This window comes from Bradyrhizobium sp. MOS003 (assembly GCF_003020125.1).
Lineage (GTDB): Bacteria > Pseudomonadota > Alphaproteobacteria > Rhizobiales > Xanthobacteraceae > Bradyrhizobium.
This window is the reverse complement of the sequence record NZ_PYFW01000004.1, coordinates 225919-282977: the sequence shown is the minus strand read 5'-3', so window position 1 is coordinate 282977 and position 57059 is coordinate 225919. Positions and strand designations below refer to the sequence as shown.

The following is a 57059-nucleotide window of genomic DNA, read 5'->3' as shown; positions in this document are numbered from 1 at the left end:
GCCCAAGCCGGCATTTCGCTGGCCGCGAGGCCAGCCACCTTGAGGCGGATTCTGGTCGGCAGCCGGGCGAGACGACGCAGTTCGTCGATCGATCCGTCCGCGACCTTGATGCCGCGATTCATGATGATGACCCGGCCGGCGCGCTCCTCGAGCTCGGTCAGCGCATGCGACGACAGCAGCACGGTCGCGCCGCCTGCGGCAAGCCGCGCGATGATGTCGTAGAAGGTCTGCCTCAGCTCTGGATCGAGACCCGTGGTCGGCTCATCCAGCAGCAGCACGCGCGGCTCGCCAAGCAACGCCTGCGCGAGCCCGAGACGCTGGCGCATGCCCTTCGAATAGGTGTTGACCCGGCGGCGACTGGCGGCACCGAGCCCAACGGCGTCGAGCAGCTCGATTGCCTTGGCGATCGGCTCCCGCTTCAGCCTGGCGTAGAAGGCCTGCGTCTCGCGGCCGGTGAGGGCGGGGTCGAAGGAGACGTTTTCCGGCAAATAGCCGAGCTGCCGGCGGCCTGCGAATTCGCCGGCGGCGGGATTGTCTCCGAGAACCTCGATGGAGCCGCTGGTCGGCCTGATCAACCCCAGCATGAGGTTCATGAGCGTAGTCTTGCCGGCGCCGTTGTGGCCGATCAAGGCGACCAGCTCGCCTTGATCGAGCGTGAACGACGCATCGCGTACGGCTTCGATCCGGCCATAAGCCTTGGTGACGTTGCTTACGCGCACCGTGCTGGTCATCGCGTTTCCTTCGCCTGGATCTGCGGTGGCGACACCAGCGGATGGCTGTCGACCACGCCGCCCGGCAGCAGCGCAGGAAACTGCGCCTGGGCCCAGCGGATCACCTGGACGGCAGGGCTGTTGATCAGGACCTTCGCCGCGGGTGCCGTCCACAGCACGCGATCGATGAGGTCGTTCGGGCGATATGCGGTGTCGGCGATTCCATCGCCGTTCAGATCGAATGCCGGATTGTCGCTCCAGTAGTTGCCGCGCCCCCCGGCCGACCAGTCGAGGTGCCGGGTGCCGACATATTTCACTTGGTTGGCGTTGCCGACGAAGGCGTTGCCCGTGATCTCGTTGCCCTCGGAGCCGGCCGTGAAGTGCACGCCGATGGCGCAGCGTTCAAACCAGTTGTTGCGGAATTTGTTGTGATTGGTGTTGTAGATGAACACGCATTTCTCCGGGCCGCTCTTGAGCGTGTTCTCCCGGTTTGCTTGCGGAAGCATGCCGCGCTCGTCGGCGGGACCGTCCTCCGTCCTCCGGGTCATCGGGCCCAGCGGGCCGCCTGTGACCCGGTTGTCCTCGATCTGGGCATAGTTGGCGTAGTTGAAGAGAAATCCGTAGTCGCGATCGTGATCCGAGCTGTTGCCGCGGATCGCCAGGCGGCTCGAATACATGATGGCGTAACCGACATGGTTGCCGATCGAAACATTGCCGCTGATCTCGCTGTCGTTGGTGTACATGTAATGGATGGCGAAACGAACCTGCTCGAAGCGGTTGTCGACGAACCGGTCCTTGCTGCTGGAGATCGAGAAGATGCCGTCGCGGCCGTAGCGGAAAATGTTGCTCGCGATGGTAACGTCAGGCGCATTCCACAGTGAAACGCCGTTGCCGGCCTCGCTCAGACGCCCGCCGCTCAGTCCCTCGATCTCGTTGCGGACGACTCTGGAACCCCTTGCGCCGTGCACATAGACGCCGAACAGGTTTTCCACCAGCCGGTTGTCCTCGATCTTCGCGCGCTCGGCCGTCTTCTGCAGGAATATCCCGGAGTTCATCGCCTGCAGGTCACGGCCGGATGCCCGGATGGTCACGCCGCGGATGGTGACGTCGGGCGCGCTGACGGTGATGACGTTGCCGGAGCCGTCACCGTCGAGCACAGCGCCTCGGCTCCCGACCAACTCCAAGGGACGGTCGATGCGGATGGAGCCGTGATATTCGCCGGGAGCAAGCTCGATGACGTCGCCGGCGCGCGCGCCATCCAGCACCGCTTGCAGCGGCTCGCCGGGCGCAGCCGTCAACGTCTCCGCGTCGGCGAAGCCGGTCAATCCGGCGGCGATAAGCGCCGCCGGAAACATGCGTAATAAGGGACCCACGAGGTCGCTCCGATCAGACCGACTTCAGACCGATTTGGGCTCGACAAACATCCGGCCCTTCATCTCCATGTGCATGGCGTGGCAGAACCAGGAGCAGTAGTACCAGTAGACGCCCGGCTTGTCGGCCGTGAACGAGACGGATGCGGTTGCCATCGGCGCCACTTCCATCTGTATGCCGTAGTTCACGATGCAGAAGCCGTGCGTGAGATCCTCGACTGCGTCGATATTCGTGACGAAGACGGTCACCTCATCGCCTTGCTTGACCTGGAACTGTTCGAGGCCGAACGCCGGCGCGGTCGACGTCATGTAGACCCGCACCTTGTTGCCGTCGCGAATGACCTTCGAATCCCCTTCGAGATTGATGCCGTCCGCCTTGGCCTGCTTGACCGCATCGGCAAACATCGGATCCGCGCGATCCCAGATCGAGATCGGATTGATCTTGGAGCGGTGGACGATGGTCGCGTCGTGCGGCTCGGCGAAGCTCGGGCCGTCATGCACCAGCTTCATCTGGTCGCCTGAGATGTCAATCAGCTGGTCGTTCTCGGGCTTGAGCGGTCCGACATTCAGGAAGCGATCCTTGGAGAACTTGTTCAGCGAGATGAGCCACTTTCCGTCCGCTTCCTTGGTCTGGCCCATGGAGGTATGGTTGTGACCCGGCTGGTAGTGCACGTCGAGCTTCTGGAGGATGGGATTGACCTTCTCACCCTTGAACGCCCGCTTGGCGAGGTCGATGTTCCACTTGCAGACCTGGCTGTCGAGGAACAGCGTGGTGTAGGCGTTTCCCTTGCCGTCATAGGCGGTGTGCAGCGGGCCAAGGCCAAGTTCGGGCTCCGCGACGACGACGTCGCGCGGCTTGATCTTGTCGTCGAACAATTGGTCGAACAGCCGCACGTCCATCACGGTCACGGTGGGCGACAGCTTTCCGGCCGCCACGATGTGGATTCCGTCCGGCGCCGTGTTCATACCGTGAGGATTGTTCGAAACCGGAACGTAGCGCGTGTAGGCCGATCCCTTGCGGCCGTCGATAACCGGCACGCCGTTCATTTCCTTGAAGTCGCCCTTCTTTACGGCCTCCTCGATCCGCTTGAGGTTGAAGATGACGACCCAGTCCTGTTCGCTGGCGGTCATCTCCGCCAGGGTGACGCCTTCCTCGCCGTTGTAGCAGGTCGAGAAAGCATATTTGCCCTGGTAGTCCGCGTCGACATTGTCGAGGTTGCCGCTGACGATCACCTGCCAAGCCACCTTCATGGTGTCGCCGTCGATCGCGCTGAGCATCGAACGATACTGCTTGGGATCGTCGAGGACCTTGCCGTCATTGGGCAGGGGCACGCCATCCTCGCCGTTGGCGAAGACATACCCGGTGCGCGGATATTTCTGCACCCGCAGACCATGGACCGTATGCTGGTTCGGCAGTTCGACGATCTTGTCGCATTTCATGACGTCGAGCCGCACGCGCGCGACGCGGCTGTTGGCCTTGTCGTTCATGAAGGCGTAACGCCCGTCATAGGTGCCGTCCGTGAACGAAATATGGGGGTGGTGGAGATCACCGTTAAGATAAGTGCCGCCGCGGCTCTTCAGGAATTCGCGGGTCGCGGGCTGCAGACCCTCGGTCAGGACCTTGAGGCTTTCATTGGTCTGGCCCCAGCCAGTCGCGCTGCAGCGGTTGAACACCGGAACGCGCATCAATTCACGCATCGAGGGGAGGCCGACGATCCGCATCTCGCCGGACTGGCCGCTCGAGAAGAACACGTAATATTCGTCGAGCTCTCCCGGCGCGACCTCGGTCTTCTGCACGGCCGGCCGCGCCGCCGGCGCTTTCGGAGCTGCGTTCTTGGTCTGCGCGTCGGCAGACGAGACGAATCCGCCGTCCTTCAGCGCCACTCCGCCCGCAAGCCCCACGCCCGCCGCCGCCGCCGTCGTTCCGAGCACTGCTCGGCGGCTGACGCCCTTGGCCTGTTCGTTCTCGCTCATGATTGCCTCCTCGGCTTCGGTTCAGTTTGGTGGTGGGGATTTGACGGGTGACGCGGCGACAGGCTTGCCGCCGGCGGTGATGACGGTCGCGGGACCCTTGCCGCTCGCACGCATCGAGGGCGAGGACATCGCCGCGAACTTCTCGCGCTTCAGCCGCACCTGGATCATGTGCGGGCAGCGGTGATCGTCGTAATAGAGTTCCTGACAATGCATGCAGTAGATGCACTCGTTGACGTTGATGTGTCCCTCGGGGTGGATCGACTGCACCGGACATTCCTTTGCGCAGCGTTGGCAAGGTGACCCGCATTCTTCCCAGCGCCGGAGCCATTCGAACGTCCTGATGCGACCGGGGATCGCGAGCGCGGCGCCGAGCGGGCAGAGGTAGCGGCAGAAGAAGCGTTCGATGAAGAGGCCGATGACGAGCAGGGCGACTGCGTAGGTGACGAACGGCCAGCTCCGGGAAAACTTCAGGATGATTGCCGTCTTGAACGGCTCGACCTCGGCGAACCGCTCGGCCATATCGACCGAATAGAGCGACAGGCCGAACAGACCGAGGAAGATGATGTACTTGATCGGCCATAGCCGTTCGTGCAGCCCCCATGGCACCGTGATCTGCGGCACCTTCAGCCATTTTGCGGCCGTGTTGGTGAGCTCCTGAAGCGCGCCGAAGGGACATAGCCAGCCGCAGAACGGGCCGCGGCCCCAGAACAGAAGCCCGCCGGCCGTCGCCGCCCACAGGATGAAGATCAGCGGAGCTGCGAGGAAGAATTCCCACCTGAAGCCCGTTAGCAGCGCATTGATGAAGGTGACGACGTTGACGACGGAGAGCTGTGCGTTGGCGTACCAGCCGAGCCAGACCAGAACGAGGGCGAGGTATCCTCGCCGCACCCAGGTGTAGAACACCGGGCGGCGCACGAGCAGGTTCTGGAAGAAGAAGATGCCGGTGAGGGTGGCCAGCATGAACGCGGTGAAGCCGATCGAGACCGTGCTAGACCGCCAGATCCGCACCCAAAGCGGCTCGTCCGCTTCCGCTTCCGCGGGCGGCTTGGCTGCAGCTTGGGCCTGCGAAGCCGGAGGCGCCGCGCTCTCGGGCACCGTGACCGTACGCTGCTCGCGGCGTATGTAGCCGTCGGGCAGTGTATAGCTGATGTCGAAGGTCAGAAACGCCTTGTCGCGGCCGCCGAGACTCCGCTGCACCAGCAGCTGAACCTGCCATGGCTGCGTCGGATCGAGGGCAAATTCGGGCGGGGTGACGAACAGGCCGATCTCCCTGAACTCGGGCGCACCGACCGCCTCCAGTGCGCCAAGGCGGGTATGATTGCGGTCGCGGAATCGCGTGCTGTTGCCGTCCTGCAGGATCTCGATGCGATCGAAGATGCCGCCGCGCACATAGGCCGATCCCTTGAAGGAGTAGGGGCCGTTGCCGGCGACGACGACCGCTTGCTGGCCGGGCTTCAGGGCGTCCTTCAGCCGTCGATAGCCGTCCTCGCCGAGCAGGCTGCGGCCGATCGTGGGCGCGCTCACGAGCGCCACGTAGAGGTCGATGAAGGTGTCGCTGGCCTCACCCGGTTCGGGATACTGCGCCGCCGCCGCGCTGCCGGACTTCGCAAAGGCGTCGTTGACATCGCCGATACCGAGATGAAGCCGGCGTATCGAGCCGTCGCCGACGAGGCTTTCCCAGTCGCGGACTTCGCTGTGTTCGAGATCGAGTGTCTTGATGATTGGGGGCAGTGCTGCCGAAGCCGCCGCGCCGTCGCCGCCACCGACGCGACCGCTTCGAATTAGCTTGGACGCCGCGCGGACGATACTGTCGCCCATCACCAGCACGGTGACGGTTGCGCCGCTCACGATGTCGACCTGCGGCTGCTTCTCGGCACCGCTCGCGACCGGCTTCATGTCCTTGCCGATCAACGAGTTCACGGCCGCGACGATGCGCGCTTCCGGAATGCCGACCAGCACGATCGGCTCCTTATGATCGACGAGCTTGATGCCCGTGATGACGCCTTTCGGGTCGATGCCGGCCACCAGGTGAATTGGTTTACCCGAGTAGCCGACGGAATTGGCGAAATCGGAGTTGAGGAAGACAAAGCCCTGAAGCTGGTCGCCGCGGTATACCGGCACGATGGGCGGATCGCCTTGTGGCGGGCCGAACCGATCGGCTTCCGGAAAAAAGTCGGTGGGCGCGATCTTCGGCAGGTATGTCGGTAAATCACCGGCCGCGCATGCGGGCGAAATATATGTCACACACATCAGCAGCAAGCCTGCGAGCGCTAGCGCTGCACGCCTTGCGAAGGCGGTCGTGTCATTAGGGCGCTTCAACATATCGATTCAAATGCGATCTGCGCGACCGACCGGGTCGCGCGTGCTTTGAGACTCTTCGTCGATGATTTGTCGCCGCTGACGTGCAACACTCATCGCGTGCCACTGAATCTGTCAACCCCGCTGGTGAGATTTATAGCCGCACGTAACTGAAACAGAATTCTGCATCTGGAGCCCTTGGCATGCCATTCCTACGCACTTCATTACTCAGTGCTGAGCCCGCGGGTGTATTGAAGTCTCTCGACGAGCTCTTTGCGCTAGCGCATGCAATGGAGCAGGAGGCGGCCAAAAGGTATGATGCTCTTGCCGAGGAGATGCGCGGGCAGGGCAAGGATGATCTTGCAGACGTGTTCGCGAAGCTCGCGGCCGCCGAGCGCGAGCATGTCGACAGCGTCACGCGATGGTCGCAATCGCGGCGCGGCAAGAACCCGGATTCGGCCTTGGTGCGCTGGGAGGCGCCGGAGACGCTTGATCCCGAAGCTGCCGCCCAGGTGAGAACGTCGCGTCTGATGACGCCTTACCGCGCACTTGCAATGGCGGTCCGTAATGAGGAGCGCGCCTTTGCGTTCTGGTCCTATCTCGCCGCCTATTCCGATGACGCCGATGTCAAGAAGGCGTCCGAGGCAATGGCCAAGGAAGAACTCGGCCACGTCGCCACGCTGCGGAAGGAGAGGCGCCGTGCCTATCATCACGAGCACGACCGAAGCAGCGCCGACACCTCGACGCCCCGGCCGCCGCAGATCGATGCCAAACGGCTCGAGCTTCGCCTGGTTGCGCAACTTGGCGACATCGAACAACGCCTGACCGGGCCGGCCGCTGTCCGGACACGGGACATGCGCCAGCAGACAATCGAGATGGCCGCCGCCGCCGCCGGGCTCGGCAGCTTTCCAGCGTCGATGGAACAAAAGGATCCACTGGAGATCGCCGAAGCCCTGGTCGACGGCTACCTCGACGGCGCCGACCGGTCGAGCGACGCGGCCCATCTCGAAAGCCTGCAGCACCTGGCCGAGCGCGCAATCTCGAGACTGGCCTGGCTGAGATCGCTTGCGCCGAACTGACGCGCTTACGGCAACAATCAGAGCTGCCCGCATTCCAGAGCCGCATGACACGCAGCCGGGCACAGTGGCCAACAATGGCGATAGGGCCTAGTTCAAGTGAGATCTGACTGACGGGCCGCGTGCGGCTATAGCTCAATCCGTAATTCGCATAAGGTATATTATGGAATATATTTATATACAATAAGATCAGCTATTTAGGCGGAATACCTCTCACTGCACCTTTGCCCAAGCGTGATTTCAGTCCGGGCCTCGACTCCGCCCCGATGCTTGACGGCTACTGTGCATGGGGTTGTTTTTCAAATTTTGCAGCCGGTCCATCTCGCCGAAAGCCGATATTGCCGTGACCTTGTCCGGCTGCAATAAGCGAGACCTCGCGAGATCGCAGATGACCTTCAGGGCTTCCGTCCGTATAGGTTTGCGACTCAGAACAACAACAAACTTCCGAGGAAGCAGACCAATGGTCTTTTCAACGCGCTTTTCCCGACGCTCGCTTCTCAAGGCCTCCGCCGCAACCGCGGTCCTGGGCGGCATCGGTGCGCCCCATGTGGCCCGTGCCCAGAGCGCCGAGTTCACTTACAAATACGCCAATAACCTGCCTGATACCCATCCCATGAACGTCCGTGCCAAGGAGATGGCGGCGGCGATCAAGAGCGAGACCAACGGCAAGTTCGACCTCCAGATCTTCCCGAACAACCAGCTCGGGTCCGACACCGACATGCTGAGCCAGATCCGCTCGGGCGGCGTCGAGTTCTTCACTCTGTCCGGCCTGATCCTGTCGACCTTGGTGCCGGCGGCGTCCATCAACGGCATCGGCTTCGCGTTCCCGGACTATGACACGGTCTGGAAGGCCATGGACGGCGACCTCGGTGCCCATGTCCGCGGCGAGATCAAGAAGGCCGGCCTAGAGGTCATGGACAAGATCTGGGACAACGGCTTCCGCCAGACCACTTCGTCGAGCAAGCCGATCACCGGTCCGGACGACCTCAAGGGCTTCAAGATCCGCGTGCCGGTCTCACCGCTGTGGACCTCGATGTTCAAGGCGTTCGACGCGGCGCCCGCCTCGATCAATTTCAGCGAGGTCTATTCGGCGCTGCAGACCAAGATCGTCGAGGGCCAGGAGAATCCGCTGGCGATCATCTCGACTGCCAAGCTCTACGAGGTGCAAAAGTACTGCTCGCTGACCAACCACATGTGGGACGGCTTCTGGTTCCTGGCCAGCCGCCGCGCTTGGGAAAAGCTGCCGCAGGACGTGCGCACGATCGTCGCGAAGAACATCAATGCCGCCGCCGTCAAGGAGCGTGAGGATACCGCCAAGCTCAATGCCAGTCTGCAGCAGGAGCTCGCGACCAAGGGCCTGACCTTCAATCAGCCCACGGTGGCGCCGTTCCGCGACAAGCTGCGGACCGCCGGCTTCTATGCCGAGTGGAAGGGCAAGTATGGCGACCAGGCCTGGGACCTGCTGGAAAAGGCGGTCGGCAAGCTGTCGTAACCCGTTGGGGCCATCATGGCTCATGTCGAGGTCGAGGTGACCGCAGTGGTGGGCGAGGTGGCGTTTCAGTCCCCTCGCCGACCTTCCGTGCTGGCTTCGCTCGAGCGCGCGCTCGGTCTCGCCGTCGAAATCCCGGCGGCGATTCTGGTCATCGCCGAGATCGTGATCCTGTTTGCCGGCGTGGTCGCGCGCTACGGCCTGCACCGGCCGCTGATCTGGTCGGACGAGCTCGCCTCGATCCTGTTCCTGTGGCTCGCGATGCTGGGCGCCGCGGTTGCGTTCCGCCGCTCCGAGCACATGCGTATGACCGCGATCGTCGCCAGCGCGAGGCCGTCCATGCGGGCCTATCTCGATCTGGTCGCGACCACTGCGGCGCTGGCATTCCTGGTCCTGATCGTCTGGCCGGCCTGCGACTACGCCTATGAAGAAAGCTACATCACCACGCCGGCGCTGCAGATCTCGAACATGTGGCGCGCCGCCGCGCTGCCGGTTGGCATTGGCCTGATGGCCGCCTTTGCCTTGCTGCGGCTGCTGCGCGCGGCGGATTGGCGGACGGTGTCGGCGGCCGTCGTCACGGTTGCCGTCATCATCGGCCTGTTCTGGCTGGCGGAGCCGTTGCTACGGCCGCTCGGCAATCTCAACCTCGTCATCTTCTTCGTCGGCGTCGCCGGCTTCTGCGTCTTCGCCGGGGTTCCCATTGCGTTCGGCTTTGGCCTTGCGATCTTCGGCTATCTCGCGCTGACGACGCGGACGCCCGTGATGGTGCTGGTCGGTCGGATGGACGAGGGCATGAGCCACCTCATCCTGCTCTCGGTGCCGCTGTTCGTGTTCCTGGGCCTCTTGATCGAGATGACCGGCATGGCGCGGGCCATGGTGGCGTTTCTCGCGAGCCTGCTCGGCCATGTCCGCGGCGGCCTGCATTACGTGCTGGTCGGCGCCATGTACCTGGTCTCGGGCATATCAGGCGCCAAGGCCGCCGACATGGCAGCCGTCGCGCCCGTGCTGTTTCCGGAGATGAAACAGCGCGGCGCCAAGCCCGGCGATCTCGTCGCGCTTCTGGCAGCGACCGGAGCCCAGACCGAAACCATTCCGCCGAGCCTCGTGCTGATCACGATCGGCTCGGTCACCGGCGTCTCGATCGCCGCCCTGTTCACCGGCGGCCTCCTGCCCGGCGTCGTGCTCGCGATCACGCTCTGCATGCTGGTGTGGTGGCGCTACCGCCACGAGGACATGAGCCACGTCCGCCGCGCCACGGGCGGCCAGATCGGCAAGACCTTCGTCATCGCCCTACCCGCGCTCGCGCTGCCCTTCGTGATCCGCTACGCCGTGGTCGAGGGCATCGCGACGGCGACCGAGGTCTCCACCATCGGCATCGTCTATGGCGCCCTGGTCGGCCTCCTCGTCTACCGTCGCTTCGACTGGTCGCGGCTGTTTCCGATGCTGGTCGAGACCGCGGCGCTGTCCGGCGCCATCCTGCTGATCATCGGCACGGCGACCGGTATGGCCTGGGGCCTGACCCAATCCGGCTTCTCGCGCTCGCTGGCCGCGGCCATGACCGGATTGCCGGGGGGAGCGGCGACCTTCATCGCGGTGTCGATCCTGGCCTTCACCGTCCTCGGCAGCGTGCTGGAGGGCATCCCGGCGATCGTGCTGTTCGGGCCGCTGCTGTTTCCGATCGCCCGGGCCGTCGGCGTGCACGAGGTGCACTACGCCATGGTGATCATTCTCGCCATGGGTATTGGGCTATTCGCCCCGCCGTTCGGCGTCGGCTATTATGCGGCCTGCGCCATCGGACGCGTCGATCCGGCCGAGGGCATCCGCCCGATCTGGGGCTATCTTCTGGCGCTGCTGGTGGGATTGATCATCGTCGCAATCTTCCCCTGGATCTCGATCGGATTTCTTTGAGGCGTTTGACGGAGGGTGTCGATGAGTGAGCGGCAAAACCAGTACCATATCGGTCTCGACAAGACGCCCGCCAATTACGTTCCGCTCAGTCCCTTGAGCTTCCTCGCGCGCAGCGCCGCCGTCTATCCCGATCATGTCAGCACGGTCTATGAGGGCCGCAGCTTCACCTGGGCGCAGACCCATGAGCGCTGCAAGCGCTTTGCGTCCTGGCTCGCGCGCAAGGGCATCGGCGTCGGCGATACCGTGGCTGCGATGCTGCCGAACATCCCGGCGATGAACGAGGCGCATTTCGCCGTGCCCATGACCGGCGCCGTGCTCAACGCGCTCAACATCCGCCTCGATGCGCCCTCGATCGCATTCCAGCTCGATCACGGCGGCGCGAAGATCATCCTGGTCGATCCCGAGTTTTCGGGCGTGATCACCGATGCGCTGGCGCAGATGACGGGCACGAAGCCTTTGGTGGTCGATGTCGACGATGCATCGTTCAAGGGTGGCAGCCGCATCGGCGAGATCGAATATGAGGCGGCGGTTGCGCAAGGCGACTCCGATTTCGCGGCGATCACGCCGAGCGACGAATGGGACGCGATCGCGCTGAGCTACACCTCGGGCACGACCGGAAATCCCAAGGGCGTCGTCACCCATCACCGCGGCGCCTATCTCAACGCGGTCAGCAACATTCTTGCAGGCCAACTCGGCCAGCATCCGGTCTATCTCTGGACGCTGCCGATGTTCCATTGCAACGGCTGGTGCTTCCCCTGGACCATCGCGGCCGCGGCCGGCATCAATGTCTGCCTGCGCAAGGTCGAGCCGACCAGGATCTTCGAACTGATCAAGCAACACGGCGTCACCCACATGTGCGGTGCGCCGATCGTGTATAATGTGCTGATCAACGCCCCCGATGCGCCCAAGGGCAACGCCGCGCGCCGCGTCGTCGGCCTGATCGCGGGCGCCGCGCCGCCGGTCGCCGTGCTCGAAGGCGCCGAGAGCATCGGCATCAAGCTGACACACGTGTACGGCCTGACCGAGGTCTACGGCCCCGCCTCCGTCTGCGCCGAGCAGCCCGGCTGGGACGAGCTCCCGCCGGCCGAACGCGCGCGCATGAAGCGCCGGCAGGGCGTGCCCTACCCGCTCGAGGAAGGCGTCACCGTCATCGATCCGCAGACCATGCGGCAGGTGCCGCGCGACGGCGAGACCATCGGCGAGGTCATGTTCCGCGGCAACATCGTGATGAAGGGTTATCTCAAGAACGAGAAAGCGACCAAGGAAGCTTTCGAAGGCGGCTGGTTTCACACCGGCGATCTCGGCGTGCTCGACGAGCACGGCTACGTCATCATCAAAGACCGCTCCAAGGACATCATCATCTCCGGCGGCGAGAACATCTCCTCCGTCGAGGTCGAGGACATCCTCTACAAGCACCCGGCCGTGCTCTTCGCCGCCGTGGTGGCAAAGCCCGATCCGAAATGGGGTGAAGTGCCCTGCGCCTTCGTCGAACTGAAGGACGGCGCGACCGCCAGCGAAGCCGACATCATCGCGTTCTGCCGCAGCCACATGTCGGGCTTCAAGACGCCGAAGGCCGTCGTGTTCGGGCCCATCCCGAAAACGTCCACGGGCAAGATCCAGAAATTCCTGCTGCGCAACGAGGTCGGATCAGCCAAAGCGATCACGGCCTGAACATCGTCTGAAAGTCTTCCGCCCGCACGAGCATGGCGGGCGGAAGACGATGGTTTCACATCTTCTTGTAGGCGTCGACCACGGCCTCGCCATCGGCCCCCGCCTTCTTGAGCCAGTCGGTCGTGAGTTGTTCGCCGATCTTCTGGAAGCCGGCCTTCAACGCCGGGCTCGGCGGCTCGACCGTCATGCCTTTAGCCTTGAGCTGATCGATGTACCAGGTGCTCTTGTCCTGCCAGGCCTTCCAGCCACGGGTCTCCGCCGTTGCCGCCGCCTTGAGAATGGCCTCCTGGGTCGGCTTGTCGAGCGCGTCGAACGCGGCCTTGTTGACGAAGGTGTAGTCCTTGGGAATCCAGGCCTGCACGTCATAGAAGTACTTCAGCGACTCCCACGCCTTCGCGTCGTAGCCCGTGCCGCCCGACGACATGAAGGAATTCACCACGCCGGTCGCGAGCGCCTGCGGCAGTTCCGCAGCCTGGATCGTGACCGACTGCGCGCCGACCAGTTCGCCGATGCGTGCGGTACCGACGTTATAGGCCCGCCATTTCAGGCCCTTCATGTCTTCGATCGTGGCGAGCGGCTTGTTGACGTAGACCCCCTGCGGCGCCCACGGCACCACGAACAGCAGCTTGAGGCCCTGCGCATCGAGCTTCTTGGCGATCGCGGGCTTGGAGGCCTGATACAGCTTCATCGCGTCCGGGAAGCTGGTCGCAAGGAACGGGACGACGTCGATGCCGTACAGCGGATCCTCGTTCTCGTGGATCGAGAGCAGCACCTCGCCCATCTGCGCCTGCCCGGTCATCACCGCGCGCTTGATGTCCGGTGCCTTGAACAGAGAGGCGCCGGGATGAACCGTGATCTGGAGCTTGCCGGAGGTCGCGGCATCGACGTCCTTGGCGAAGGCGACGAGATTTTCGGAGTGCGGATTGTCCGCCGGATAAGCCGCCGGCAGATTCCATTTGGTCTGGGCCAAGGCGGGGGTCGCAATCGCCATAATGCCCGCGGCCAAGGACGCGCGGAATAAACGAGATATCATCGGACTTCTCCTCACATTCGATTGAATACGCTCAGTCTGGGAAAGCGAGCTTGGGCAAGAACATCACGATCTGCGGATACTCCGTGATGATGAACACCGCGGCGAGCAGCAGGACGAAGAACGGAAACGCCGCGCGCGCAACCGTGAACGTGTCGCGTCCGCTCATGTTCTGCAGCACGAACAGATTGAATCCGACCGGCGGCGTGATCTGCGCCATCTCGACGTGGATGATGAGGTAGACGCCGAACCAGACCAGGTCGAGACCGGCCTGCCTGACCATCGGCAGCACGATGACGGCGGTCAGGACGATCATCGAGATGCCGTCGATCAGGCAGCCCAGGATGATGTACATGATGCTCAGATACAGCGCGAGCATGCCCGGCGTAAGCTGCTGCCCCTGGACCCAGGTGGCGAGTGCCGCCGGAATGCCGGTATAGGCCATCGCAGCCGTGGTGTACGCCGCGCCTGCCAGGATCAGCATGATCATGCAGGTCAGGCGCGTTGCGCTCATGATGCTCTCGAGGAAGTTCTTGCGCGTGAGCGTGCCGCTCCACCACGCCAGCAGCAACGCGCCCGTAACACCCCACGCTGCGCATTCCGTGGCGGTCGCAAAGCCGAGCACGAGCGAAAGGAACACCGCCAGGATCAGCAGCAGGCAGGGCGCAAGCCGCGCCGACTCGCGCAGCTTCTGTCGGAACGGCATCGGCGGATCGCGCGGCGGAACCTTGTTGGGATTGAGCAGCGACCAGATGATGATGTAGCCCGAATAGAGCACCATCACGAGCACGCCCGGCAGGAAGCCGCCGAGGAACACCTGGAGCACCGAGACATTCGCCGTGACGGCGTAGACCACCATCGGGATCGACGGCGGGATCAGGAGGCCGAGCGTGCCTGAGCCCGCAAGCGATCCCAGGCTCAGGCCCTTGTCGTAGCCGCGCTTGTCGAGCTCGGGCAGCGCGATCTTGCCGATGGTCGCACAGGTCGCCGCTGAAGAGCCCGAGACCGCCGCGAAGATGCCGCAACCGATCACGTTCACATGGGTCAGACGCCCGGGCAGCCACTGAACCCAGGGCGACAGGCCCCGGAACATTTCCTCCGACAATTTGGTGCGGAAGAGGATCTCGCCCATCCAGATGAACAGCGGCAGCGCCGCCAGCGTCCAGGACGAACTGGCGCTCCAGGTCGTCGTCGCGAGCACGGCGCCGAGCGGCAGACTGGTCGTCAGCGCCATCGCCACGAAGCCGACGAGGCCCAGCGAGACCGCGATCCAGACGCCGCTTCCCAGCAGCAGGATCATGACGCCGAGCAGGACGAACGACAGCTCGATCATGCCGAGATTGGCCATGGTCAACCTCCGCCGCCCTGCGAGATGCGCTCGACGAACTCTTCCGGGGTCTCGTCCGGTGAGCCCTTTTCGTAGGTCGGCCGCTTGCCGCCGACGACCCCGACCATTTCATCGATGAGGGCGATCGACAGGATCGCAAGACCGCCGGCGAAGCCGAGCTGCGGGATCCAGAGCGGAAGCGGGACGACGCCCTGCGCCACATCGTTGAAGCGCCAGGAATCGTAGGTCATCTGCACCGCGTAGCGGGTGAAATAGAGGATGAAGGCGGTGGCAATACCGAGCGCCACGATCTCCGCGATCTGCTTGGTGCGTCCGTGCAGACGCTCCAGCAGCAGGCCGACGCGGATCATCTCTCCGCGCTTGAAGGTGTGTGCAAGACCGAGGAAAGCCATCGCGGCCATGCACCAGGATGCGAAATCATCACCGGCGGGAATGTTGATCGCAAATTGGCGTCCGACCGACATCGCCATCATGATTGCAAAGATCGCAACCATGAAGATGCCGGCAGCGTAGCCTGCCCCGAGATAAAGCAGATCCAGCGCGCGGCGCAGCGGTCCTCCCGTCGTTACGTCGTCCCCTGCCACGCAATCCCCATCCTCATAAGAGGCGGTCAGCCGACCCGGCGATCAATATCGCTCGTCACCGATCCTGCCTACCGCCCTTGCCCAACGCCTGTCTTTCAGACGTTAGATCAACATGATGCAGCCGATGCAAGCAAGGACTATGCCTGCCGGCGGCGGAATTTCTACCGCAGGTTCAGTGCGTCTCCAGCCGCAGCCCGTCAAAAGCGGGCACGACGCCTGCGGGGAGCGATTGCCGGATGACCTCGTAATCGACGTCGGCCGTCATGTTGGTGATGACCGCACGCTTCGGCTTGAACCGCTCGATCCAGGACAGCGCGTCGTTGATGCTGAAATGGCTGACATGGTTGGTGTAGCGCAGGCCGTCGACGATCCAGAGATCGAGGTTTTCCAGCGCACCCCAGCTCTCGCGCGGGATGTCGTTGAGATCGGGTGTGTAGGCTGCGTCCCCGATGCGGTAGCCGAGCGCGGGGATGTTGCCGTGCTGCACCAGAAAGGCCGTCATCGTGACGGCGCCGCCTTTCCCCAGAACGGTCTGGCTTTCGCCCGCCTCGATCGAATGCCGGGTCAGGATCGGCGGATAGTCGCTGCCCTCCGGCGAGATGAAGCAATAGGAGAACCGCGACAGGATGTCCTTGGCCGTCGACTGGTTGAAATAGGTCGGGATACGACGGCGCATGTGCATCACGACCGAACGCAGATCATCCATGCCGTGGGTCTGGTCGGCGTGCTCATGGGTCAGAAATACCGCGTCGATGTGATCGACATTGGTCGCGAGCAATTGCTCGCGCAGGTCCGGCGAGGTGTCGATCACGATGCGCGTGGTGCCGTGCTCGGACGTCCGTTCGACCAGCAGCGAGCAGCGGCGACGGCGGTTCTTTGGATTGCTGGGATCGCAGGCACCCCAGCCCAGTGCCGGGCGAGGCACGCCAGCGGAAGAGCCGCAGCCCAGGATCGTCAGCGTCAGCGTCATGTGGCTCCCAGTCCTATGCCTTCACCTTGGAAAACAGGCGGAAGAAGTTTTCGCTGGTCTGGCGCGAGATCTCGTCAAACGATACGCCGCGCGTCTCGGCCAGCACTTTCGCCACCTCGACCACATAAGCGGGCTCGTTGCGTTTACCCCGGAATTTGCCGGGCGCAAGATAAGGCGAGTCCGTTTCGACCAGGATGCGATCGGACGGCAATTCGGCCGCCAGCGCCCGCAAGGTCTCCGATTTCTTGAAGGTCAGGATGCCCGTGAAGCCAATATAGAGGCCGAGCGACACCGCCTTCAGCGCCAGCTCGCGCCTGCCGGTGTAACAATGCAGCACGGCGCGAAACGATCCCTTGGCCGCCTCCTCTTCCAGGATGCGCGCGCAGTCTGCGTCGGCTTCGCGGGTGTGGATCACCAACGGCAGGCCGGTGGTGCGCGCGGCGGCAATGTGGGCGCGAAAGCCCCTCGCCTGCGCCTCCGGCGAGCCATTGTCGTAGAAATAATCGAGCCCGGCTTCGCCGAGCGCGACGACCTTGGGATGCTCCGTGAACGCAACAAGCTCGTCCGGCGAAATGCCGTCCTCCTCATCCGCGTTGTGCGGATGAGTGCCGACCGAGCAATAGACGTCGTCGTAGCGCTCAGCGATGGCCAGAAGCTGATTGAGCTTTCGCACCCGAGTGGAGATCGTGACCATGCGACCGATGCCGGCCGCGCGCGCTCGCGACACGATCCCGTCGAGATCTTCCGCAAAGTCAGGAAAATCCAGATGGCAGTGGCTGTCGACAAGCATCGCGCAAAGGTCCTAGGCCGCCGGCTCGACATAGCGCGGGAATGCCGGCGTCGGCGCCGGCAGCGTCGAGCCGGGCGCGATCCGCTTGTCCCCACCGAGCATCGCGAAAGTGCGCTCGGTCTCGGGAATGCCGAGGCTGTCGAGCAGCAATCCCGAGGCGGTCGGCATCGCGGGCTGCGCCAGGATCGCGATCTGGCGTACGACTTCGGCGGTGACGTAGAGCACCGTCTTCTGCCTGACAGGATCGGTCTTGGCGAGCGCCCACGGCGCCTCGCCTGCGAAATAGCGGTTGGCCTCCGCGACCACGGCCCACACGGCGTTGAGCCAGTGATGGATCTGCTGCGTCGCCATGGCTGCGCGGGACGCGGCGACCATGCCGTCGGCCATCGCCAAAATCGCCTTGTCGTTGTCGCTGAACGCGCCGGGCTCGGGCAGCACGCCGCTGAACTGTTTTGCGATCATCGACAGCGAACGCTGCGCGAGGTTGCCGAGATCGTTGGCGAGGTCGGCGTTGATGCGCGCCACGATGGCCTCGTGGTTGTAATTGCCGTCCTGTCCGAACGGCACCTCGCGCAGGAAGAAATAGCGCACCTGGTCGACGCCGTACTGGTCGGCGAGGTTGAAGGGATCGACGACGTTGCCGACCGACTTCGACATCTTCTCGCCCCGGCTGAACAGGAAGCCGTGGGCGTACACCCGCTTCGGCAGCGGAATCCCCGCCGACAGCAGGAATGCCGGCCAGTACACTGCGTGGAAACGGATGATGTCCTTGCCGATGATGTGCACATCGGCCGGCCAATAGCGCCAGTTCTTGTCGCTCTCGTCGGGGAAACCGACGCCGGTGATGTAGTTGGTCAGCGCGTCGACCCAGACATACATCACGTGCTCTTCATCGCCGGGGACCTTGACGCCCCAATCGAACGTAGTGCGCGAGATCGAGAGATCACGCAGGCCGCCTTTGACGAAGCTCACCACCTCGTTCTTGCGGGAATCCGGCCCGATGAAGTCGGGCTGATCCGCGTAAAGCTGCAACAGCTTGTCCTGGTAGGCCGACAGGCGGAAGAAATAGCTCTTCTCCTCGACCCATTCGACCGGCGTGCCCTGCGGGCCGAGCCGGACGCCCTCATCGTTTAAGCGCGTCTCGTCCTCGGCGTAATAAGCCTCGTCCCGCACGGAATACCAGCCGGCATAGACGTCGGCATAGATATCGCCGTTGGCCTCCATCCGCCGCCAGATCTCCTGGCTGGAGCGATGATGCTGCTCCTCGGTGGTGCGGATGAAACGGTCGAACGACACATTCAGACGCTCGTCCATCTCCTTGAAGCGACCGGCATTGCGGGTCGCGAGCGCCGAGACGGACATGTTCTCGCCGGCGGCCGTCTGCACCATCTTCTGGCCGTGCTCGTCAGTGCCGGTCAGGAAGAACACGTCCTTGCCGTCGAGCCGCGCAAAGCGCGCCAGCACGTCGGTCGCGATGGCCTCATAGGCATGGCCGATATGCGGGACACCGTTGGGATAGGCGATGGCGGTCGTGATGTAGAAGACGTTGTCGCGCGCGGGTGCGGCAACGGGTGCGCGGACTTGCGGAGCTGCGACAGGCTTCGGCGCAGGCTGTACCTCAGCCTTCGACACTTTGGGCTTCGACACTTTGGGCTTAACAGCCCCCTGCGGGGCAGCGACAGGGGCCGGCGTGGCGATCACTGCAGCCGCAGTCACCTTGGCCTTCCTGGCCACTTTCTTCGCGGGAGCTTTCGCCGGCTTTTTGACCGCTTTCTTCGCCGCCTTCTTGGCGACGGCCGACTTCTTGGCGGCCTGCTTGCTGGCCTTCTTTACGGTCTTCGCGGCGCTCTTCTTCACGCCCTTCTTGACGGCAGCCTTCTTCGCCTTAGCGGCCTTCTTGCCCGTCTTGGCAGCTTTGCGCGCAAGCCCTTTCACAGCCTTCTTCGCGGCTTTCTTGACGGCTTTCTTCGCAGCCTTCTTCTTGCCCTTGCCGGTTTTCTTAGCTCGCGTTGCCACGACGAATTCCTTTTGTCGGATTCTCAAAAATCTGGAAACGAACCTGCGTCAGGTCGTTGCTTTGCGCATGATCGTTTCGGAAAACCGCTCTGCACTTTACCGGATCATGCTTCAGCGCGTCGCGTCCGCCAACCAGCCGAACACCGAGAAAACCAGGGGCTTGCGCTCCAGATTGTAGGTTTCGGTGTCGCGCGCGGCGCGGACGATCTTTTCCCATACCTCGGCTAGGCGCGCAAGGCGCGGCAGGTTCTGGTTGGCATTGGCGTCGTCCGCATGCAGGCGCTCCGCGATCCAGCGGTCGATGCCGTCGATGAAGGCGCCGAGCGCGACGCGGTCGTTGGTGGGAAGCGAATCGCCGAGCGTGTGCAGCTCGCGCGGATCGACCTGCGGCAGTCGCGCCAGCATCGCCGCCGTGCGCTGCTGCAGCTTCAGCGCATCGCCGCCGAGCAGCGTCAGCGCCCGTGCAACGCTGCCCTCGGAGGCCTCTGCGGCCTCGCGCAGCGCAGGATCGTTCGGATCGAGCTCGGCCGCCGAAGCCGCCGCCCCGATCACGTCATTCGTGGCCAGCGATCGCAGGCGGAGCTTGCGACAGCGCGACTGGATCGTGGCGAGCACGCGTGCGGGCGCGTGGCTTACCAACAGGAACAGCGATTGCTGCGGCGGTTCCTCGAGGATTTTCAGCAGCGCGTTGGCCGCGTTCGGATTGAGCTCGTCGACGGTGTCGACGACGCAGACGCGCCAGCCTTCGGCCGCGGCAGTCGAGCCGAAGAAGCCGATGGTCTCGCGCGTCTCGTCCACGGTGATCACGGTGCGCATCACGCCGCGGTCGTTGGCGGTACGCTCCAGCGTCAACAGGCCGCCATGCGAGCCGGCCGCCACCTGCCGCGCCACGGCGTCATCAGGATCGATCGCGAGGTCTTCGGCGCGCTGCACGGCGGGCGCCAGCGGTTGGCCATGGGCGAGCACGAAGCGCGCAATGCGATAGGCCAGCGTCGCCTTGCCGATGCCTTGCGGCCCGCCGATCAGCCAGGCGTGAGGAATCCGCCCGCTGCGATAGGCCGCCAGCAGCGCGCTCTCGGCCTCGCGATGGCCGAACAGCTTCGATGTCTCACGCGGATGCGGAATGGCGCTTTCACGCTCGGTCTGACGCGGACTCATGCGGAGACCACCGAGGCTGGTGTGGGAAGCAGACGGTCGCGCAGCACCGTCCAGACTCGGCCTGCGACCGTGTCAGGGTCGGAATTGGCGTCGATCAGCACGCAGCGCGCCGGATCGTCCGCGGCAATCTTGCGATACGCCTCGCGCAAGCCTTGGTGAAAACCGAGCTTCTCGCCCTCGAACCGGTCGGGCGTGGCGCTGCCGCGGCGGGTGGCGGCGCGCTGCAGGCCGATCTCGACCGGCAGATCGAGGATGATAGTGAGGTCCGGCTTGAGATCGCCGATCGTGACCCGCTGCATCGCGTTGATCAGGCCCTCAGGCACTTGGCCGAGGCTGCCCTGATAGGCCCGCGTCGAGTCGGCGAAGCGGTCGCACAGCACCCAAGTGCCCTGGTTGAGCGCGGGCAGGATAACGGTGCGGACATGGTCATCGCGCGCGGCGGCAAACAGCAGCGTCTCCGCCTCGGGACCGAGCAGCCTGCCCATGCCCGACAACACCAGATGACGCATGATCTCCGCACCCGGCGAGCCGCCCGGCTCCCGCGTGACGCGGATGCGCAACTTTGCCGCCTTGAGACGGTCGGCAAGCTTCTTGATCTGGGTCGACTTGCCCGTACCCTCGCCGCCTTCAAAGGTGATGAAGCGTCCGCGTCCGGACGGCCGCTGTCCCGCGCTCTCAGTCATGATCAGAGCTTCTCGGCGCCTGCGCGGAACATGCCGATCACGAGCTCGCTGGCGCCGTCGACCGCGCGTCGCACGGTCGAGCCGGTGCCGATGGCTTCGGCCGCATAGACCGGCGTTTCCACCGCGATGTTGCCGCTGCGCCAGACCCGGACCACGCCGACCTGCTGGCCGGCCTCGACCGGCGCCCGCACCGGGCCGCTATAGACCACGCGCGCAATCAGCTTGTCGCTGCCGTTCTTGTGCACCATCACCTTCACCGGAGTCTTGGCGACGAGCCTGACCGAGCGGCTCTCGCCGCCGAACACCTTGGCGTAGCCGACGGGCTGCTCGGCCGCGATCAGGGTGCGGGTCTCGAAGTTGCGGAAACCCCATTCCAGCATCTTTTTGGCTTCCGTGGCGCGATCTTCGGGGTCTTCCAGCCCGTTGACCACGACGATCAGCCGCGTGCCATTCTGCACCGCCGAGCCGACCATGCCGTAGCCGCCTTCCTTGGTGTAGCCGGTCTTCAGCCCGTCGGCGCCCTCCATCGAATTGAGCAGCGGATTGCGGTTGGGCTGACGGATCTTGTTCCAGGTGTATTCCTTCTCGCCGAACAGTTTGTAGAACTCCGGAAAGTCCAGGATGATGTGCCGGGCGAGCACGCCGAGCTCGCGCACCGTCATCTTGTTGCCGGGGTCGGGCAAGCCGTTGGAGTTGCCGAAGGTCGACTTGGTCATGCCGAGCTCGCGGGCACGCTTGGTCATGAAGTCGGATGCGAAGATTTTCTCGTTGCCGGCCATGGCTTCGGCGAGCGCGATGCACGCATCGTTGCCGCTCTGGATGATCGCGCCGTGCAGGAGGTCGTCGACTGAGACCTTGCTGTTGATGGCGGCGAACATGGTCGAGCCGCCCGAGGGGGCCCCGCCCCTGCGCCAAGCGTTCTCGCTGATCCGGTATTCGTCGGTCAGCTTGATGTCGCCCTTCTTGATGGCATTGAAGACGACCTCGGCCGTCATCAGCTTCATCATGCTGGAGGGCGCGCGCAGCTCGTCGGCGTTCTTCTCGAACAGCACGCTACCGCTCGAGGCCTCGATCAGGATTGCAGTCGGAGCATCGCCGTCGAAGCCGGCATCCTCCGTCTTCTTGGCTCCTTGGACGCTCTGGTTGGCCGCATAAAGAACCCCGCCCCAGCCGATCCCCGCCACCACAGCAGCGGCGACAAGCCCGCGCGCCATCGCTGCGGCGGTGAACCGGGTGCGATGGAACGAAAAAAGACGAAATGCCATGGCCAAGCCCTGAGAGCGGCGTTCTAACAGTTGGAACCGGTGCGAACAACACGGCGATGACGCCTGCCGTGAGATTGCACGATTCTCGCCGCGCCCCTATCGTGGTGTCTTATGTTTCTCGACCAAACCCCTGAAACAAGGCGGAAAAGCGATGTCTTCCACCCGCATGATCAAGGCCAACGGCATCGATCACTTCATCCGCGAAGCCGGCCAGGGTCCGCTGGTGGTGCTGTGCCATGGCTGGCCGGAGCTGTCCTATTCGTGGCGCCATCAGATCGGGGCGCTCGCCGAGGCCGGGTTTCATGTCGTCGCCCCCGACATGCGCGGCTATGGCCAGAGTTCGGCGCCGCCGGACGCCGCGGCCTACTCGATCTTCGATACGGTCGGCGACGTCGTCGGCCTCGTGCAGGCGCTCGGTGAGACCAAGGCGATGGTGGTCGGACATGATTGGGGCGCGCCGGTCGCCTGGCACGCGGCGCTGTTCCGGCCCGACATCTTCACGGCGGTGGCGGGCCTGAGCGTGCCGCCGCCGTTCCGCGGACGCGGCAAGCCGCTCGACCTCTTGCGCCAAGGCGGCGTCACCAATTTCTACTGGCAGTACTTCCAGGCGCCCGGCGTCGCCGAGGCCGAACTGGAACGCGACGTCAACCGCACGATGCGCATCGTGCTTGGGGGGCGCGGCCTCGCCGATCCCAGCGCCGCCATGTTCGTGCAGGAGGGCAAGGGCTTCCTCGGCCACGCGACTACCGATGAGCCGCTGCCGGGCTGGCTGAGCGAGACTGACCTCGCCTATTTCACCGAAAGCTTCCGCAAGTCCGGCTTTCGCGGTGGACTGAACTGGTACCGCAACCTCGACCGCAATTGGGAGCTGACGGCGCCCTGGCAGGATGCGCAGATCCGTCAGCCCTCACTGTTCATCGCCGGCTCCAAGGACGCCGTCATCACCGGCCTGATCGGCGCCAAGCGCGTCAACGAGCTCGAGCGCGTGCTCCCCAACCTGAAGCGAAAGCTGATCATCGAGGGCGCCGGCCATTGGGTCCAGCAGGAACGGCCCGACGAGGTGAATGCGGCGCTGATAAACTTCCTGAAGGAAAGCGCGGTCTAATAGAGCCCGCGGCCGCTCAGGATGCTGCGGGCCTCGGCAGCACCGTCGGCCGACGCGGAAGCGCTCTCCGCGGCATAGCGGCCGTCTTCCTCATACGACACGGCGCGGGCGTTATGGACCGCCCGGCCCCGGCCGCGGCTCGAGGCCGACATTTCCGAGGTCGCATTGAGCGAAGCCATGTCGGCTGAGGTCGTGCCGAGATTATACGGCCGTCCCTCCGGCATCGGCACGTCGCCGCGAATGGCACCGCGGCTCGATCCCGGCAATTCCGGCACGAACGGCTTGGCCGAGGCGACCCGGACCATCGAAGGCGACGGTGCCGGAACGCCGGTCCGCAGGGTTGCCAGAAGCTGGCGGTCGTCGGAGCCTTCGAGCGGCGCCCGGCCGACATATTCGACGCGGACCCTGGCGACGCCATTGCCTTTGAATTCAAGCAGTTCGGCGGCCTTGTTCGAGACATCGATGAGGCGGTTGCCGTGATAGGGCCCGCGGTCGTTGACGCGCACGATCAGCGACTTGCCGTTCGAGACGTTGGTCACCCGCGCATAGGACGGCATCGGCAGGGTCGGATGCGCCGCGGTCAGCGAGGTCATGTCGAACACTTCGCCATTGGCGGTCAGGCGGCCGTGGAAGTCGTCGCCGTACCAGGACGCCATGCCCTCGGCGCGGTAGTTGACGTCCTCCTCCGGCACGTAGGTCTTACCCGCCACGACATAGGGCTTGCCGACGCGGTAGGTGCCGCCGCCCTTCGGGACCGGCTCCCCGAAAGCCACGACCCGGGGGCTCGAGGACACGCCGTATTTCGGATCGACGCGGCTGGCGAACTTGTTGGACGAGGCGCAATTGGCCAGCGCAAGGCAGGTTGCGACCGCCGCAACACCACGTGCGGTCCGTAAAACCGAATCTGACCGTCGGATCCCCATGCGCCCCAAATACCACTTTGCCGGAGGCGTACCCAATCCGCTTTGGCGACGGGGAGCGCTGACCGATCCTTTGATCCGAGACGGCCCACCACCGCGTCGGAAGCGGTAACGATAACGCAACCCGAACACGGCGGAAATGGGGAGCGCACAGCGATCCCGCCGGGATGGTAAACAGGACGTTCGCATTTTTCCGTTGTTCTACGGAGCGATAGCGCCTGCTCTGTGCCACGGCTGGACATTCTGTTGCGCCAAATCCTCACTCCACCCCCATTGTCGCCGGCTTCACTGGAATTCTTTTGACTGTGCAAGGCCGTCCGCGTTCTCTCGGATGCAAGGGCGGGATTTGGAATTTAACGATGATCGAGACGGTTTCGGCACTGATGGGTTTGGTAAGCGCGGGAATCTTTCTGGCCCATGCGTTTGAAGGCTACCGCACGAGGGCCTGAGGGCACTCGCGCGAGAGGCAAGCATCACCTCTTTCAAGACGGCGCGTCGGACAATTTTGATCGGTCCGACCGAGCATCGAAGACGAGAGCGGCAGGTGTCCCATGCGCAACCATGACCTGGTATCTGACGGCTTCCTGGCATTGACAGCCAGCGGTTTGGTCCTGCTCTGCTCGAGCCTCGTGGCGCTGGCGTTCGCCTGAGCGCCGCTTCTTTCCTCTCCGGCACGGCTGCACCGGGGCGCTGCATTCGTCGATGTCACGCTCCCATTCTGTCGATTGAATTTCCGCGTTCGGTGCCTCGACTCATGTCCAGAGGCCATCACCAATTGGGGTGACGCACATGCTTGCCGAGAAATTCTTCCTGGTCCTGGAATCCCTGATCCGCGGCGACCGCACCTATCCGGACGGAAGCCCCCGGATCATCAGCACCTCCCCCCACGTACCGGTCAGGCTGCCGGCGCAGAAATAGCCGGCGTCACGCGCTACTCAGCGCAGGCCCAGCAGGGAGCGGCGATAGAGGCCCTCGCGGGCTTCGTTCAGGCAGACGAAGCTGCCCTCGAACCCCTGGCCATATCGCTTCTGCCCCTTGCGGTAGTAGATGCCTTTGCGGAAATCGAGCCAGACCACCTTGTCGTGCGGACAATGACGCTGCGCCTGTGCCTCGTAGCGAAACGGTGTAAGCGGTGTCGCCGAGACTTCCGCAGAGCCGGCGCCGGCCATGATCGCGCCCGCGAGCGCGATCCCGCCGGACCATCTGCCAAAGCCGCTCCTCGTCATTCCCCGCCTCTCGATCCCGGCCGGCGCGCGATGGCCGTCCGGTACGCTAGCACGAACGGCGTGCGCCGACGAAAGCGAGACGCGCGCGGGCTAGAGGAAAGCGGGATCGTTTCGATTGCGAAGATGGGGCGTGAGGCACCAACGTCGGCCCTATTGCTTGTCCCCTTCGAGCTGCGCCAGCGCCTGGTGCAGGCACTCCTGAAGCTTCAGCGCGACCTGCTCACGCGCGATGCCCTTGGCGGCGAGATCGCCTGACACCTTGTCCACGACATCGGCGATCGTCCGGCTCTCCAGATGGTCCGTCACCAGCGCGGTTGCGTAGCTTGCCGCGGCATCGCCGCCGAGCCCGAGCTGGCCTGCGGCCCATAGCCCGAGCAGCTTGTTGGACCGGGCGGCAGCCTTGAACATGAATTCCTCGTCGTGGGCGAATTTGGCCTCGAAGCCCTGCTCGCGCTTGTCGAACGTGGTCATGGTCAGCTCCATTCTGGTTTCGCTGATGAGGATCGGACCTGCTGGGGTGACGTCTCCGTGCTTCGCGTCAGTCGGGATCGTTGAAGCTTCCGGCGGAAGCCAGACGCCGTCAAGCCTGCCGATGCGCGTCGCGCGTGCAGCGCCAGCTCGGCGCCAGCCAATTCGGCCAGAAGGGGATTGTTTACCTTTTGTTAAGCAGACTCAGCGCCGCATGGCTTGTGACATACCGGGAGCCGACGCATGAACAAAGAGCTGCGGGAGTTTCGACGGCTTGAACGGGTCTGTTTGGAGCAGGCCGCTCTCTCCACCATGGACCTCACGCGGGGCGGACTGCTCAAGGTCGCCGATGATTGCCGCATCGCAGCCGAAGCCATCGAGGCGAAATCGCCCCGGCGCGCGTTCACGGGGGCCGTCCAGGCTTTGATGCAGGTATGGAGCGTCACAAGGATGCCGAACCGACATTAGCCGGCGGCATTGCCTGACGAGATCGATCGGGAGGATTGCCGGCAGGACTTGGGCTAATCAGGCCTTTTCGCCCGATTCACGGGCCAGCCGTTCGGCCCTCAGCCGCTCCTTGTTGGCGTAAAACGCCTTCTGCGCCTCTTCATGTTCGCGCATGGCTTTTTCCGCCTCGATCCGGCGTGTCGCATCACGCGCCTGGCGCTGCTCGGGAGTCAGGGGTTTGCGTCGGAAAGAAAGGTCTTCAGTCATGCGAAGGCAACGCAGACCCGGGAAAAAAGTTCCACAAGGCGGACCCGGCCGCCCTGGCGGAAGTCCGCGCCCGCAAAATATCGCAAAACAACCCCATGCACAGTAGCTAAGTCTCGATGGCGTCACGCTTTTTCGAGTACGCGAAAGAGCGCCGTTTGACCCGTCGGGCAAAACAGCTCCGCCAACGCCGGAACCGCCATCGGACGCGACAGGCCGGAGTTCGCGCGGCTCCATAGAGCAAGGTCATTGCGACAGGTCAACACGAGCAAGCTCAGCTTCTGGGATCCTGACGCAGCAAGCAGATGGAGACGGCCATGTCACAGCAGAGCAGCATGCATTTTTACCTCAACTGGGCCAAGGAACGGATCGACGAAATGGATGCCGCGTTGGCCTCGTTCGAGGTCAAGGCCGGCCAGGCCAAGGCCGAGTCCAAGGTCAAGACCGATCAGCTCCTGTCCGAGCTGACGACGCGACGTGATGCGTTTAAGGCGATGCTCAAGACCCAGGCGGAAGCGGGTGAAGCCGCCTGGACCGATGCCAAGGCGGATCTGGAAAAGCAGTGGGCCGGATTCGAGGCCCAGGTGAAAACCTACTTCGAAGGCGCTGGCAAACAGTTCGAGCAGCAGCAGGCCACCTTCAAGGACGTTGCAGCAGCCCAGGCCAAGGCCTGGCGCGAAGCGGCGGACAAATTCCGCGACGCCGCGGGCAAAGTGGCCTCAGCCCGCACCGTCGATGTCGATGCCGCGCTCATGCAGATGAAATCCGACGCGGCCGAAGCAGAGGTGCGTCTGCAGAAGCTGAAGCAAGCCGGCAGCGAATCCTGGTCGGTTCTGAGCGCCGCGCTGGCGGAATCCCGGAAGGCGTTCGATCAGGCGAACCAGGCCGCGTGGGACGCGCTGAAGGGCGCAAGCCCCAAGAGCTGAGGTTTTCGCTTCGCCGAAAGCCCCAAAGAGGCGGGGCGCAAGAACGCGCGTGGCTCCGCCAAAGCCAAGCGCGGGTGATGCGCCCTCTCCTCCACGATCAGCTGGCGGCCGCGCACGACGACGGCAGAATTACGGTGACACTGCATCTTATCCGCTCGCCGGCAGCATGGACGACTGACATCGCCATGTTCCTCGACTCCAGCTGAAGCCGAGGCCCTTCAGCTTCCCTTGCGGGTGGTCCCTGACCGCGAGCCGCCAAGGCCCGGATTGATGGCCAGCGACGCGCCGGCAGCGCCCCCGGCTTCATAGGCCGTCATCGACACCATACGTCCGCCACTGCGCTGGTTCCTGAGATTGAGGGCGAGCTTGTCGAATTCGGCATCGACCACCGAGGTCTTGAGGACCACCAGCCCGCGGCCGGTGCCTTCGTTGGCCTGATCGCGACCGGCCTTGATCGCCACCAGCCTGTCCGCGATCGACGCCACCATCCCGAGCGCGAAGGAGGCGTTGGCCAGATGTCGCTCCTGGTGCCGGAACCTGCTGTAGTCGACCGAGGTCTTGAAGCGGCCAAGCTCGGCGCGGACGGCGCCGTCGATCAGTTCGGCCAGATAATGCGCGACTTCGACATCGGCGCCGAGACCGAAGAACACATAGCTGTTGTCGCCGCCAGCGTTCTTCTCGCGCCAGACCCGGCAATCGCAGAAATGAGCGATCGCGCCGATGCAGTCGTCGAGCGGAATCCGCTTCTTGCGAAAGGTCTCATAGACCCTCCGCTCGCACAGCGAGGCGCGCAGCTCGACGTCGGAGAGCGACAGATCGTGGCGATCCAGCAGCTCGGCAACCTTGGCGGCGGCCGACAGCGCCTCGTCCTCGGTGCAGCCATTGGCGATGGTCTTGGCGCGCAACGCCTGAATGCGCAGCTTGAGCTTGTCGAGCGCGGCCGGATTGGACGTCTGGTTCACTGATCACCTGCCCGGGAGCGCCCACACCCGTGGGAGAGGTCATGTGGTCCACGTCGCACGATGCAGAAAGCCAGGACTCGCGGGACGACGGTGCCCGCCGGGTTGGTCGCTCGCAGCTGCGCGAATGCGAAAAGTGCTACACGAGCCGTGATGGTGAATCAAACGGATATCAGCGGCCTCGAAAGTACAATTCCACTTCGGCGGCTGCCGTTTCAGGACTGTCGAAAGTGAAGGCAGCGAAACTCTTCATTGGGCTCCAATGAGGGCCTGCGGGCCAGATCTGGCAGCGTCCGATGTCATCTTGGACGATGCGGCCGATGATTTCGTTGCGCTCGACCCACGTCATCCACCAGATGCGTGACTTTACGTTATCTCCAGTGAGCTGGATGGTTGCCATCAATTGTCCGGGGTGCGCTCCACAGATGTGCGCATAAAGCTAAGCTCCTCTACGGCCCATCGTTCCTAGTTTAGGAACAATCGATTTATTGGGCGGTTTTAGCGACCGAGCGTCGGCCTTCGGCGCGTCCACGACGGGAGCGACGCCATTCTAGCCCTCACAGAAAACCAGGTCCTGCTGCAGGGCGTAGAGCAATTCGCATCGATGGCCTTCGATGCCGCCGCGGAAACGGATCAGGCCGGCATGATCGGAGAGCGCACGTGGACGGAGTTTTGGAACTTTGGCCCTTGCGATGTCCCCCTTCCCGAAGGAATTCGGCGGAGCCGGCCTGTGCGACCCTGCCCTGCATAATGAACTCTGCACGATCCTGAGGCTGCTCGGCTCGGCCGATTTGTCGGTTGCGCGGATCTACGAAGGTCACGTCAACGCTGTGTCTCTGCTGGCGCGATACGGTCATCGCGACCAAATGCAGGCGCTGTCGGGGCATGTTGCAAACGGCGGGCTTTCGGCGGTTTGGGGCGCCGACGATGCCGAGGGACTGCACGTCATCGACGGAAATCCACGCGTCCTGCGCGGACGAAAAATCCTCGCGTCCGGCGCCGGCTTCGTCACCGATCCTATCGTTACCGCGGTCGCCGAAGGTTCTCAGATCATGTGCCTTCTGCATCTGACGGATCAGAAGGTGGACCTGTCGGGCTGGACAGCGCAGGGAATGCGATCGACTGCAACCGGTGCAATCGACCTGTCCGGCACCGTCATCTCGTCCAACAACGTGGTTGGCGTGGCCGGAGACTTCATGCGCCAACCCCATTTCTCCGGAGGCGCTTGGCGATTTTGTGCGGCCCATACCGGAGCGATCGAGCGTCTCGTCGATCTTTTCAGGGACCACCTCGTGGCTCGCGGCCGGGGTGGCGATCCCTATCAGCAGGAACGCCTGGCGCAGTGCATCGCTTCTGCCAAGACGGCACGGCAATGGGTGGAAGAAGCCGCCCGCCGGCTTTCGACAGATGAACCAGGTTCGATCAACGTGGTTGCATTCGCCAACCTGACCCGGATGGTCACCGAACGATGCGCGCTGGACGTGATGGAAGCAGTCCAGCGCGGCGTCGGACTCACCTCCTTCGTCCGTCCGCATCCAATCGAGCGGATATCGCGCGACCTGGCAACGTATCTGCGCCAACCTGTCCCGGATCTGGCCATGAGCGACGGAGCAAAGGCGTTCCTGGACTCTCGGCTTTCCGTCGGAGATTTCTAGAATGAAGGCGGGAGCATATCTCGACGCCCTCCGCGCGAGCCCTGTTGCCAACGTTCGCGATCTGACCGGAGGACGTCCTATCGTCATCCTGTCCCCCCACCCCGATGACGAGACCCTCGGCGCGGGAGGATTGATTGCGGAAGCCTGCGCCGCCGGGCAAGCGGTCGAGGTGGTGGTGGTGACTGACGGGTCCGGATCTCATCCCCGATCAACGCAATATCCCAAACAAAAGCTGGTCGATCTGCGCTATTCGGAGGTGCACGAGGCAGGCTTGGCGCTCGGGTTGCCTCCCGATCGCATTACGTTCCTCGGTCTCACGGACACGCTGGTGCCGAAATCGGGACCACAGTTCGACGCCGCCGTGAAGCAAATTGCCGACATCGTTCGCCGGTCCGGCGCGGGCTCCCTTCTCGTCACCTGGGAAGGCGATCCACATTGCGATCACGAGGCCTCGGCGGAACTGGCGAAAGCCGTCGCGGGCATGATCCCAGGTTTGAAGCTTTGGGAGTATCCGATCTGGGGATGGCATGCCGAGGTCGATGCCGAATTGGATCTGCCCGCCCCGCACGCTTGGCGGATCGACATTTCGATCCATAGAGCCCGCAAGCTCGCGGCGATCGAGGCCCATGCATCCCAGATGACGGACCTCATCAGCGACGATCCCGACGGCTTTCGCTTCAATCCGGAGTCGCTTGCGCCCTTTCTAGGCTCTTACGAGTATTTCATCGAGGTGCGAACTTGACCCGGAGACAGGCAACGCTGCCGCCCGAATATTTCGAAGAGAAATACAAATCCGACATCGATCCCTGGCGGTTTCGGACAAGCGAGTACGAGCGCGACAAGTATCGAGCAACCCTGCGAAGTCTTACCCGGGAAAGCTACGCGGCGGGGTTGGAGGTCGGTTGCTCGATCGGAGTCCTGACGAAGCTTCTCAGCGCCCGCTGCGTCAATCTGCTCGCGATCGATACGTCGGAGACGGCCATCGAAGCCGCCAGATCGGTGAACGACGGCAACGTGTCGTTTCGCAGGGCTACTCTCCCCGAAGACTACCCCGCGGGGACATTCGATCTCATCGTTCTATCAGAGGTGCTGTATTATTTCGAAAAAGCCGACCTGGAGCGTGTTGCCCGATCATGCATCCAGTCGATCGCGCGGGACGGCGAGGTCGTCCTGTGCCACTGGCTTGGTGAAACCGACTATCCGCTGACCGGACGCGAGGCCAGCGAACTGTTCGCCGAAGTCACGAGATCCGTATTGCCGGTTCGTTCCGTTCTGCATGACGAGGTTTATCGTCTCGAGAGATTCTCGGCGTCCTGATGGGGCTTGCGAGCTGCCTCACGATCATCTTTGCGACGGCGATTTGGCGCGGCAGATCCGCGGGCCGCAGGCGCGCCCCCCTTTGAAGGGCTGGACTGCGACGGCAAACCTCGTCCCACACATCTTCGAACGAGCCGCTTCGATTGCCATCGAGCAGATCGGCCATGTCGCTCACTGCCGCCAGGGCTGCCGGCCACGGGCGCCCGCTCGGGCCATTGGTCCACCGCTCCCGCAGAAATCCCTTGCACAGAAATCTCCGGGTCGCCTGCAGTGCGGTCTCGATCTCCTCGTCGCAGGGCGCGTCGGGCACCGCATGACGATGCCGCATCGTGTCGGCGGCTCCACCGGTCGCACGCCCATCGAAACGGCATGATGTCGTCACGCACACATCCATCGAGTGGCGCACCTTGAAGCCGGCGCGGGCCAGAGTCTCGGTGAGCGCGGCGTCCTCTCCGACCGGACGAGCCGGAAGACCGCCGATTGCGGAATAGGCGGCAAGGGAGACCGCGAGACTGGCTCCGGATGAAACGCGATGGTTGGGCCAGGGGTCATGTGGCCTGGGATCGCAGCGCGCGTTGATCTCGGCGAGATAGCGCAAATAGCTATCTTCCAGGCGCCCCCTGGACACGAATTCGCAACCCAGCGCGATGTAGTCCTCCGCAAGCGCATCGATGTAGCCCGCAACGCAATCGACGCCTTTTTCGAACTCGCGCACCGTGGCGGCAAACCATGTTGGTGCCACGCGGCTGTCCGCATCGGTCGTCAACACGCGGCCACGGACGGGGGCAACCTCGGCGACCCGGGCCGCCGCCAGATCCATCGCGCGCTTGCGAGCCCATCCTGCGTTGAGCTGCCCCAATGGCATGTCCTCTTCGATGACGGTGACGGGATGCGGGATGGATTGGGCCGCTTGCCGGGCGACCGCAGCGGTCCTGTCGGTGCAATTGTTGGCGAATATCAGGATCTCGAAGCAGCCGGGCGCGGTCGGAGCCCCCATCTCGTCGCGCTGCAACGCCAGAGCCGCAAGACAACCTCCAATGTAGCGCTCTTCGTTGTGGGCCGGAACCGCGACCACGGAAAGCTTCGAATGCGGAAGACTTCCAAGCTGCATTGACACTCACTGCTACACGTTCGTCGTCCCACTTCTAAGCGATTAAAGACAGCCGGGTTCCTAGCAATTGCGTCTTGAATCGACCGCGAACAGCACCTCGGATGACGACAAGGAATGCGGTGCCCTCACTGATTGCCGGTCTTTGTTGCAGAGCCGCGTCGAGCCCGACAGTTTTGAGGAGCAGCCCAAGGCGTGGCGGAAGGGGTATCTGTCAAACGATGCTGATATCGCTCGCTTTTCCGGGCGATGCCACGCGACATCTACGGTCCTAGCCACGGCACCTTGCGGGCGTGGAATGTGCTGCAACACCGGGAATCGCCGCAACCAGAAGCGCCTGCCTATCTCAGCGAGATCGTGATCCGGCTGATATTGGCCGCGAGCTCAAGCCCCGCTTTCGGGCCCTGCAGTACGATGGTGACGCCCTTCTCATTGCGGAGATGGACGCCGTTGAGGCCGCCGACGAGCGCAAAGCCGCCGCCGACGGAACTGTAGGTGCCGGCGAAGTCACTGACGTCGCGGATATCGGAGGCCCAGCCGTCGAGACGACCGACCGTGGCGCCGGCCGTGATGCCGAAGCTCAGGCCGGTGATCCCGAAGGGATAGGTCTTGCCGCGATAGGTCAGCACACCGCGGCCGGCGCCGCCGCCGAGCAGGAGGCCGGCCTTGACGATCTTGACCCGGACCTGGCCCGCGGCTTGGGCGAAGGATGGTGGCGGCGGCGCGACGAGCCCGAGGGCCAGCAGGAGGGCCGCGATCAATCGGAGCACGTGAGCACGCCGTTCAGGGCTTTGCCGCATCGACCTTCTTCCAGGTCTCGTCCGGGTCGAACAGCGTCGTGCGCTCGGCGATGAACTCGGTGCGCTTGCCGAGATCCTTCTGGTAGACGGTGCCGGCATGATTGACCAGGAAGGTCATCACGCCGGAATTGCCGTATTCGGCAGGCCAGGCGATCAGTGCGAAGCCGCCAATCATCTTGCCCTTGACGACATAGTTGAGTGCACCGCCCGGCGCATCCCGGCCCTGCCCCTTGAGGATGTGGAAGTAATAGCCATGATAAGGCGCGGGCCCGACATCACCTGATTTGTAGCCCTCCTTCGAGGCTTCGGCCGCGAGCGTCCCGAGCGGACTCGGATCGCTGTCGTCGCGCCAGAACAGCCCGTCTTTCTTACCCGGCGACGAGACGATACGCTGGGCGTAGACGCCGGCGCCTTCACCGCGGTCCTTGTCGGCGTATTCGTTCTGCGCGTCGACATAGGCGAGCGCGGTCTGGATCGCGTCGAGCTCGTTGCGGCCGATGCGCCGACGAAGCACCTCGATGCGTCCCTCGGCGGTGTCGAACTCCCAGCCGGTCTTGCTGTTGACCAGCGGAATCGGGAACGGGAAATCATCCGGCCCCAGCATCAGGGTCGCGGTCTTGTTGCCCTCCGCCTTGATGCCATGCCCGGCGTCGTACATCGAGGTGAAGCGCGCCCGGATATCGTTGTCGGCGACCTCGTCTCCGGACGAGACGATGTCCTCAGCGGCCCTGCCGAGCACTTTCAGGACGTCGGCGGGGCCGCTCTTGACCGCTGCGGCGAGCGCGGCTGCCGCTTCTTCCGGCGACTTGTACGACTGCTGCGCCAGGGATGGATTTGACGGTGCCAGCGTCAGCAGGCCGAGCACAGCCGCACGCCGAAGCCATTTCAGACCGCTCATGGGATCACCTCCGCAGGGATCTTCGCGCCGCCGGCGAGCCAGTCGCGGTAGGTCCGGAATGTCAGCCCGAGCTTGTCGTAATGGACGCGCAGATAACCGTCGCCGCCGCGAGTCACGGCACCAGGCATCACCTGCTCGACCTCCTGCGCCATCACGCCGACATAGGCTTTCTCGCTCCCGATGTAGCTGAAACGGTAGTAGCCGAGACCACCGGCGAGATGGCCGAGCAGGACAATGTCGTGCTTCAGCGCGATATCGGAGCGCCGGCCACCGCCCCCGCCACCACCACGGAAGCCGCCACCACCACCGCCACGCGCAGCCATTCCGCCACCGCCGCCGCGCCCGGCGAAACTCGGCCCACCACCACCCCCCCGCGGCATGCTTGCCATGCTCGATCGTCCGCGGGCGGATGCCGCGGCCGCCGCCCGGCCGGAGGACACGTTCATCGCGCCGCCGCGACTGCCGCCACCACCGCGGTTGCCTGCGCCTCCGCCGGCCCGGTTCGCCGCCTTGGCCCGGTCGCCACCGCCCTTGGCCCGATCACCGCTGCCCTTGGCGCGATCGCTGGCACCAGCACGATCGCCACCGCCCGGTCGATCGCGCGTTCCTGCGCTGGGACGATCGCCTGCACCCGGACGATCTCCGCGATTGCCGGCGCGATCGCCAGGCCCGCCACGATCACCTGCGCGATCGCCAGCCCGGTCTCCGGCTCGATCTCCCGGGCCGCCCTGATTGGGACGCAGCACCTGGTTGCCGTCACGCCCGCGGAAATCCATGCGGTCCGAGGCCCCCGCGCGGACGTTGTTGTTGCCGAAGCGCTGCTGGACGTTGGTGTTGTTGTAGCGCACGCCCTGGCGATGCGCCGGATTGTGCTGCCATCCGGTGTTGATGTTGTTGGTGCGATGATTGACGTAGACGTTGCGATTGCCCCAGTTGCAGCCGCCGCCCCAGTAGTTGCCCCAGCGTCCGATCGCCCAGGCCGTGCCGAAGGCGATACCGGCTGCGACCACGCCCGCGCCGATATAGGAGGGATAGCCCCAATAATACGGCGGGTATTCCGCATAAGGCCACGTGCCGTAGACGGTGGCGGGATCGTAATAGGGCACGTACATCGTCGAAGGGTCGGCCTGCTGAATCACGATGGCCTGCTTGCCTTCCTGGCTCTGCACGCTGACCTTCTGCTGCTTGGTGGTGACGAGCTTCTTGTTGTCATAAGCCTTGCTGCGCAGACGCTGGATCGCATCCATCACGTCGGGCTGCTGGGCCAGAAAGGCATCACCGAGTTTCTGGGTCCATTCGAGCTTGTCGCTCATCATGGTCAGGACATCGGCTGTACTGGCTAGCGCCTTGACGCTGTCGTCCCAGCCCTGCTTGTCGACCTCGGTCTTGAGCGCATCGCCCTTCAGGGTCTTGCGCTCCTTCAGAAAGCGGTCAGCCTGAACCACCTCGAGCGGATAGGTCGAGGCCGCCAAGACATTGGCCAGCAGTTCGTCGGGATAGAGCGCGATCGGCGCGACCAGCGCTTCGAGCTGCGCCGGCTTCAAGAGTTCGGCAGCCGGTGCAGTTGCGGACTGCGTCTGCGAGCCCGGGCTCGCCGGCGCGGCGGTCTGCGCCGTCGCCGCGACGGGAAGCGCCAACATCAGCGCGAGCGCCATCAGGGTCGTCTTGCCGCAGCGAAACATCACACCCTCCATCGGACTTTGCGTCGGCGAGAATCCGGCGGGTACGAGCGGGTTTGTTGATCGAGATCAAGGAACGGCAGCTTCGCCCGATTGTTGCGGCGCGAGAGTGCAGAATCGGAAGTGATGTCGGCCGCTAACCGATGATCGGATACCTGATCGTGAAAAGCGCGCCGCCCGACGGCTGGTTCTCGGCAACAATCGTTCCGTGATGGGCCTCGACAATGGTCCTGACGATGGCAAGTCCCATCCCCATACCCTGCGGCTTGGTCGTGAAAAACGGCTTGAAGACGTTGGCAAGGTCGCCAGCCGCAATCCCGGAACCGGTATCGGCGATCCTGATCTCGGCATGATTGCCCACGCGCGATGTCGATACGCTCACCTCGCGCCTCTGCCTGTCGGCATCGGAAACCGCATCCATCGCGTTGATGATCACGTTGAGCACGACCTGCTGGAGCTGTACGGGATCGCCCTTGACGCGAAGATCGCTCAGGATGGGCAGATAGATCAAGATAGTACGCCGCCCGTGGGCGACCGCGGCCACGAGGTCGATCGCTTCCCGTACCGTGTTGTTGAGTTCGATGTCCTTGATCTCGAACGGCGACTTCCTCAGGACACTGCGCAGCCGGCGGATCACCTCGCTCGCCCGCTGGTCGTCACGCCGGATGTCCGCCAGGATCAGACGGATCTCGTCGATGTCGGGCGAAGCGCCACTGAGCATGAGCTCGGCCGTCTCGGTGTTTGTCAGGATCGAGCCCAGCGGCTGATTGAGCTCATGCGCGATCGAGGTCGTCAGTTCGCCGACGGCCGAATAGCGGTTGGCGTGAGCGAGCTCGGCCAGACGCTGGCGCGATTCGACTTCGGCGACCCGTCGGCGTTGACGCTCATGGAGCAAGCCGCTGATCAGGCCCGCCTGCACCAGAATGATCGCGGCGATTAGCAATATCTCCCGGTGGTAGACCTCCCACATCATCGGCGTCCGAAAGACGACTTCACTGTCGGCAGGCAGACTGCTTTCGCTGATGCCCCAGCGCTGCAATTCGCGCCAATCGTATCGCGGCGGTCCGAACTCGATCGTTTCGTATTTGATGCTGGCAGGCTTTTCGCCACCCAGGATGCGCGTGACGGCATCGACGGTCCTCCCGCTGGTCTCTCCGGTCAATTGCATCGGGCCGCCGACGGTGCCGTCACCGAAGAAGGCCTCCTGATAGGAAAAGATCGGGGCGCTGGCGACCGCGCGCAGCCTGCGCAGCGCAAGGTCGCCTTCGTAAACGATGCCGGCGGCATCAACTGACATCAGGCCCCAGAACAGCACCGTATCGGACGGAAGGTTCGCGGCGCGCTTGAGGATCTCCTCGAACGGCACGTCCGAATACCAGACGAGCTCGACGCGATCGTTTAGCGGCTTCAGCTCCCGTTTCACCTCGTCGATCCAGAATTTCTCAAGCGGCGAGGCGCCGATCACCATGCCGACGGTCTTTGTGTCCGGCCTCACCCGCAGAATATTGCTGAACGCGGCCGTGAAATCATTGCGGACCGCGACGACGACGTCGTTGTCAGTGAGATCGTCCCGCTTCACCAGCCGCTGCTCGACCACTGTCAATACCATGGGCGTTTCGGGGAAGAGCTTTGCGCGGTATCGCTGCACGAACCGCGCGGCCGGCGCGCCGATACTCAGCACGACGTCAGGCGGCGCGCCCTGGTAGAGCAAGTGCAGGTAGTCCACGAAGGGCGCTTCCGGGCCCGGATTGTTGAAGCGTGCGGAGAGCAAGGTGTGCTCCTGGATATCCAGCGGCCAGGGCGATTGGCGCTCGAGCCCGGCCTTGATGCTCCGCGCATATTCGCTCCAGGGCCGGAATTCGCGGCCGAAGGAATGCAGCATCAGCACGCGCTTGAGTTCGCCGCGCGGGTCACGCTCGACCGCATCAGCGGGGCTGGAAAGGATGCAGGCGGCGAGCAAAAGGCCAAGGCCCAGCCACGCGGCCGCAACCGGCAACGGCTTCACCGACGCAATGAACATGCGCCCGCTCATCCTCGTCCCCCGACGGCTCTCTTCGGCCGCTTCGAGGCGCAATTCTAGCGGGGGCCGCGCCATTGTGACAGCCCTGAGGACGCCATTAGGGGCCTTTAATGACCGCTCAGCACCAGCGTCTGGATGGGCAGCAGCAGCGCCTGGATGCGTAGTAGCAGCGCGTGGACCAGACCGACGCCGTCGACGACGTGCAGCGCGACCTTTCGGCTGGTCGGCGTGTCCTTGGCAGCGATCTCTTCGTGATTGCTGGTATAGGCGTTGACAATACAGCTTGACCCCGGCGTCACGCCATCGAGGCCCCCCTTGTAGAGCGGCTCCAGGAACACCAGAATGGTGCCGGGCCGCACCGCGTTCTGCGCCTCGAGCAGCTGCTCGCCGGAACGAAATTGGCCGGCCGCGATGTAGTCCTGCACCGTCGTGATCACCATCGGAATGATAACCCACGGCTTCGAGATGCAGGTCGCCTCCGCCACCATCCCGGTCTTCATCACCTGCGCCTCGATCTGACCGAAGCCAGCCTGAAGGACGGATCGGCCAGCCTCCGTCGGAATCAGGATGCCCGCCGGCCGCATCAGCTGGTTGACGACGTCCCCGGGACGGACAAGGAACTGCTCGACGCGCCCGTCAATGCCGGCGCGAACCTGTGTCTTGTCGAGATCGACCTGAGCTTGATCAAGCACCGCCTCGGCACTCGCCTTCTGCGCCGGAAGAGAGGTCGAGACCTGTAACGCCGCCGACTGCCGCGCGGCGGTCGCCGCATCGATCCCGGACTGACGCTGACCGACCAGCACCTGCAACTTCTCGATGTCGCGCTGCGGCACGATGCCGGGATTGCGGCGCTGCAGATCGATCTTGACGTCGAGCTCGTCCTTGGCCTGCTGGTAGTTCGCTTTCGCTTCGCCAATCTGCGCCTCGGCCTTGACCAATTCGGCCTGGGCCGTCTGCACGGCGGCGTCGACCTCTGTAATCTTGCGCCTGGCGGTCTCGACCGCAGCCTGCTGCTTCGAGGCGTCGAGCGTGAACAGGACGTCGCCCTTCTTCACCGGCGCGCTGAATCCGACCTTGACTTCTGCTACGCGGCCGGAGCCCTCGGGCAGGATCGGCACGGTACGGAAATAGAGCGTCGCGTTCGACGTCGCTGGATGGAAATAGAAGATCATGGTGATCAGGGAGACCGTCAGCATCAGGCAGCCGGTAATGCCCCAGCGCAGCTCGTACCAGATCGAGAAGAAGGTGATCTCCTTGCCAAAGCGCTTGCCCTGGACGTAGCGGCGGTAGAGATAGTCCGGCAGGATCGTCAGCAGCGAGCAGAACATCAGCTCAAACATGGCTGTGCTCCTTCTCCTTGGCGGGCCCCGGCTTGTCTGGTGGCGGCGGCGCGTCACCGCCCGTGGCCAGCGAGCTGGTCGCCGCAGCCGCGTCGCCGTCTTCGGGCGTCGCATCAGCGATCTTCTCGACGGAATCGGCGATGCTGCGCAGCGGGCCGCCGAAGTCGGGAATGTCGATCATGGCCAGCAGCAGGCCTGCGATCCAAAAAATGTGCATGTGCGTGAAAAGCGAGATCAGGCCGAGCACGGCGACGAACTCGAATTGAAGCTTCTGCGATTTGTGCGCCATGCGCTCGGGCAAACTGTGCAGCTTCCAGTACAGCGTACCGACCCAGAGCACGGTGCCGATGAGGAAGATCCCCATCACCACCGTCAGCGTGTCGATCCCGCTCCCCGGCGCCAGATAGAACGGCAGATGATGCGGCGCCATTGGATGAAGCTGTTCGCTCAAGCATCTCTCCCCATCGCGGGCGCAGCCGGTGCTGCGTTGCTGCGCGAGTGTGGTCAGGCGGATCGCGGCTTTGCTTGATTTGGATCAAGGGAATGGCCCCTGCACCGCCTAGACTTCGGGAAACGCGCAATCCAGGAATGGGAGGCTTCAGCCATGCCCGGCATTGATGATCTGATCCCCAGCGCCATCCAGCTCCGCAAAGAATCAGCGATCAAGGACGCCGAAAAGGCCGATGAGTACGTGCGCCTGGCCGCAGCCGCCGATGCCGAGAAGCGCGCGCTGATCGAGCGCCTGAGCAAGCCCTCCGGCAAGAGTGAGGAGGAGAAGGTCAAGCTCGCCGCGACCATCATCCAGCGTGCCGTGCGAAACGGCCTCACCGAGGTCATGGTCTATCGCTTTCCCAATTCACTCTGCACCGATAAGGGGCGCGCCATCAACCAGATGGAAAAGGGCTGGGATGCCACGCTGACCGGAATCCCGAAGGAAATCTTCCAGCTCTGGGCCGACTACCTGAAACCACGGGGCTACCGCATCGCCTATCAGGTGATCGATTTCCCCGGCGGCGTGCCCGGCGACATCGGCGTAACCATCTCGTGGGACGAGTGATTGCCCGATCGACGCAACGGTGAATGGACGAGCATGGCCAAGAACGCGTCTGCAGAGACGATGAAGCGAAAGGACTACGAGAAGGAGCTCCAGAAGCTCCAGGTCGAGTTGTGCCACCTCCAGGAGTGGGTCAAGGCCCAGAAGCTCAAGGTGATCATCATCTTCGAGGGGCGCGATGCCGCCGGCAAAGGCGGCACCATCAAGGCGTTGACCGAAAAAGTCAGCCCGCGGGTCTTCCGCGTCTGCGCCCTGCCCGCACCATCGGACCGGCAGAAATCCCAGCTGTTCCTGCAACGCTATATCGAGCAATTCCCGGCCGGCGGCGAAATCGTGATCTTCGACCGCAGCTGGTACAACCGCGCCGGCGTCGAATATGTCATGGGCTTCTGCTCGCCGGCCGACCACGAGCGCTTCCTGGAATTGTGCCCGCTGGTCGAGAAATTCGCCGTCGACGCAGGCATCATCCTGATCAAGCTATGGCTCGAGGTTGGGATGGAGGAACAGGAACTCCGCTTCAGGGCGCGGATCGAGGATCCGCTGCGGCAATGGAAGCTCAGCCCGATGGACACCGAGTCCTTCGGGCGCTGGTACGACTACTCGCGCGCCCGCGACATGATGTTCGAGGCGACTGATACCAAGCATGCGCCATGGCGGCTGATCCGTTCCGACGACAAGCGGCGCGCGCGACTCAATGTCATCGCGCACATCCTCAAGACCATTCCCTACAAGACGATCGCGCGGGCCAAGGTCAAACTGCCGAAGCGCTCCAGCAAGGGACGCTACGACGATCAGGCCAGCCTGCGCAGGATGAAGTTCGTCGAGGAGCGATATTAGGTCTCATCAGGCCCGCCGTGAGCGCGGGCCTGATGATCCCAGCGTTCACTTCAGGCGGATCGTCACGCCACCGACCGCGGCCGACACTTCCGCGCCGACCTTCGGGCCGCTGAGCTGAAGAATGACGCCGTTGCCGTTCTGCAACTGGACGGCGCCGGCACCCGCAGCAACGGCACCACCCGCCCCGCCGGCTGCGTATGATCCTTCGATCGACTGCGGCCCCTTCAAATTGAGAGCGCGGCCGACCAGCTTGGTCGTCGAGGCGCCAATCGTAAAGCCGACGCTCATGCCTGATACCGTGAAGGGATATTTGTGGCCGCGGTAGAGCAGAACACCCTCCCCGCCGCCGACACCGACGATGAATCCACCTTTGGTGAAGACGACGGCCACCTGGCCGGTGTCGGCGCGCGAGGACGTACTGAAGCCGGTCACGGCTACGAGCGAAGCCGCCAGGGCCGCTCCGATGGTCAATCTTCTCATGGCGTTGTCCCCTCTGTTTATTGTGCCAGCAGCATGGCGAAGTAGCCGAAGATCGTGAGCAGGATGCCCGAGACGGCATAACCGACCGGGAATCCGATCCAGGGCACGGAGCTCTGGATTTCGACCGCGGCCTCGCGGCACGGGCCGGAATGCGACCGCGCACCGGCAACGCCGCCCATCAGCACGGCCGGGTTGATCTTGAAGACGTGGAAGCCGATCGCCCAGACGATGAACGGCGGGATCGTGCAGGCGATGAAGCCGACGATGAAGATCTTCAGCGCAATGGCCCCGGTGAGCTGCGACAGCAGTCCGGCGCCGGCATTGACGCCGACGATGGCGACGAAGACGACGAGGCCGAGATCCTCGAGCACGTTGCGGGCGGCATTCGGCGTATTGCCGAAGAACCGCAGACGCGACACGATCGAGGATACGATCACGCCCGACAGCAACAGACCGCCGGCGTTACCGAGGCCGACCCTGGCGCCGAACGCCGGGAAGTCAACCATGCCGATCAGGAAGCCGAGGATCATGCCGACAGCGAGCGTCAGCAGGTCGGTCGACGTGTTGGTCCGCGCAATGCGGCCCCACATCTCGCCTAGCTCGTTGACAGCTCCTTTGAGGCCGACCACGGAGACGATGTCCATCCGCTCCAGCTTGGTCTTGAGACCGGCCGGGATCTGCACGCCGCCGCGTTCGACCTTGGTCACCTGCAACTGGCCGGCAATCGCGGTATCGCGGAAGGATTCGAAGGTGCGCCCCACGATCTCCTTGTTGGTGACGAGGATATCGGCCTGGTCCATGGGAATGCCAAGCGTCTTGTGGTCCGCGACTTCGGGGCCGATCAGGCCCATCTTGTCGGTGAGATGCTCGGTGGAGCCGCCGAGCGCAACGATGTCGCCTCTTTGCAGCACGAGGTCGGGATCGGCGCCTTGCGGCTCACCGTTACGTCCGACATTGACGATGCGGTATTCCGGATTCATCGCGCGGAACTTGCCGATGGTCGTCCCGATCTGTGCGGGGTTCTCCAGCCGGTAGGCACGCAGGCCGAACTGGCGATAGCCAGTCAGGCCACCGCCCTCGAGGTCCTTCACGCCGAACTCCTGCTCGTACGCTCGGGCGGCGGCCTTGGCATCGACGCCCCACCAGCGGGGTAGATATTTGCAGATCAGGATGATGCCGACGGTGCCCCAGATGTAGGTGATGCCATAGGACAGCGCGATCATGCCCGAGGCCTGCTCGGGCTTCATGCCTTCCGGCAGCTTGACGACGCCCGACGTGATCGCCTGCTCGGCCGACCCGATCGCCGCCGACATGGTCTGCGAGCCGGCCAGCATTCCGCCGGCAGCGCCGACCGGCAGATCGAATAGCTTCGCGCCGAGCACGACCAGCGCAAGGCCGAGCACGCTCGACACCAGCGCCAGGATGCAGAACTTCAGACCATCGCCCTTCAGGCTGTTGATGAAGGACGGACCGACACGCAGGCCCACGCCGTACATGAAGAGATAGTAGAACAGGCTCTTGGCGAAATTGTTCAGCTCGAGCTTCACACCATAGGTCGATGCCCATACCGACAGGCCCGCACCGACCACGATGGCGCCGGCGACCATACCGAGGCCATACCCCTTGATGCTGGCCCGGCCGATATAGACGGCGAGGCCGACGACGAAGAACAGCAGCAGATACGGGTTCTGCTGCAGGAACGTGAAAAAGCCCTGCATGTTCGTCCCCTCTTTCGCCTTATGACGCGGCCTTGAGCTTCGGTTGAGCACCGGGCTTGGGCCGTCCGAGCTTCGCCAGGGCTTCAGCTCGCACGAGCTTCAGCCCTTCCTTGGCGTCGTATCCGTGGATCTCCTTCACATCGAGCTTGCGCATGAAGTCGATGGTTTCCTGAGTGATGACCTGGCCCGGCACCATGATCGGGAAGCCAGGCGGATACGGGATCACGAAATTGGCGGAGACGAGCTCAGGCCCGGCCTTCAGCCGCCGGTCGATCTCGGGATCGCCAAGACGGATGTGCTCGCAACCCGCCACGTCATAGGCCGCGTAGAAGCCGGTGCGGATGTCGCCCTCGTTGGTCTTGGCGCCGGCATCGCCGCGGAAGCTCGGGTGGAAATGCGAGAAGTTCGGCAGGTCGGGGACGTCCTTCATCAAGCTCGTCACCCGTGCTTCAAAGGTCTTCTTCGCGTTGGCGCCGCCCTGCGACAGCCCGCGATCGACTTCTCCCGCGATCTCGGCCAGCACGCGGATCAGATGGGCAACGTCGCTGCGGGTGTTGTTGATGTTGGACTGGAGCAGGACTGAATTGCGCGAGGTCTTGTTGACCTGGATGTTGTAGTCGTTGGCCAGGATCCCCTTGAATTGGGTGCCGTCGAAGCCGGCCGTGCCGCAGACCAGCGTCATCCGGCTCGGATCGAGGCAGAACTCGTCCTCGTCGAGGCTCTTGAGCGTATTGGCCCAGTTCACGCCGGCCGCGAGATAATCGGTGAAGCCGCTCTGGCGATATTGCGCCGGCACCATGGCATCGGCGCCGAGGACGTGGAAATATTTCGAGATCAACGGATTGGAGTTGACCGCGTGGCGGATTGCGAGCGCAATTTCCATGGCGTTGGCAACGAGCCCATAGCCTTCCAGCTCCATCTGGCGTCGTGAGACATCGAGACTGGCGATGAGCTGCTGGTTCGGGCTGGTGGAGGCATGCGTGAACACGGCCTCCTTGAACTGCTGCTCGACCGTGTGAAAGTCGACGTCCTTGACCGACAGCATGGAGCCCTGCCGGATCGCCGACATCGATTTGTGGGTCGAGTTGGTCTGATAGACCCTCAGACGGATCTGGCGCGGATCGGGGATCAGCCGGGTCTTGAGGAGCAATTCGTCGGTCGGGTTCTTGCCCAGCTCGGCCTGCTGCTTCTCGTAGGCTGCGACCGACTTGGGATCATGCATCCAGGCCTCGATCTCGTTGGCGGCGCCCATCGCGGTGCGTCGCCGCAGGAACGGCGAGAAGCGTGCGAAGCCGAACCAGGCCTCGTCCCAAAGGAAGATCAGGTCCGGCTTGATCGCGAGGCATTCCTCCATGACCCGGCGGGTGTTGTAGATGTGGCCGTCAAAGGTGCAGTTGGTGAGATCGACCATTTTGACGCGGTCGAGCCGGCCGTCGGCCTTGGCGCCAAGCAGCGCCTGCTTGATCGTCTTCAGCGGCACCGCGCCATACATCGAATATTCCGTCATCGGAAAAGCTTCGACATAGAGCGGCTGGGCGCCGGCGAGCACCATGCCGTAATGATGCGATTTGTGGCAGTTGCGATCGACGATCGCGATGTCGCCGGGCGCGAGCAGCGCCTGCACCGCCATCTTGTTCGAGGTCGAAGTGCCGTTGGTGACGAAGAAGACACGATCGGCACCGAGCGCCCTCGCCGCCTTGTCCTGCGCCTTCTTGATGTTCCCCGTCGGCTCCAGCAGGCTGTCGAGCCCGCCGGTGGTGGCGCTGCTCTCGGCCAGGAACAGGTTCAGGCCGTAGAATTCGCCCATGTCGCGGATCCAGTCCGACTTGAAGACGGACTTGCCGCGGGCGATCGGCAGCGCGTGGAACGTCCCGATCGGACGCTGGGCATATTTCTTGAGATTGTCGAAGAACGGCGTGTCGTAGCGATCCTGTACGCCTTCGAGGATCGACAGATGCAGCTCCAGCAGGTCCTCGACCGAGTAGAAGATGCGGCGAGCGACATTGGCCTCGGGATTGCCGGCCATCTCCTCCACATTGCGATTGGACATCAAATAGAGGTCGAGCTCCGGGCGAACTTTCTTGATGATATGGGCGAGCCGCAGCGCAGAGGCGTCGGATTCGTCATTCAAGCCGGCCGACGACGTCATCGTACGCAGCACGGGTGCGTCATGGCGCGAACGCAACACAAAACCTTCGTTGATCACGACGGCGCCGAGATTGGGATTGAGGATGGTGGCGCAGAAGGCGTCCTCGAGGCTGCCGACGATCACCGGTTCGTAGATGAACTGATCGACCGGCCGTCGCAGCTTGCGCCATTCGCCGGCGAGCGCCGGCCAGCTCCCGCCGGAGAGGCCCGTGACGATCAGAGTCTCGAAATAGGGACGACGCGCGGTGTGTTGTCCGAACATTTGAGGCACCAGATCGGGCGCCTCACCATTGCCTTCATCGTTCACGTTCGAGTCTCCGGCGTGCTGGCGGAACGATCGCGTGGTCAGTGCATGCGCAATCCGCGTGGCGAGGGCCAGCGACCCTGCCGCATCGCCGGCCGACGCCGCCTCGCGCAGGGCCGCCATCAATTGCAGACCGGGATAGCCGTGATACTCCTCCGTAATCGACAAATCGGTCAACGCAGCGTCGTATTTCGCGCGGTCTCCACCCCGGTCCCACAGCTTTGCGGCCTCCACCAGGTCGCGCCAGTCATCTGCTCGCCCACCGGGCCCGGAAAAGAACTGATCGATGCGCTTCTGAGCGGGCTTTGTATCCTTGGACATGTGTCTCTCCCGATCCCTGTCCGCCGACGGGCATGGCTGATTGGCGGATCGTGGGTGGGGTACCGGGCGCTCCATTGATCCAAATCAACGGTCGGGTGCATTCTGATCAGGCCGACGCTGTTCGGTTCGTCGGGTCGGAATGATGTTCCCCAAGCACGCTATCGAGTGACCGCAGCCACTGGCCGCTATCGGTCTTCTCCGCCAATCCCTCCGCTCGCAGCAGATCGCGCAACTGCGCATGCGCGCCGACGATGAAGAGCGTGATCCGGCGCAAAGCGAGCTCGTCATGGAGATCATGCAGCATGCGAGCGCCGGCAAGATCGATATAAGGCGACGCCGACAGATCGCAGGCAACGAGACGGACATCCGCCGATGTCCGGAGCGAAGCCAGCACCGTTTCGAGAATCGTCTCGGCGTTGATATAGAGCAGCGAGGCTTCGGGACGGAATGCAATGACACCGGGGAGCGGCTCGACGTCCTTATGCCGCGCGCTGTCGGAATAGCGGCCGGTCCCCGGCAGACGACCAAGGAATGCCACGTTCGGCTTCGAGGCCCGCGCCAGCAGCAGGAAGATCGAGGCGATCGAGGCCAGCAGAACGCCCTGGAGGATGCCGAGCAGCAGTACGGACACAAGCGCGATCGCCGCGGCGTAGAAATCGATCCGGCTGACCTGCCACATCCGCACCAGCGCCCGGATATCGACCAGCCTGTAGACTGCGGCAAAGACGATGGCGGCGAGCACGGCCTTGGGCAGATTGGTCAACAGTCCCGTAAAGAACAGCAGAGACAGCCCAAGCGCTGCGGAGCAGATTACCAGGGCCAGCGGTGTCCGTGCGCCGGCGCTGTCGTTGACCGCTGATTGCGACAGGCCACCGGCGACGGGGTAGCCATGGCCCAAAGCGGCGGCCAAATTTGCGGCGCCCAATCCCAGGAACTCCTGGCGCACATCAAGCGGATAGCCATGCTTTGCAGCAAAGCTGCGGGCCGCGGAAACGCCTTCGATATAGGCCAGCAGCACGCAACCGGCCGCGAGCGGAAACAGCTCGTCGAACTCCAGGAGACCGAAGGTCGGGAGGCCCAGCGCCGGCAACCCCTCCGGTATCTTCCCGGTAACGGGAACACCCATCGCCGGAAGCCCGAGGATCGTTGCCACCGCGATGGCGAGCGCCACGGTTGCAATGCCGACCGGCTTGCCCGGCAGCCACCGTTCCCCGATCAGGAGCAGCAGCAGCGCAGCCGCGCCGATCGTCAAGACCAACGGCGTCGTGTCTCCGAGTTGCCCGAGCAGCTTGATCGCACGCTCGAAGAAATTGTGACCGCCGCCGGCAACCCCGAGCAGGCTCGGCAACTGGCTCATGATGATGGTGAGGCCCGCGCCGGCCTTGAACCCGACCAGGATGCTGTCGCTGACGAGCCGCACGAGCACGCTGAGCTTGAACAGCCAGGCGATGAGGCACAGCACCGCAACCGCGAGGGCCGCAAGGCTGGCGATCTGCGCATAGCGATCGGCATCGCCGCCGGCGAGCGCGCCGACGGTCGCGGCAATCATCAGCGAGATCGCCGAGGTGGGACCGATCGCGAGTTGCCGGGACGCGCCGAGCAATGCATAACCGATCCCGCCCAGCATGTAGCCGTACACGCCGACCTGCGGCGGCAGACCGGCGAGCGCCGCATAGGCCAGCGAGACCGGAATGGCATAGGCCGCGAGCGTGATGCCGGCCACCGCGTCGGATGCCAGCCATTCGCGCCGATAGGCTGAGAGCCAGCCGACTGGTGGAAAGAACCGCGTCCAGCTCTGTTCGGACGGAGGGTTCATGACCCTCCCTCCTGACGGGCAACTTCGCAGCGCAAGAGCACGATCACAAGTGCAACCACGGGAATTCCGAGCGCGAGATCGGGAATATTCTTGGTAGCGAAGGCGCCGACCGCGGCGCCAAGGCCAAACACCGCACAGAGAGCGGCGAAGACGCCCGACCGGCGCAACGTTCCCGACGGCGCTCTTCCGGACACGACTAAGAAGAAGCTCTCGATCGCCTGACGCAAATTGCCGGTCGCCATCACGGTGTTGCAGACGCCCCCCTCGACCTTGGTGAAGATCGCGGTCTGCATGGCGGCAACGCAGGAAATACCGAGCGTGCCGGCGAGATCCGGCAGGCGGTTGTGCAGGATCCCGATCGCGATCAGCAGCAGGATCTCGATCAGGGTGCTGATCGTGCAGGCCCGCTCGCCCGTCGCGCGCCGCAGCCACGCTGCAATCACGATCCCGAAGGAAAAGGCCAGCAGAGACGGCACAAAGTGAAGCGCCCTGGTCCAGTCGCCGGCCGTTGCATAGACCCAGAGGAAGATCAAATTGGCGGTCTGGGCATTGGCCATCACACCGTGGATGATCCAGGTGTAGGCATCGATATATCCCCCCGCAAAGGCAAGCAGCAGCACGGTCTCGACCGCTTCGTCGCGACGGACCGCGCCGGCAGCGACGTCAAGGCTGCTCATGACGGCACTGCCGGCTGTCGCAGGATGTCCATCACGTCATAGGCGCCAACCTGTCCGTAGCAAGGCTTGATCTGGATCAAGCAATCACCCCTCGCCGCCAATCAAATCGCGGCAGCGCGCCGGGGACATGAGATCATGGGCACCGTCAGGTCGATCATCACCACCGCACCGGAGATCTTCCTGCTGCTCGCGATTGCGATTGGCACTGTCCTCGGCCGCATCAAGATCGGCGGCTTCTCGATCGGCACCACGGCCTGCATCCTGATCGTCTCGGTCCTGATCGGGCAGCTCGGCAGCTTCGCCTTCCCGCCGATTCTCCGTGCGATCCTGTTCAGCCTCTTCGTCTTCACGATCGGCTACCGCTCAGGGCCCGAGTTCTTTGCGTCCCTGAGCATCCGAACCCTGGCGCAGGTGGTCCTGGCGCTGGTGATCGGCAGCACGGGCCTCGTGCTCGTGCTCATCTTTGCTCATGTGTTCGAGCTTGATACCGGGACGGCCGCCGGCCTTACCGCCGGCGCGCTGACACAGTCCTCCGTGATCGGTACCGCATCGGGCGCATTGGCACAGCTGGGACTCCCTGCCGAACTGTTGAAGCAGCAGGAAGCCAATATCGCTGCCGGCTATGCCGTGACCTATGTGCTCGGCTACATCCTGACCCTGCTGTTCGTACCGTTCGTCGCGCCGCGGCTGATGGGGATCGATCTGAAGGTGGAAGCAGCGAAGCTGGAGGCCGAGCTGGCCGGCGGCACGCCGGCGAAGGCGGACAACCTGTCCTATCGCAAGTTCCAGGCGCGTGCCTATCGCGTCTCCGCGGCCGCGGGTTGCACGGTCGAGGTCATCGAGGCGGAGATCGGCGGCCGCACAGTCATCGAGCGTATCGTCCGCAATGGCGCCGACATTCCGCCGAACCGCGATTCCATCCTCGAAGCCGGCGACGATGTCGTCCTGACCGGCCCGACCGCGGCGATTGTCGACGCCGAGCCCGTCATCGGCCCGGAGGTCGACTCTGACGAGCTGTTGCGCAGCCTCCCCGGCAACGTGATCGAGGTGCTCGTGGAGAACCGCAGGCTGCACGGGCGCTCGATCAGGGATGTCGCCGAAATCGTCGGCGATGCCGCGCGCGGCGTCTTCCTGCGTTCCCTCACGCGGATGAGCCGGGAGGTCCCGCTCGGCCCCGATACGCGCGTCTATGTCGGCGATGTCATGACGCTGGTCGGCAGCACCGGCAATATCGCGCGCGCGACCAAGCAAGTCGGTCACGCCCTGAACACCAGCGACCGGACCGACATCGCGTTCCTCGCTATCGGCGTCGCCGCAGGTCTTCTGGCCGGCCTCGTCAGCTTCAAGGTCGGTACGGTCGCGCTGACGCTAGGCGGAGGCGGCGGTGCGCTGATCGCGGGCCTCGTCTGTGGCTGGCTGCGCTCCCGCAATCCCGCCATGGGCGCACTGCCGCCCGCGGCACAGCAGACGCTGAGCGATCTCGGGCTCGGCGGTTTCATCGCGGCCGTCGGGCTCGGCAACGGGCTCGCTGCGTGGTCGGCGATCCAGGCCCATGGCCTGCTGCTGGTCGGTATGGGTGTCGTGGTCACACTGGTCCCGCTAACGGTGGGAACGCTGGTCGCCTACTATCTGCTGCGCATGAATCCGGTCGTGACCTGCGGTGCGCTGGCCGGCGCCATGACCGTGGATGCCGCCGTCACCGGTGCCTGCGACGTCGCCGAGAGCAAGACCCCGGTGTTGGGTGTCGCCGTGCCCTACGCAGTCGGCAACGTCGTGTTGACGGTGCTCGGACCGATCGTCGTCGCTGCGACGTCCTCAGGCTGAAGGAAAATGCGATGCGTTGGATCCTCGCAATGATCCTCGCGACAGCTCTGCTGCTTCTCGCCGCGTTCGAGACGCCTGCACGCGCCGAGGATGATGTCCGCATCCAGGAGGAGATCTGGGCGCTCCCGTTGCCGCTGCCGATGTTTGCTTACCTGGTCCGCCCCGTCGGCGATGGCCCCTTCCCGCTGGTGATCATGAACCATGGCGTATCACTCAATCCGACTGACCGCAGCTTCTTCCCGCTGGTGGAATTCCGCGATGCCGCAAAGTGGTTCGCCAGACGCGGCTATCTGGTGGTCGCACCAGTCGGCAGCGGCTATGGCGCGGCAGCGATCGACATTCCCGAGCGTGGTGTCTACGGGCCGTTCTTTTCGAAGGTCGGCAAGTGCACCAATCCCAATTTCCACGATGCGGGTCTTGCCGTCGCGCAGGTTGATCTCTGGATCATCGACTACATGGCGGCCGAGAGACGCATCATCCCGAAGGACGTGATCGTGGTGGGGCAGTCCGCCGGCGGCTGGGCCTCGATCGCATTGGCGAGCGTGAATCCGCCGCTGGTGAAAGCCATCATCACGTTCGCCGCCGGTCGCGGCGGGCGGGTTGGCGGCAAGCCGAACAACAACTGCGCACCCGACCGACTGGTCGAGGCCACCGCCGATTTTGGCCGGACCGCGCGCGTGCCGATGCTGTGGATCTACATCGAGAACGATACGTTCTTCGGCCCCGAGCTGTCGAAGCGCATGCATGCGGCATTCACGGCCGCTGGCGGCCGGGCCGAGTATCATCTGATGCCGCCGTTCGGCAACGAAGGGCATTTCTTCATCGGCTCGCCGGATGCGATCCCGCTCTGGTCGCCACTGGTGGCGAAATTTATCGACGCGCAAAGATAGAACCCGGTGACGGAGATGCGACCATGCCCAGCTCCCGCCGCAACTGTATCGCGGCCCTTCCATTCGCTCTCATCGCCACGGTCTTGGCTTCATCTTGTCTCGCTGCGCAGGCCGATAAACCTGCCGAAGTTACGACTAGAGGTCAGCGCGAGGCGAAGGACATCGCCTATGGCAATTGGCAGAAACTCTGCTTCAAGGCGGGCGGCGCGCCCATGCTGTGCCGGACGTCGATATCAGGCAAGTTTCCGACCGGCCAAATGGCCGTGCGCATCGACCTGATCGAGCGAGAGGGCGCTGCTGCAGCGCGGCTGCAGCTCTTCGTGCCCGTCGGGATGTACCTGCAACAGCCGGCCAAACTGACCGTCGACCAAGGCAGTCCCGTCCGCCTGCCCTACAGCTGGTGCCTGACCAATGCCTGTATTGCCGCCGACGTCGCGCCGGCAGCGCTCGTCAAGCAGATGGAGTCAGGCAAGACGCTGGTCCTGGAGACCGTCGACTCCAACCTGCTGGCATTGACGACATCGGTGCCGCTGGCCGAGTTCGCGGCCGTCCACAAGGGCGCACCGGCCAGGACGCTGGAGCAATATGTCGATGAATGAGCGGCTCGCGCAAGTCACGCGGCTGCAGCACGCCAGCTAATCGCCGTTCGGATCGAGCATGCCAAGCCGCTCCGCGATCGAAACAAGCTCCGCGAGCGAGTCAACCTGCATCTTCTCCATGACCTGGTGGCGGTGCGCTTTGATGGTGCGTTCGGTCGTTCCGAGCTCGTGGCCGATCTGCTTGTTGATCTTGCCGCGCACGATGAAATCGAACACCTGGCGCTCGCGCTGTGTCAGCGAGGCGATGTTCGTGCGGAACGCCTCGAGCCTGCCGCGCTGCCCGCGTGCCGCGTGCTGCCGCGCGAGCGCGCGCTCGATTGCGTCGAGCAAGAGCTCCGACGAAACCGGCTTGGTCAGAAAATCCTCGGCACCCGCCTTGATCGCCCGCACCGTGGTCGCCGTGTCGGCATGCCCGGTCAGAAAAATGATCGGCAGTGTCGAGCCCGAGGCGATCAGATGGCTCTGCAACTCGGGACCACTCAGGCCGGGTATCTGCACGTCGAGCAGAATGCATCCAGGCTGATCGTTACATGGCGGGCCGTCCAGCAGATCCTGCGCCGATGCGTAGGTCGCTACGTCATAGCCGGCGAGCTTCAGCCGGCGCTCTATAGCCGTCCGGAACGATGCGTCGTCATCGACCACGTGGACAAGGCCCGGCACCCCTTCACCTCTCGCTCAGAGTTCAACGATGGCTGCCGAATGACCGAAGCGATACTCCGTAAAGTAATCCTAAAATCGAAACGACGCTTGCAAACGACACGCCTCCCGAAGGCTTGGTCCGCGCAAAGATCGCCCAACGTGTCCAATGGTACAATGATCCTTAGGACAATGGAATGGAATACCGCTTTGGTCGTAAATCAACCCCAGCGGGAGTTAAATAGCGCAGCGCATCCGCTGTGAGATTTTGTTCGACAGACCAATTCGGCGTTCAGCTGAGGAGTTGGCCTATGTTCGTTCGCACCACTACGGATTCCGCACAGCGCCCAAATTCTCTCCGCGACCTCGGCATGACCAGCCAATCGAACCCGCTCGTCAGCCTGAGCGAATTCTCCTATAAGAAAGGCACCGAAGTCTACGGCGAGAAAGAGCCTGCCGAATACGTCTATCAGGTCAAGTATGGTGCGGTGCGAAGCTACAAGCTGCTATCCGATGGCCGCAGGCAGATCGGCGCCTTTCACCTGCGCGGCGATATCTTCGGGCTGGAGAACGGCAGCGAGCACCGGTTCACGGCGGAGGCGATCGTCGACACCACGGTCCGTCTCGTCAAGCGGCAGAGCCTTGAACTTGTAGCCGAAAGCGACGCCGCGGTCGCCAAGAACCTGCTCAGCATGACCACGAACAATCTCCAGCACGCGGAAGATCATATGCTGCTGCTCGGCCGCAAGACATCGCTGGAGCGGGTCGCAGCGTTCCTGCTCGAGATGGACAAGCGATTGACCGCCGCGGGCGTCATGGCACTGCCGATGTCGCGGCGCGATATCGCCGATTATCTCGGCCTGACGCTGGAAACGGTCTCTCGCGCCCTGTCGCGGCTGCACGAGCTCGGCGTCATCGGTTTCATCGGTAACACCCAGCGCCAGATCGTGATGCTGGATCGGCACCATCTCGCAATACTCGACCGGCCGGCCTGATGCGTTCCATCGTTGGTGCTCCTGCCTGCGCGGGATCATTTCCCCCGGGACACCTCGGTCATTCCGAGGTGATCGAGCGTCTTGCGCAGGACCTCGAACAAGATTGCGGCCGACCAACCGAACAACAGAACGCCGTTCATCGCGGTGAGCGGGCCGATGAGCCGCCATTCCCGCACCGGCGTGATATCGCCATAGCCGAGCGTGGTGTAGTTGACGAAGGCGAAATAGAGCAGACCGCTGTCGGCGGCTGCGGCCTGAACGATGTCATACGCCCCTGCCCACACTAGGACCTCCAGCGTGTGCGCGATCTGCAGTACCGCAGCGGTCGCGACCATCACACCCATCAGGTGCAGCCTCGGCCGCTCGGTCGGACGCAGACCAGCCGTGCGGGCAATCGAGACGGCGACGACGGTCACCAGCGCGTGGATGCCGATGTTGATCGCGCTGACCACGGCGCCAACGAAGAATTGCATCAGCATGAGGGTCGACCTGCTCTCTCTTCTATCCCGGCCGACTGCCAGGCGCATCCTGGTCGCGACCGATCCACGCGGCGGCCAATTCCCAGGCGACTGACAGGATGATCGGCCCAATAAAGAGGCCGATGATTCCGTGCGCAAGCGTCCCGCCGATGACCCCGAGCAGGATCACCAGCGTCGGTGTGGTCAGCCCGCGTCCCATCACCAATGGCTTCAGGATGTTGTCGAGCAGACCGACGACGCCGAAGAAGACCGTCAGGAGCAGCGCCGTCGGCACGTCCTTGTCCATCCAGATCCAGACCAGCACGGGAATGAAGACGATGGCCGCGCCGATCTGCACGATCGAGAGCAACAGGACGACGATCGCGAGCAGACCCGCGCTCGGAACGCCCGCGAGCTTCAGCCCGATGCCGGCCAGCAGCGCCTGGATGATCGCCACGCCGATCACGCCTTGCGACACCGCCCGAATGGTCGCGCCCGCCAATCCGATAAAGTGCTCGCTCTGCTCGGGCACGATGCGAGACAAAAATCCACGAACCGCGGCAACGAGCTGCGGCCCATACGGAAACAGAATGCCGGCGATGAAGACCGACACCAGGAACTGGAGCGTGCCGACGCCGGCGCTACCGGCAAACGACAGCATCACGCCTGCAAGCGGCTTCAGATACGGCGCCACCTCGCGCAATACGGCGCGAATATTGGTGTAGGCCAGATTCCAGAGATCGAAGAGCTGGGGACCGATCAGCGGCCAGCTCTTGATCTGCTCGGGGGCGGCCTGCAACGCGAGATCGCCGGAGCCGATCTGGCCCGCAAGGTCCCTGACGCCTTCGACCGCGCTCAGCCCGAGCCACGCCGCGGGCCCGAGAACGATGCCGAGCGTGATCAGGGTGAGAATGGCGGCGGCGATCCGTGGGCGTCCCCCGAGGCGTTTGGCGAGCCAGCCGAACGCCGGATAGAACGCCACCGCAAGCACCGCACTCCAGGTCAGGATCGGCACGAAGGGCCGGATGATGATGAAGGTCCAGACGATCAACAGGGCCAGCAGCGCCAACCGGATCAAAAGCTGGACAATGCCTTCGGCGCTGAAGAGATCGCGAGGAAACTTCAAGGCTCGACGCTCATACATCGGAAAGTGGCGCGCCTAGACAGCGTCCGTCTTCATCCGAGAGCTTGATTCAGGTCAAGCGGTCGCGGAGATTCCGCCACAGCTGCAGTGGTGATCAGGCCAAATCGGCGGGCGGTGAGGTAACTAAGGGCCTCGACCGTAGCTACGAACCGTAGCTGGCAATATTTGCGCCCCGGAAAAAACCGTCCTCCGAACCCACGGGCAAAAACCACGGTCAGCGACCCGATTAGGATGAACACCGGCGAACTGCAAAGTACAGTCCTTCGGCGTAAGTCACTGGTTTTGCTGTGGAATTCGAACGACTGCGAACTGCGGCGAACAATATACTGGCGGAAGGGGTGGGATTCGAACCCACGGTACCCTTGCGGGCACGCCGGTTTTCAAGACCGGTGCCTTAAACCACTCGGCCACCCTTCCGGATCAATAGATTCAACCGCTTAGCGGCTGGTCCCCTTGAACGCAATGCGAACAGTCCGTGGTTTGGGGACATGTCGGGGACCGCGGCTTCTTACGGCTTGAGAAAGCCCGCCGCAAGCGCCGTCAGCGCGCTCGCGAACCTCTCCCTGGCGGCCGTGCTGCGCTTGCGCTTGGTAGGCGCGCTCCGGTCCTGGCACGCCGGATCGAGAGCGTCTTATTCGGGACGTGGAGATCGCTCCACCGCAATGCCAGCAGCTCGTTCCGGCGCGCGCCCGTTGCGGCGGCCAGAGCGACGAACGGATACAGCGGCGCGGTTTGAAACCTGCAACTAAGGCGGCGAGTTCAACTTCGTCCCCCCCCCTTCCTGATGATCGTCAACTTCCTGATCCTCGGTGTCATCGTCGACGTCCATGACTTGGCGTCAGGCTGGGAAATGCGGACGATCCTATCCATCGGGTTGACGGAGATCAGGCCGGTCCGGAGCGCAGTTCCAAGGGCGGCATCAAAAACGGGTGGACATGCCGCGCCGTCCTCGGTGCGGTAACGCCCTCAAGACCATTAGATTAGAAAATTGCGAACTCGTATGTCATCGAAAATTTCGTTATGACACGCTCGCTTCATCCTACCCGAATTCGTCAACTGATCCCGCCTCGCGCGATATGCGCGCCTCCGACAGCGCCGCAGCGCGCAGGCGGCCTTATCTCTTTTTATGGACTTTGGGCTCGATTGAAATGCAATAATCGAACGGATGATAGGCGGCGGGCCACTCGCATACGCTTGATGGGCATGCAAAACGCCGGAACTGAATCGCATCTCCGCCATCCGCAGGCCAGAGCCGTGCGAGCAAGGTCCCGATGGTTACGTTTGCATGCAGTGTGGCGGGGTGATTACAGGGCCACGGAGATCCAATTTGCATCGGACTGAATGCCGGCTGCATCGAGCCGGGAAGCGGGACATCCTGGCAATCATGGGCGACGTAGCAGGAAACGTCTTAAGCGTGCGACCGAGTTGGACGTCAGAGCGCAACGAGCCCGGACGGCTATGCTCGCCGATCGCAATTTGCGCGACGCAGCAAACCGCGTGGAAACTCGTCACCGTCCCATTCTTCGTTGCCCTGTCCGGCCTTGATGGCTCCGCGGCATGACCATCGCGGGCGCGATCAATTTCACGGGCGATATGCCGGATCTGGCGCGCGCACTGCGGGCGATGGCGCTTGGTCCAGCCAGGCCCCGCTGGCATCGCGAGAGCGGCACCATGCTGGGAGTCTGC

The 57059-nt window shown here is 63.7% G+C and carries 51 protein-coding genes and 1 tRNA gene (1 of these 52 running past the window's edge); 17 read left to right on the top strand and 35 right to left on the bottom strand.

Annotation, left to right across the window (positions count from 1 at the left end; all coding sequences use genetic code 11):
- The 4 genes in view from C7G42_RS20180 to C7G42_RS20165 are tightly spaced (at most 42 nt apart) and all read right to left on the bottom strand, a layout consistent with a single transcriptional unit that may run on beyond the window.
- On the bottom strand, positions 1 to 731 hold the 5' portion of the coding sequence (locus C7G42_RS20180) for an ABC transporter ATP-binding protein (RefSeq protein ID WP_106950712.1). 190 nt of this gene lie to the left of the window's left edge; only the first 731 of its 921 coding nucleotides appear in the window; its start codon is at positions 729 to 731; the stop codon falls past the left edge of the window.
- Positions 728 to 2065 carry a nitrous oxide reductase family maturation protein NosD gene (locus C7G42_RS20175; protein ID WP_106950711.1) on the bottom strand — a complete coding sequence of 446 codons (1338 nt, stop codon included), beginning with the start codon at positions 2063 to 2065 and terminating at the stop codon, positions 728 to 730. Before C7G42_RS20175 ends, C7G42_RS20180 begins: the two co-directional genes overlap by 4 nt.
- Before the next feature lie 42 nt (positions 2066 to 2107).
- Positions 2108 to 4054: a TAT-dependent nitrous-oxide reductase gene (gene nosZ, locus C7G42_RS20170; protein ID WP_106950710.1), complete on the bottom strand. Its 1947-nt coding sequence runs from the start codon at positions 4052 to 4054 to the stop codon at positions 2108 to 2110.
- Positions 4055 to 4075: 21 nt separating this feature from the next.
- A complete protein-coding gene (locus tag C7G42_RS20165) occupies positions 4076 to 6304 on the bottom strand; it encodes a NosR/NirI family protein (protein WP_245427846.1) in 2229 nt (742 codons plus the stop codon).
- Positions 6305 to 6555: 251 nt separating this feature from the next.
- On the opposite strand from C7G42_RS20165, the gene C7G42_RS20160 reads away from it, so the two are divergent.
- The 4 genes from C7G42_RS20160 to C7G42_RS20145 all read left to right on the top strand — a co-directional run bounded on the left by C7G42_RS20160 (position 6556) and on the right by C7G42_RS20145 (position 12496).
- Complete coding sequence (locus C7G42_RS20160; RefSeq protein WP_106950708.1) at positions 6556 to 7431, top strand: ferritin-like domain-containing protein; 876 nt, start codon at positions 6556 to 6558, stop codon at positions 7429 to 7431.
- Between the two features lie 457 nt (positions 7432 to 7888).
- Positions 7889 to 8920 (top strand): TRAP transporter substrate-binding protein, encoded by a 1032-nt coding sequence (locus tag C7G42_RS20155; protein ID WP_106950707.1) that lies wholly within the window; start codon positions 7889 to 7891, stop codon positions 8918 to 8920.
- A gap of 15 nt (positions 8921 to 8935) precedes the next feature.
- Complete coding sequence (locus tag C7G42_RS20150; protein WP_106950706.1) at positions 8936 to 10825, top strand: TRAP transporter large permease; 1890 nt, start codon at positions 8936 to 8938, stop codon at positions 10823 to 10825.
- Positions 10826 to 10846: 21 nt separating this feature from the next.
- Positions 10847 to 12496 carry an acyl-CoA synthetase gene (locus C7G42_RS20145; RefSeq protein ID WP_199581018.1) on the top strand — a complete coding sequence of 550 codons (1650 nt, stop codon included), beginning with the start codon at positions 10847 to 10849 and terminating at the stop codon, positions 12494 to 12496.
- Positions 12497 to 12551: 55 nt separating this feature from the next.
- Here C7G42_RS20145 and C7G42_RS20140 read toward each other — a convergent pair whose 3' ends face one another.
- The 9 genes from C7G42_RS20140 to C7G42_RS20100 form a co-directional block, all read right to left on the bottom strand.
- The gene (locus C7G42_RS20140; protein WP_106950704.1) at positions 12552 to 13529 is read right to left on the bottom strand and encodes a TRAP transporter substrate-binding protein; all 978 of its coding nucleotides are present in this window, start codon (positions 13527 to 13529) and stop codon (positions 12552 to 12554) included.
- A gap of 31 nt (positions 13530 to 13560) precedes the next feature.
- On the bottom strand, positions 13561 to 14874 hold the full coding sequence (locus tag C7G42_RS20135) for a TRAP transporter large permease (protein ID WP_106950703.1): 1314 nt from the start codon (positions 14872 to 14874) through the stop codon (positions 13561 to 13563).
- 2 nt (positions 14875 to 14876) lie between these two features.
- Positions 14877 to 15425, bottom strand: a complete 549-nt coding sequence (locus C7G42_RS20130; protein WP_199581060.1) for a TRAP transporter small permease — start codon at positions 15423 to 15425, stop codon at positions 14877 to 14879.
- 205 nt (positions 15426 to 15630) lie between these two features.
- Complete coding sequence (locus C7G42_RS20125; protein ID WP_106950701.1) at positions 15631 to 16428, bottom strand: MBL fold metallo-hydrolase; 798 nt, start codon at positions 16426 to 16428, stop codon at positions 15631 to 15633.
- A 13-nt stretch (positions 16429 to 16441) separates the two neighbouring features.
- Positions 16442 to 17218 (bottom strand): TatD family hydrolase, encoded by a 777-nt coding sequence (locus tag C7G42_RS20120; RefSeq protein WP_106950700.1) that lies wholly within the window; start codon positions 17216 to 17218, stop codon positions 16442 to 16444.
- Between the two features lie 12 nt (positions 17219 to 17230).
- Complete coding sequence (gene metG / locus C7G42_RS20115) at positions 17231 to 19234, bottom strand: methionine--tRNA ligase (RefSeq protein ID WP_106950699.1); 2004 nt, start codon at positions 19232 to 19234, stop codon at positions 17231 to 17233.
- A 111-nt stretch (positions 19235 to 19345) separates the two neighbouring features.
- The gene (locus tag C7G42_RS20110; RefSeq protein ID WP_106950698.1) at positions 19346 to 20392 is read right to left on the bottom strand and encodes a DNA polymerase III subunit delta'; all 1047 of its coding nucleotides are present in this window, start codon (positions 20390 to 20392) and stop codon (positions 19346 to 19348) included.
- A complete protein-coding gene (tmk, locus tag C7G42_RS20105; RefSeq protein ID WP_106950697.1) occupies positions 20389 to 21075 on the bottom strand; it encodes a dTMP kinase in 687 nt (228 codons plus the stop codon). Before tmk ends, C7G42_RS20110 begins: the two co-directional genes overlap by 4 nt.
- A gap of 2 nt (positions 21076 to 21077) precedes the next feature.
- Positions 21078 to 22340: a D-alanyl-D-alanine carboxypeptidase family protein gene (locus C7G42_RS20100; RefSeq protein ID WP_199581017.1), complete on the bottom strand. Its 1263-nt coding sequence runs from the start codon at positions 22338 to 22340 to the stop codon at positions 21078 to 21080.
- 151 nt (positions 22341 to 22491) lie between these two features.
- Here C7G42_RS20100 and C7G42_RS20095 point away from each other — a divergent pair, with 151 nt between their 5' ends.
- On the top strand, positions 22492 to 23445 hold the full coding sequence (locus tag C7G42_RS20095; protein ID WP_106950695.1) for an alpha/beta fold hydrolase: 954 nt from the start codon (positions 22492 to 22494) through the stop codon (positions 23443 to 23445).
- Here C7G42_RS20095 and C7G42_RS20090 read toward each other — a convergent pair.
- Positions 23442 to 24368 carry a septal ring lytic transglycosylase RlpA family protein gene (locus C7G42_RS20090; RefSeq protein ID WP_106950694.1) on the bottom strand — a complete coding sequence of 309 codons (927 nt, stop codon included), beginning with the start codon at positions 24366 to 24368 and terminating at the stop codon, positions 23442 to 23444. The two genes, C7G42_RS20095 and C7G42_RS20090, sit on opposite strands and share 4 nt — an antisense overlap.
- A 786-nt stretch (positions 24369 to 25154) precedes the next feature.
- Here C7G42_RS20090 and C7G42_RS36135 point away from each other — a divergent pair.
- Positions 25155 to 25283 (top strand): hypothetical protein, encoded by a 129-nt coding sequence (locus C7G42_RS36135; RefSeq protein ID WP_283809852.1) that lies wholly within the window; start codon positions 25155 to 25157, stop codon positions 25281 to 25283.
- Positions 25284 to 25300: 17 nt separating this feature from the next.
- On the opposite strand, the gene C7G42_RS20080 is transcribed toward C7G42_RS36135, so the two are convergent.
- Together C7G42_RS20080 and C7G42_RS20075 are read right to left on the bottom strand one after the other, a co-directional pair.
- A complete protein-coding gene (locus C7G42_RS20080) occupies positions 25301 to 25591 on the bottom strand; it encodes a hypothetical protein (protein WP_106950693.1) in 291 nt (96 codons plus the stop codon).
- A 150-nt stretch (positions 25592 to 25741) separates the two neighbouring features.
- Complete coding sequence (locus tag C7G42_RS20075) at positions 25742 to 26062, bottom strand: DUF1476 domain-containing protein (protein WP_199581016.1); 321 nt, start codon at positions 26060 to 26062, stop codon at positions 25742 to 25744.
- A gap of 240 nt (positions 26063 to 26302) precedes the next feature.
- Between C7G42_RS20075 and C7G42_RS20070 the strand changes: the two genes are divergently transcribed.
- Positions 26303 to 26527: a hypothetical protein gene (locus tag C7G42_RS20070; RefSeq protein ID WP_106950691.1), complete on the top strand. Its 225-nt coding sequence runs from the start codon at positions 26303 to 26305 to the stop codon at positions 26525 to 26527.
- Positions 26528 to 26584: 57 nt separating this feature from the next.
- On the opposite strand, the gene C7G42_RS20065 is transcribed toward C7G42_RS20070, so the two are convergent.
- Positions 26585 to 26773: a hypothetical protein gene (locus C7G42_RS20065; RefSeq protein WP_106950690.1), complete on the bottom strand. Its 189-nt coding sequence runs from the start codon at positions 26771 to 26773 to the stop codon at positions 26585 to 26587.
- A 314-nt stretch (positions 26774 to 27087) separates the two neighbouring features.
- On the opposite strand from C7G42_RS20065, the gene C7G42_RS20060 reads away from it, so the two are divergent.
- A complete protein-coding gene (locus tag C7G42_RS20060; RefSeq protein ID WP_106951065.1) occupies positions 27088 to 27696 on the top strand; it encodes a sll1863 family stress response protein in 609 nt (202 codons plus the stop codon).
- A gap of 218 nt (positions 27697 to 27914) precedes the next feature.
- Here C7G42_RS20060 and C7G42_RS20055 read toward each other — a convergent pair whose 3' ends face one another.
- Complete coding sequence (locus tag C7G42_RS20055; protein ID WP_106950689.1) at positions 27915 to 28658, bottom strand: DUF7168 domain-containing protein; 744 nt, start codon at positions 28656 to 28658, stop codon at positions 27915 to 27917.
- A gap of 169 nt (positions 28659 to 28827) precedes the next feature.
- Entirely contained in the window at positions 28828 to 29055 is a 228-nt protein-coding gene (locus C7G42_RS20050) for a hypothetical protein (RefSeq protein ID WP_106950688.1), read from the bottom strand.
- A gap of 292 nt (positions 29056 to 29347) precedes the next feature.
- On the opposite strand from C7G42_RS20050, the gene C7G42_RS20045 reads away from it, so the two are divergent.
- From C7G42_RS20045 to C7G42_RS20035, 3 genes are read left to right on the top strand one after another with little or no spacing between them, the layout of a single operon-like run.
- A complete protein-coding gene (locus C7G42_RS20045; RefSeq protein ID WP_106950687.1) occupies positions 29348 to 30310 on the top strand; it encodes an acyl-CoA dehydrogenase family protein in 963 nt (320 codons plus the stop codon).
- Between the two features lies 1 nt (position 30311).
- Positions 30312 to 31052, top strand: a complete 741-nt coding sequence (locus tag C7G42_RS20040; protein WP_106950686.1) for a PIG-L deacetylase family protein — start codon at positions 30312 to 30314, stop codon at positions 31050 to 31052.
- A complete protein-coding gene (locus C7G42_RS20035; protein ID WP_106950685.1) occupies positions 31049 to 31627 on the top strand; it encodes a class I SAM-dependent methyltransferase in 579 nt (192 codons plus the stop codon). The genes C7G42_RS20040 and C7G42_RS20035 overlap by 4 nt, the downstream gene beginning before the upstream one ends.
- Here the strand turns inward: C7G42_RS20035 and C7G42_RS20030 are convergent.
- The 7 genes from C7G42_RS20030 to C7G42_RS20000 all read right to left on the bottom strand — a co-directional run bounded on the left by C7G42_RS20030 (position 31551) and on the right by C7G42_RS20000 (position 39902).
- Positions 31551 to 32702 (bottom strand): glycosyltransferase family 2 protein, encoded by a 1152-nt coding sequence (locus tag C7G42_RS20030; protein WP_245427844.1) that lies wholly within the window; start codon positions 32700 to 32702, stop codon positions 31551 to 31553. The genes C7G42_RS20035 and C7G42_RS20030 overlap by 77 nt on opposite strands.
- A 374-nt stretch (positions 32703 to 33076) precedes the next feature.
- Entirely contained in the window at positions 33077 to 33535 is a 459-nt protein-coding gene (locus tag C7G42_RS20025; RefSeq protein ID WP_106950683.1) for a hypothetical protein, read from the bottom strand.
- Positions 33519 to 34433, bottom strand: coding sequence for a DUF2950 domain-containing protein (locus C7G42_RS20020; RefSeq protein WP_106950682.1), 915 nt, complete (start codon positions 34431 to 34433; stop codon positions 33519 to 33521). Before C7G42_RS20020 ends, C7G42_RS20025 begins: the two co-directional genes overlap by 17 nt.
- Positions 34430 to 36115 carry a DUF3300 domain-containing protein gene (locus C7G42_RS20015; RefSeq protein WP_199581015.1) on the bottom strand — a complete coding sequence of 562 codons (1686 nt, stop codon included), beginning with the start codon at positions 36113 to 36115 and terminating at the stop codon, positions 34430 to 34432. Before C7G42_RS20015 ends, C7G42_RS20020 begins: the two co-directional genes overlap by 4 nt.
- Before the next feature lie 133 nt (positions 36116 to 36248).
- The gene (locus C7G42_RS20010) at positions 36249 to 38144 is read right to left on the bottom strand and encodes a sensor histidine kinase (protein ID WP_106950680.1); all 1896 of its coding nucleotides are present in this window, start codon (positions 38142 to 38144) and stop codon (positions 36249 to 36251) included.
- Between the two features lie 95 nt (positions 38145 to 38239).
- Positions 38240 to 39472, bottom strand: coding sequence for an HlyD family secretion protein (locus C7G42_RS20005; RefSeq protein WP_106950679.1), 1233 nt, complete (start codon positions 39470 to 39472; stop codon positions 38240 to 38242).
- Positions 39465 to 39902: a hypothetical protein gene (locus C7G42_RS20000; RefSeq protein WP_106950678.1), complete on the bottom strand. Its 438-nt coding sequence runs from the start codon at positions 39900 to 39902 to the stop codon at positions 39465 to 39467. The genes C7G42_RS20005 and C7G42_RS20000 overlap by 8 nt, the downstream gene beginning before the upstream one ends.
- 174 nt (positions 39903 to 40076) lie before the next feature.
- Here C7G42_RS20000 and C7G42_RS19995 point away from each other — a divergent pair, with 174 nt between their 5' ends.
- Both C7G42_RS19995 and ppk2 read left to right on the top strand, forming a co-directional pair.
- Positions 40077 to 40529 carry a hypothetical protein gene (locus C7G42_RS19995; protein WP_106950677.1) on the top strand — a complete coding sequence of 151 codons (453 nt, stop codon included), beginning with the start codon at positions 40077 to 40079 and terminating at the stop codon, positions 40527 to 40529.
- A gap of 33 nt (positions 40530 to 40562) precedes the next feature.
- Positions 40563 to 41363, top strand: coding sequence for a polyphosphate kinase 2 (ppk2, locus tag C7G42_RS19990; RefSeq protein ID WP_106950676.1), 801 nt, complete (start codon positions 40563 to 40565; stop codon positions 41361 to 41363).
- Positions 41364 to 41408: 45 nt separating this feature from the next.
- Here the strand turns inward: ppk2 and C7G42_RS19985 are convergent, their stop codons facing one another.
- The 5 genes from C7G42_RS19985 to C7G42_RS19965 form a co-directional block, all read right to left on the bottom strand.
- A complete protein-coding gene (locus tag C7G42_RS19985; RefSeq protein ID WP_106950675.1) occupies positions 41409 to 41843 on the bottom strand; it encodes a hypothetical protein in 435 nt (144 codons plus the stop codon).
- 17 nt (positions 41844 to 41860) lie between these two features.
- On the bottom strand, positions 41861 to 43561 hold the full coding sequence (locus tag C7G42_RS19980) for an aspartate:alanine exchanger family transporter (RefSeq protein ID WP_106950674.1): 1701 nt from the start codon (positions 43559 to 43561) through the stop codon (positions 41861 to 41863).
- A gap of 19 nt (positions 43562 to 43580) precedes the next feature.
- Positions 43581 to 46334, bottom strand: a complete 2754-nt coding sequence (locus tag C7G42_RS19975; RefSeq protein WP_106950673.1) for a decarboxylase — start codon at positions 46332 to 46334, stop codon at positions 43581 to 43583.
- 106 nt (positions 46335 to 46440) lie between these two features.
- A complete protein-coding gene (locus tag C7G42_RS19970; RefSeq protein ID WP_106950672.1) occupies positions 46441 to 48150 on the bottom strand; it encodes a SulP family inorganic anion transporter in 1710 nt (569 codons plus the stop codon).
- Entirely contained in the window at positions 48147 to 48827 is a 681-nt protein-coding gene (locus C7G42_RS19965) for a YoaK family protein (RefSeq protein ID WP_106950671.1), read from the bottom strand. The genes C7G42_RS19970 and C7G42_RS19965 overlap by 4 nt, the downstream gene beginning before the upstream one ends.
- Before the next feature lie 135 nt (positions 48828 to 48962).
- On the opposite strand from C7G42_RS19965, the gene C7G42_RS19960 reads away from it, so the two are divergent.
- From C7G42_RS19960 to C7G42_RS19950, 3 genes are read left to right on the top strand one after another with little or no spacing between them, the layout of a single operon-like run.
- A complete protein-coding gene (locus C7G42_RS19960; protein WP_106951064.1) occupies positions 48963 to 50651 on the top strand; it encodes an aspartate:alanine exchanger family transporter in 1689 nt (562 codons plus the stop codon).
- A gap of 11 nt (positions 50652 to 50662) precedes the next feature.
- A complete protein-coding gene (locus C7G42_RS19955; RefSeq protein WP_106950670.1) occupies positions 50663 to 51541 on the top strand; it encodes an alpha/beta hydrolase family protein in 879 nt (292 codons plus the stop codon).
- Between the two features lie 23 nt (positions 51542 to 51564).
- A complete protein-coding gene (locus tag C7G42_RS19950) occupies positions 51565 to 52140 on the top strand; it encodes an invasion associated locus B family protein (protein WP_106950669.1) in 576 nt (191 codons plus the stop codon).
- Positions 52141 to 52176: 36 nt separating this feature from the next.
- Here C7G42_RS19950 and C7G42_RS19945 read toward each other — a convergent pair whose 3' ends face one another.
- The gene (locus C7G42_RS19945) at positions 52177 to 52800 is read right to left on the bottom strand and encodes a response regulator transcription factor (RefSeq protein WP_106950668.1); all 624 of its coding nucleotides are present in this window, start codon (positions 52798 to 52800) and stop codon (positions 52177 to 52179) included.
- 287 nt (positions 52801 to 53087) lie between these two features.
- Between C7G42_RS19945 and C7G42_RS19940 the strand changes: the two genes are divergently transcribed.
- Positions 53088 to 53771, top strand: coding sequence for a helix-turn-helix domain-containing protein (locus C7G42_RS19940; RefSeq protein ID WP_106950667.1), 684 nt, complete (start codon positions 53088 to 53090; stop codon positions 53769 to 53771).
- A gap of 35 nt (positions 53772 to 53806) precedes the next feature.
- Here C7G42_RS19940 and C7G42_RS19935 read toward each other — a convergent pair whose 3' ends face one another.
- The 3 genes from C7G42_RS19935 to C7G42_RS19925 all read right to left on the bottom strand — a co-directional run bounded on the left by C7G42_RS19935 (position 53807) and on the right by C7G42_RS19925 (position 55790).
- Positions 53807 to 54250, bottom strand: a complete 444-nt coding sequence (locus C7G42_RS19935) for a potassium channel family protein (protein ID WP_106950666.1) — start codon at positions 54248 to 54250, stop codon at positions 53807 to 53809.
- Positions 54251 to 54272: 22 nt separating this feature from the next.
- A complete protein-coding gene (locus C7G42_RS19930) occupies positions 54273 to 55373 on the bottom strand; it encodes an AI-2E family transporter (protein ID WP_106950665.1) in 1101 nt (366 codons plus the stop codon).
- 327 nt (positions 55374 to 55700) lie between these two features.
- Positions 55701 to 55790: transfer RNA gene (locus C7G42_RS19925), tRNA-Ser, on the bottom strand.
- Between the last annotated feature and the right edge of the window lie 1269 nt (positions 55791 to 57059).

Bases quoted from the DNA above. Each gene is read 5' to 3' on its own strand.
- tmk (WP_106950697.1), bottom strand. From the start codon at position 21,075: ATGACTGAGAGCGCGGGACAGCGGCCGTCCGGACGCGGACGCTTCATC.
- C7G42_RS20080 (WP_106950693.1), bottom strand. From the start codon at position 25,591: ATGACGAGGAGCGGCTTTGGCAGATGGTCCGGCGGGATCGCGCTCGCG.
- C7G42_RS20125 (WP_106950701.1), bottom strand. From the start codon at position 16,428: ATGACGCTGACGCTGACGATCCTGGGCTGCGGCTCTTCCGCTGGCGTG.
- C7G42_RS19935 (WP_106950666.1), bottom strand. From the start codon at position 54,250: ATGCTGATGCAATTCTTCGTTGGCGCCGTGGTCAGCGCGATCAACATC.
- C7G42_RS20100 (WP_199581017.1), bottom strand. From the start codon at position 22,340: ATGGCATTTCGTCTTTTTTCGTTCCATCGCACCCGGTTCACCGCCGCA.
- C7G42_RS20150 (WP_106950706.1), top strand. From the start codon at position 8,936: ATGGCTCATGTCGAGGTCGAGGTGACCGCAGTGGTGGGCGAGGTGGCG.
- C7G42_RS20005 (WP_106950679.1), bottom strand. From the start codon at position 39,472: ATGTTTGAGCTGATGTTCTGCTCGCTGCTGACGATCCTGCCGGACTAT.
- ppk2 (WP_106950676.1), top strand. From the start codon at position 40,563: ATGGCCAAGAACGCGTCTGCAGAGACGATGAAGCGAAAGGACTACGAG.
- C7G42_RS19975 (WP_106950673.1), bottom strand. From the start codon at position 46,334: ATGTCCAAGGATACAAAGCCCGCTCAGAAGCGCATCGATCAGTTCTTT.
- C7G42_RS20045 (WP_106950687.1), top strand. From the start codon at position 29,348: ATGTCCCCCTTCCCGAAGGAATTCGGCGGAGCCGGCCTGTGCGACCCT.
- C7G42_RS19980 (WP_106950674.1), bottom strand. From the start codon at position 43,561: ATGCAGGGCTTTTTCACGTTCCTGCAGCAGAACCCGTATCTGCTGCTG.
- C7G42_RS20025 (WP_106950683.1), bottom strand. From the start codon at position 33,535: ATGCGGCAAAGCCCTGAACGGCGTGCTCACGTGCTCCGATTGATCGCG.
- C7G42_RS20010 (WP_106950680.1), bottom strand. From the start codon at position 38,144: ATGAGCGGGCGCATGTTCATTGCGTCGGTGAAGCCGTTGCCGGTTGCG.
- C7G42_RS19965 (WP_106950671.1), bottom strand. From the start codon at position 48,827: ATGAGCAGCCTTGACGTCGCTGCCGGCGCGGTCCGTCGCGACGAAGCG.
- C7G42_RS20070 (WP_106950691.1), top strand. From the start codon at position 26,303: ATGAACAAAGAGCTGCGGGAGTTTCGACGGCTTGAACGGGTCTGTTTG.
- C7G42_RS20050 (WP_106950688.1), bottom strand. From the start codon at position 29,055: ATGGCAACCATCCAGCTCACTGGAGATAACGTAAAGTCACGCATCTGG.
- C7G42_RS20135 (WP_106950703.1), bottom strand. From the start codon at position 14,874: ATGGCCAATCTCGGCATGATCGAGCTGTCGTTCGTCCTGCTCGGCGTC.
- C7G42_RS19955 (WP_106950670.1), top strand. From the start codon at position 50,663: ATGCGTTGGATCCTCGCAATGATCCTCGCGACAGCTCTGCTGCTTCTC.
- C7G42_RS19995 (WP_106950677.1), top strand. From the start codon at position 40,077: ATGCCCGGCATTGATGATCTGATCCCCAGCGCCATCCAGCTCCGCAAA.
- C7G42_RS20095 (WP_106950695.1), top strand. From the start codon at position 22,492: ATGTCTTCCACCCGCATGATCAAGGCCAACGGCATCGATCACTTCATC.
- C7G42_RS20160 (WP_106950708.1), top strand. From the start codon at position 6,556: ATGCCATTCCTACGCACTTCATTACTCAGTGCTGAGCCCGCGGGTGTA.
- C7G42_RS20060 (WP_106951065.1), top strand. From the start codon at position 27,088: ATGTCACAGCAGAGCAGCATGCATTTTTACCTCAACTGGGCCAAGGAA.
- C7G42_RS19985 (WP_106950675.1), bottom strand. From the start codon at position 41,843: ATGAGAAGATTGACCATCGGAGCGGCCCTGGCGGCTTCGCTCGTAGCC.
- C7G42_RS19930 (WP_106950665.1), bottom strand. From the start codon at position 55,373: ATGTATGAGCGTCGAGCCTTGAAGTTTCCTCGCGATCTCTTCAGCGCC.
- C7G42_RS20175 (WP_106950711.1), bottom strand. From the start codon at position 2,065: ATGTTTCCGGCGGCGCTTATCGCCGCCGGATTGACCGGCTTCGCCGAC.
- C7G42_RS20120 (WP_106950700.1), bottom strand. From the start codon at position 17,218: ATGCTTGTCGACAGCCACTGCCATCTGGATTTTCCTGACTTTGCGGAA.
- C7G42_RS20020 (WP_106950682.1), bottom strand. From the start codon at position 34,433: ATGAGCGGTCTGAAATGGCTTCGGCGTGCGGCTGTGCTCGGCCTGCTG.
- C7G42_RS20000 (WP_106950678.1), bottom strand. From the start codon at position 39,902: ATGGCGCCGCATCATCTGCCGTTCTATCTGGCGCCGGGGAGCGGGATC.
- C7G42_RS20155 (WP_106950707.1), top strand. From the start codon at position 7,889: ATGGTCTTTTCAACGCGCTTTTCCCGACGCTCGCTTCTCAAGGCCTCC.
- C7G42_RS20140 (WP_106950704.1), bottom strand. From the start codon at position 13,529: ATGATATCTCGTTTATTCCGCGCGTCCTTGGCCGCGGGCATTATGGCG.
- C7G42_RS20165 (WP_245427846.1), bottom strand. From the start codon at position 6,304: ATGTGTGTGACATATATTTCGCCCGCATGCGCGGCCGGTGATTTACCG.
- C7G42_RS19960 (WP_106951064.1), top strand. From the start codon at position 48,963: ATGGGCACCGTCAGGTCGATCATCACCACCGCACCGGAGATCTTCCTG.
- C7G42_RS20065 (WP_106950690.1), bottom strand. From the start codon at position 26,773: ATGACTGAAGACCTTTCTTTCCGACGCAAACCCCTGACTCCCGAGCAG.
- nosZ (WP_106950710.1), bottom strand. From the start codon at position 4,054: ATGAGCGAGAACGAACAGGCCAAGGGCGTCAGCCGCCGAGCAGTGCTC.
- C7G42_RS20040 (WP_106950686.1), top strand. From the start codon at position 30,312: ATGAAGGCGGGAGCATATCTCGACGCCCTCCGCGCGAGCCCTGTTGCC.
- C7G42_RS19970 (WP_106950672.1), bottom strand. From the start codon at position 48,150: ATGAACCCTCCGTCCGAACAGAGCTGGACGCGGTTCTTTCCACCAGTC.
- C7G42_RS20145 (WP_199581018.1), top strand. From the start codon at position 10,847: ATGAGTGAGCGGCAAAACCAGTACCATATCGGTCTCGACAAGACGCCC.
- C7G42_RS20015 (WP_199581015.1), bottom strand. From the start codon at position 36,115: ATGTTTCGCTGCGGCAAGACGACCCTGATGGCGCTCGCGCTGATGTTG.
- C7G42_RS19950 (WP_106950669.1), top strand. From the start codon at position 51,565: ATGCCCAGCTCCCGCCGCAACTGTATCGCGGCCCTTCCATTCGCTCTC.
- C7G42_RS20090 (WP_106950694.1), bottom strand. From the start codon at position 24,368: ATGGGGATCCGACGGTCAGATTCGGTTTTACGGACCGCACGTGGTGTT.
- C7G42_RS20110 (WP_106950698.1), bottom strand. From the start codon at position 20,392: ATGAGTCCGCGTCAGACCGAGCGTGAAAGCGCCATTCCGCATCCGCGT.
- C7G42_RS19940 (WP_106950667.1), top strand. From the start codon at position 53,088: ATGTTCGTTCGCACCACTACGGATTCCGCACAGCGCCCAAATTCTCTC.
- C7G42_RS20075 (WP_199581016.1), bottom strand. From the start codon at position 26,062: ATGACCACGTTCGACAAGCGCGAGCAGGGCTTCGAGGCCAAATTCGCC.
- C7G42_RS36135 (WP_283809852.1), top strand. From the start codon at position 25,155: ATGCTTGCCGAGAAATTCTTCCTGGTCCTGGAATCCCTGATCCGCGGC.